This is a genomic window from Methylobacterium dankookense (assembly GCF_902141855.1).
Taxonomy (GTDB): domain Bacteria; phylum Pseudomonadota; class Alphaproteobacteria; order Rhizobiales; family Beijerinckiaceae; genus Methylobacterium; species Methylobacterium dankookense.
In genome coordinates this window covers 1-55,669 of sequence record NZ_CABFVH010000030.1, presented here as the reverse complement: position 1 = coordinate 55,669, position 55,669 = coordinate 1, and the positions used below count along the sequence as shown (strand labels likewise).

General features: G+C 71.5%; 48 protein-coding genes and 1 pseudogene. 28 read left to right on the top strand and 21 right to left on the bottom strand.

Annotated elements, in window-relative coordinates:
• Positions 1 to 4: 4 nt before the first annotated feature.
• From MTDSW087_RS19910 to MTDSW087_RS19895, 4 genes are all read right to left on the bottom strand, one after another.
• Complete coding sequence (locus MTDSW087_RS19910; protein ID WP_144766648.1) at positions 5 to 877, bottom strand: ABC transporter permease; 873 nt, start codon at positions 875 to 877, stop codon at positions 5 to 7.
• Positions 877 to 1,773 (bottom strand): ABC transporter ATP-binding protein, encoded by an 897-nt coding sequence (locus MTDSW087_RS19905; RefSeq protein WP_144766647.1) that lies wholly within the window; start codon positions 1,771 to 1,773, stop codon positions 877 to 879. Before MTDSW087_RS19905 ends, MTDSW087_RS19910 begins: the two co-directional genes overlap by 1 nt.
• Before the next feature lie 13 nt (positions 1,774 to 1,786).
• A complete protein-coding gene (locus MTDSW087_RS19900; RefSeq protein WP_144766646.1) occupies positions 1,787 to 2,821 on the bottom strand; it encodes an ABC transporter substrate-binding protein in 1,035 nt (344 codons plus the stop codon).
• A gap of 261 nt (positions 2,822 to 3,082) precedes the next feature.
• Positions 3,083 to 3,979, bottom strand: a complete 897-nt coding sequence (locus MTDSW087_RS19895; RefSeq protein ID WP_144766645.1) for a LysR family transcriptional regulator — start codon at positions 3,977 to 3,979, stop codon at positions 3,083 to 3,085.
• 117 nt (positions 3,980 to 4,096) lie between these two features.
• On the opposite strand from MTDSW087_RS19895, the gene MTDSW087_RS19890 reads away from it, so the two are divergent.
• The 23 genes from MTDSW087_RS19890 (at position 4,097) to MTDSW087_RS19780 (ending at position 32,824) form a co-directional block, all read left to right on the top strand.
• Positions 4,097 to 4,882, top strand: a complete 786-nt coding sequence (locus MTDSW087_RS19890; protein WP_144766644.1) for an SDR family NAD(P)-dependent oxidoreductase — start codon at positions 4,097 to 4,099, stop codon at positions 4,880 to 4,882.
• Positions 4,883 to 5,063: 181 nt separating this feature from the next.
• Positions 5,064 to 6,002, top strand: a complete 939-nt coding sequence (locus MTDSW087_RS19885) for a pirin family protein (protein ID WP_144766643.1) — start codon at positions 5,064 to 5,066, stop codon at positions 6,000 to 6,002.
• Positions 6,003 to 6,102: 100 nt separating this feature from the next.
• Positions 6,103 to 7,869 (top strand): monovalent cation:proton antiporter-2 (CPA2) family protein, encoded by a 1,767-nt coding sequence (locus MTDSW087_RS19880; RefSeq protein WP_144766642.1) that lies wholly within the window; start codon positions 6,103 to 6,105, stop codon positions 7,867 to 7,869.
• Positions 7,870 to 8,042: 173 nt separating this feature from the next.
• Positions 8,043 to 8,735, top strand: coding sequence for a GntR family transcriptional regulator (locus MTDSW087_RS19875; protein WP_144766641.1), 693 nt, complete (start codon positions 8,043 to 8,045; stop codon positions 8,733 to 8,735).
• Between the two features lie 91 nt (positions 8,736 to 8,826).
• Entirely contained in the window at positions 8,827 to 9,579 is a 753-nt protein-coding gene (locus MTDSW087_RS19870; protein WP_144766640.1) for an ABC transporter ATP-binding protein, read from the top strand.
• Positions 9,572 to 10,294, top strand: coding sequence for an ABC transporter ATP-binding protein (locus MTDSW087_RS19865; protein WP_144766639.1), 723 nt, complete (start codon positions 9,572 to 9,574; stop codon positions 10,292 to 10,294). Before MTDSW087_RS19870 ends, MTDSW087_RS19865 begins: the two co-directional genes overlap by 8 nt.
• Positions 10,295 to 10,333: 39 nt before the next feature.
• Positions 10,334 to 11,554 (top strand): ABC transporter substrate-binding protein, encoded by a 1,221-nt coding sequence (locus MTDSW087_RS19860; RefSeq protein WP_144766638.1) that lies wholly within the window; start codon positions 10,334 to 10,336, stop codon positions 11,552 to 11,554.
• 77 nt (positions 11,555 to 11,631) lie between these two features.
• The gene (locus MTDSW087_RS19855) at positions 11,632 to 12,537 is read left to right on the top strand and encodes a branched-chain amino acid ABC transporter permease (RefSeq protein WP_144766637.1); all 906 of its coding nucleotides are present in this window, start codon (positions 11,632 to 11,634) and stop codon (positions 12,535 to 12,537) included.
• Positions 12,538 to 12,549: 12 nt separating this feature from the next.
• A complete protein-coding gene (locus tag MTDSW087_RS19850) occupies positions 12,550 to 13,551 on the top strand; it encodes a branched-chain amino acid ABC transporter permease (protein WP_144766636.1) in 1,002 nt (333 codons plus the stop codon).
• Between the two features lie 58 nt (positions 13,552 to 13,609).
• Positions 13,610 to 14,506, top strand: a complete 897-nt coding sequence (locus MTDSW087_RS19845) for a dihydrodipicolinate synthase family protein (RefSeq protein ID WP_144766635.1) — start codon at positions 13,610 to 13,612, stop codon at positions 14,504 to 14,506.
• A 165-nt stretch (positions 14,507 to 14,671) separates the two neighbouring features.
• Positions 14,672 to 16,033: an SWIM zinc finger family protein gene (locus MTDSW087_RS19840; protein ID WP_144766634.1), complete on the top strand. Its 1,362-nt coding sequence runs from the start codon at positions 14,672 to 14,674 to the stop codon at positions 16,031 to 16,033.
• The gene (locus tag MTDSW087_RS19835; RefSeq protein WP_144766633.1) at positions 16,033 to 17,622 is read left to right on the top strand and encodes a DUF5691 domain-containing protein; all 1,590 of its coding nucleotides are present in this window, start codon (positions 16,033 to 16,035) and stop codon (positions 17,620 to 17,622) included. The genes MTDSW087_RS19840 and MTDSW087_RS19835 overlap by 1 nt, the downstream gene beginning before the upstream one ends.
• Positions 17,619 to 18,719, top strand: coding sequence for an ATP-binding protein (locus MTDSW087_RS19830; protein ID WP_144766632.1), 1,101 nt, complete (start codon positions 17,619 to 17,621; stop codon positions 18,717 to 18,719). The genes MTDSW087_RS19835 and MTDSW087_RS19830 overlap by 4 nt, the downstream gene beginning before the upstream one ends.
• A gap of 12 nt (positions 18,720 to 18,731) precedes the next feature.
• Positions 18,732 to 21,086 (top strand): DUF5682 family protein, encoded by a 2,355-nt coding sequence (locus tag MTDSW087_RS19825; RefSeq protein ID WP_144766631.1) that lies wholly within the window; start codon positions 18,732 to 18,734, stop codon positions 21,084 to 21,086.
• Positions 21,083 to 22,258, top strand: coding sequence for a vWA domain-containing protein (locus MTDSW087_RS19820; RefSeq protein ID WP_144766630.1), 1,176 nt, complete (start codon positions 21,083 to 21,085; stop codon positions 22,256 to 22,258). The genes MTDSW087_RS19825 and MTDSW087_RS19820 overlap by 4 nt, the downstream gene beginning before the upstream one ends.
• 511 nt (positions 22,259 to 22,769) lie before the next feature.
• A complete protein-coding gene (locus MTDSW087_RS19815) occupies positions 22,770 to 23,630 on the top strand; it encodes an FAD binding domain-containing protein (RefSeq protein ID WP_144766629.1) in 861 nt (286 codons plus the stop codon).
• 14 nt (positions 23,631 to 23,644) lie between these two features.
• Positions 23,645 to 24,175 carry a (2Fe-2S)-binding protein gene (locus MTDSW087_RS19810; protein ID WP_144766628.1) on the top strand — a complete coding sequence of 177 codons (531 nt, stop codon included), beginning with the start codon at positions 23,645 to 23,647 and terminating at the stop codon, positions 24,173 to 24,175.
• A gap of 14 nt (positions 24,176 to 24,189) precedes the next feature.
• Complete coding sequence (gene cutA / locus MTDSW087_RS19805) at positions 24,190 to 26,577, top strand: aerobic carbon-monoxide dehydrogenase large subunit (protein ID WP_144766627.1); 2,388 nt, start codon at positions 24,190 to 24,192, stop codon at positions 26,575 to 26,577.
• A 292-nt stretch (positions 26,578 to 26,869) separates the two neighbouring features.
• On the top strand, positions 26,870 to 27,955 hold the full coding sequence (locus MTDSW087_RS19800; RefSeq protein ID WP_144766626.1) for a BMP family ABC transporter substrate-binding protein: 1,086 nt from the start codon (positions 26,870 to 26,872) through the stop codon (positions 27,953 to 27,955).
• 78 nt (positions 27,956 to 28,033) lie between these two features.
• Complete coding sequence (locus MTDSW087_RS19795) at positions 28,034 to 29,536, top strand: ABC transporter ATP-binding protein (protein ID WP_144766625.1); 1,503 nt, start codon at positions 28,034 to 28,036, stop codon at positions 29,534 to 29,536.
• Positions 29,529 to 30,653, top strand: coding sequence for an ABC transporter permease (locus MTDSW087_RS19790; protein WP_144766624.1), 1,125 nt, complete (start codon positions 29,529 to 29,531; stop codon positions 30,651 to 30,653). The genes MTDSW087_RS19795 and MTDSW087_RS19790 overlap by 8 nt, the downstream gene beginning before the upstream one ends.
• A gap of 10 nt (positions 30,654 to 30,663) precedes the next feature.
• Entirely contained in the window at positions 30,664 to 31,599 is a 936-nt protein-coding gene (locus tag MTDSW087_RS19785) for an ABC transporter permease (protein WP_144766623.1), read from the top strand.
• A 265-nt stretch (positions 31,600 to 31,864) separates the two neighbouring features.
• Positions 31,865 to 32,824 (top strand): hypothetical protein, encoded by a 960-nt coding sequence (locus MTDSW087_RS19780; RefSeq protein ID WP_144766622.1) that lies wholly within the window; start codon positions 31,865 to 31,867, stop codon positions 32,822 to 32,824.
• A gap of 243 nt (positions 32,825 to 33,067) precedes the next feature.
• Here the strand turns inward: MTDSW087_RS19780 and MTDSW087_RS19775 are convergent, their stop codons facing one another.
• From MTDSW087_RS19775 to MTDSW087_RS19760, 4 genes are read right to left on the bottom strand one after another with little or no spacing between them, the layout of a single operon-like run.
• A complete protein-coding gene (locus tag MTDSW087_RS19775; protein WP_144766621.1) occupies positions 33,068 to 33,706 on the bottom strand; it encodes a sarcosine oxidase subunit gamma in 639 nt (212 codons plus the stop codon).
• Positions 33,699 to 36,758, bottom strand: coding sequence for a sarcosine oxidase subunit alpha family protein (locus MTDSW087_RS19770; protein WP_144766620.1), 3,060 nt, complete (start codon positions 36,756 to 36,758; stop codon positions 33,699 to 33,701). The genes MTDSW087_RS19775 and MTDSW087_RS19770 overlap by 8 nt, the downstream gene beginning before the upstream one ends.
• Positions 36,755 to 37,036 carry a sarcosine oxidase subunit delta gene (locus MTDSW087_RS19765; RefSeq protein WP_144766619.1) on the bottom strand — a complete coding sequence of 94 codons (282 nt, stop codon included), beginning with the start codon at positions 37,034 to 37,036 and terminating at the stop codon, positions 36,755 to 36,757. Before MTDSW087_RS19765 ends, MTDSW087_RS19770 begins: the two co-directional genes overlap by 4 nt.
• 11 nt (positions 37,037 to 37,047) lie before the next feature.
• A complete protein-coding gene (locus MTDSW087_RS19760) occupies positions 37,048 to 38,298 on the bottom strand; it encodes a sarcosine oxidase subunit beta family protein (protein WP_144766618.1) in 1,251 nt (416 codons plus the stop codon).
• Between the two features lie 113 nt (positions 38,299 to 38,411).
• Between MTDSW087_RS19760 and MTDSW087_RS19755 the strand changes: the two genes are divergently transcribed.
• The 3 genes from MTDSW087_RS19755 (at position 38,412) to MTDSW087_RS30305 (ending at position 40,408) form a co-directional block, all read left to right on the top strand.
• Positions 38,412 to 39,434 (top strand): GlxA family transcriptional regulator, encoded by a 1,023-nt coding sequence (locus MTDSW087_RS19755; RefSeq protein WP_144766617.1) that lies wholly within the window; start codon positions 38,412 to 38,414, stop codon positions 39,432 to 39,434.
• A 76-nt stretch (positions 39,435 to 39,510) separates the two neighbouring features.
• Positions 39,511 to 39,993, top strand: a complete 483-nt coding sequence (locus MTDSW087_RS30310; RefSeq protein WP_186383922.1) for a type 2 periplasmic-binding domain-containing protein — start codon at positions 39,511 to 39,513, stop codon at positions 39,991 to 39,993.
• 28 nt (positions 39,994 to 40,021) lie between these two features.
• Entirely contained in the window at positions 40,022 to 40,408 is a 387-nt protein-coding gene (locus MTDSW087_RS30305; protein ID WP_186383921.1) for an amidase family protein, read from the top strand.
• 60 nt (positions 40,409 to 40,468) lie between these two features.
• On the opposite strand, the gene MTDSW087_RS19745 is transcribed toward MTDSW087_RS30305, so the two are convergent.
• The 5 genes from MTDSW087_RS19745 to MTDSW087_RS19725 all read right to left on the bottom strand — a co-directional run bounded on the left by MTDSW087_RS19745 (position 40,469) and on the right by MTDSW087_RS19725 (position 46,380).
• Entirely contained in the window at positions 40,469 to 41,263 is a 795-nt protein-coding gene (locus tag MTDSW087_RS19745) for a creatininase family protein (protein ID WP_144766615.1), read from the bottom strand.
• A 71-nt stretch (positions 41,264 to 41,334) separates the two neighbouring features.
• Positions 41,335 to 41,916, bottom strand: coding sequence for an SRPBCC family protein (locus tag MTDSW087_RS19740; RefSeq protein ID WP_186383920.1), 582 nt, complete (start codon positions 41,914 to 41,916; stop codon positions 41,335 to 41,337).
• A gap of 13 nt (positions 41,917 to 41,929) precedes the next feature.
• Entirely contained in the window at positions 41,930 to 43,819 is a 1,890-nt protein-coding gene (locus MTDSW087_RS19735) for a hydantoinase B/oxoprolinase family protein (protein WP_144766613.1), read from the bottom strand.
• A gap of 11 nt (positions 43,820 to 43,830) precedes the next feature.
• Positions 43,831 to 45,882 (bottom strand): hydantoinase/oxoprolinase family protein, encoded by a 2,052-nt coding sequence (locus MTDSW087_RS19730; protein ID WP_144766612.1) that lies wholly within the window; start codon positions 45,880 to 45,882, stop codon positions 43,831 to 43,833.
• Positions 45,883 to 46,155: 273 nt separating this feature from the next.
• Positions 46,156 to 46,380 (bottom strand): hypothetical protein, encoded by a 225-nt coding sequence (locus MTDSW087_RS19725; RefSeq protein WP_144766611.1) that lies wholly within the window; start codon positions 46,378 to 46,380, stop codon positions 46,156 to 46,158.
• Between the two features lie 460 nt (positions 46,381 to 46,840).
• On the opposite strand from MTDSW087_RS19725, the gene MTDSW087_RS19720 reads away from it, so the two are divergent.
• A complete protein-coding gene (locus MTDSW087_RS19720; RefSeq protein WP_425324727.1) occupies positions 46,841 to 47,089 on the top strand; it encodes a hypothetical protein in 249 nt (82 codons plus the stop codon).
• Positions 47,090 to 47,271: 182 nt separating this feature from the next.
• Here the strand turns inward: MTDSW087_RS19720 and MTDSW087_RS19715 are convergent, their stop codons facing one another.
• The 6 genes from MTDSW087_RS19715 to MTDSW087_RS19690 all read right to left on the bottom strand — a co-directional run bounded on the left by MTDSW087_RS19715 (position 47,272) and on the right by MTDSW087_RS19690 (position 53,529).
• Positions 47,272 to 47,943: a cysteine hydrolase family protein gene (locus tag MTDSW087_RS19715; protein ID WP_144766610.1), complete on the bottom strand. Its 672-nt coding sequence runs from the start codon at positions 47,941 to 47,943 to the stop codon at positions 47,272 to 47,274.
• 316 nt (positions 47,944 to 48,259) lie between these two features.
• A complete protein-coding gene (locus MTDSW087_RS19710) occupies positions 48,260 to 49,114 on the bottom strand; it encodes an IclR family transcriptional regulator (RefSeq protein WP_186383919.1) in 855 nt (284 codons plus the stop codon).
• 104 nt (positions 49,115 to 49,218) lie between these two features.
• Positions 49,219 to 50,517, bottom strand: coding sequence for a type III glutamate--ammonia ligase (gene glnT / locus MTDSW087_RS19705; RefSeq protein WP_144766608.1), 1,299 nt, complete (start codon positions 50,515 to 50,517; stop codon positions 49,219 to 49,221).
• 95 nt (positions 50,518 to 50,612) lie between these two features.
• The gene (locus tag MTDSW087_RS19700; protein WP_144766607.1) at positions 50,613 to 51,947 is read right to left on the bottom strand and encodes an FMN-binding glutamate synthase family protein; all 1,335 of its coding nucleotides are present in this window, start codon (positions 51,945 to 51,947) and stop codon (positions 50,613 to 50,615) included.
• Entirely contained in the window at positions 51,947 to 52,636 is a 690-nt protein-coding gene (locus tag MTDSW087_RS19695) for a GltB/FmdC/FwdC-like GXGXG domain-containing protein (protein WP_144766606.1), read from the bottom strand. Before MTDSW087_RS19695 ends, MTDSW087_RS19700 begins: the two co-directional genes overlap by 1 nt.
• Positions 52,636 to 53,529 carry a class II glutamine amidotransferase gene (locus tag MTDSW087_RS19690; RefSeq protein ID WP_144766659.1) on the bottom strand — a complete coding sequence of 298 codons (894 nt, stop codon included), beginning with the start codon at positions 53,527 to 53,529 and terminating at the stop codon, positions 52,636 to 52,638. The genes MTDSW087_RS19695 and MTDSW087_RS19690 overlap by 1 nt, the downstream gene beginning before the upstream one ends.
• A gap of 285 nt (positions 53,530 to 53,814) precedes the next feature.
• On the opposite strand from MTDSW087_RS19690, the gene MTDSW087_RS19685 reads away from it, so the two are divergent.
• Complete coding sequence (locus MTDSW087_RS19685) at positions 53,815 to 54,420, top strand: helix-turn-helix domain-containing protein (RefSeq protein ID WP_144766658.1); 606 nt, start codon at positions 53,815 to 53,817, stop codon at positions 54,418 to 54,420.
• A 137-nt stretch (positions 54,421 to 54,557) separates the two neighbouring features.
• On the opposite strand, the gene MTDSW087_RS19680 is transcribed toward MTDSW087_RS19685, so the two are convergent.
• Entirely contained in the window at positions 54,558 to 55,151 is a 594-nt protein-coding gene (locus MTDSW087_RS19680; protein ID WP_186383918.1) for an OmpA family protein, read from the bottom strand.
• A 417-nt stretch (positions 55,152 to 55,568) separates the two neighbouring features.
• Positions 55,569 to 55,669: pseudogene (locus tag MTDSW087_RS30930) on the bottom strand (branched-chain amino acid ABC transporter permease); the annotation flags it as partial.

Genomic DNA, 55,669 nt, shown 5'->3' with positions numbered 1-55,669 from the left:
GACGTCAGCGGACCATGCCCCAGCGCCGCACCGTCAGGCGCTCCAGGCTCGCGAAGACGAGGTTCTCGACGACGAGGCCGATGGCGATGACGAGGAGCAGGCCGGCGAAGACGCGGTCGGTGTAGAGCTCGTTGCGGTTCTGGAAGATGTACCAGCCGAGCCCGCCCTTGCCGGAGGCCGCGCCGAAGACGAGCTCCGCCGCGATCAGGGTGCGCCAGGCGAAGGCCCAGCCGATCTTGAGGCCGGACAGGATGGCCGGCAGCGCCGCCGGGATCAGGATCTGCCAGACGTACGGCAGGCCCCTGAGCCCGTAATTGCGGCCGGCCATGCGGAGCGTCTCGGGCACGCCCTGGAAGCCCGCATAGGTGTTGAGCGCGAGCGGCCACAGCACCGAGTGGACCAGCACGAAGACGAGGCTGCCGGATCCGAGGCCGAACCAGAGCAGCGCCAGCGGCAGCAGGGCGATGGCCGGCAGCGGGTTGAACATGGCCGTCAGCGTCGAGAGCAGGTCGCGGCCACCCTGCGTCGAGACGGCGAGTGTCGTCAGGCCGAAGGCGAGCACGACGCCGGCGAGGTAGCCCTGGGCCAGGACGCCGAGCGAGATCCGGACGCGCTCCAGGAGCTCGCCGCTCGCCAGCCCCTCGCCGAGCGCCGACAGGGTCGCGAGGAAGCCCGGCAGCAGCAGGTCGTTGTCCTGAAAGCGCGCGAGCGCCTCCCAGGCGACGGCGAGCGTCGCGAGAATCAGGCCCTTGCGCAGCCATTCCTGCTGCCAGAGCCGGGTCGAGAGCGGCAGCGCGCGCTCGACCGGCGCCTCGACGAAGGGCGCGAGCACCCGGTCGTATTCCGGGCGGATCGGGGGGAGGACGTGCTGGTTCATCACGGGACCGGGGAGGCGTCGGGTTCCGGGCCGGCCTCGAACAGGCGTCCGTGCAGGCGCTGGACGGCGGCCTGGAAGTCGCGGCTGCCGATGTCGCTCAAGGTGAAGTCGTGGGCGTTGACCTCGCTGCGGACCCGGCCGGGATGGGGCGAGAGCAGCGCCACCCGGTTGCCGACCACGAGGGCCTCCTCGATGGAATGGGTGACGAAGAGCAGGGTGAAGCGGACCTCGTCCCAGAGGGCGAGCAGCTCCTCCTGCATCTTGCGCCGGGTCAGCGCGTCCAGCGCCGCGAAGGGCTCGTCCATCAGCAGCACCTTGGGCTGCGTGGCGAGGGCGCGGGCGATGGCCACGCGCTGCTTCATGCCGCCCGAGAGCTGGTGCGGGTAGCTGTCGGCGAAGCGCGTCAGCCCGACCTTGTCGATGTAGTGGCGCGCCCGCGCCTCCGCCTCGCGGCGGCCGAGGAGACCGGCGGCCCGGAGCGGGAAGGCGACGTTCTGCGCCACCGTCTTCCAGGGCGGGAGCTGGTCGAATTCCTGGAAGACGACGATGCGGTCCGGCCCCGGGCCCCGAACCACCTCCCCGCCGACCCGGATCTCGCCCTCGACCGGTTGGTGGAATCCGGCGATCGCCTTGAGCAGGGTGGACTTGCCGCAGCCCGAAGGGCCGAGCAGCACGAAGCGGTCGGCCGCGTAGACGTCGAGATCGATCCGGTGCGTGGCCCGGACCACGCGCTCCGGCGTGCGGTATTCCAGGCTGACGCCGGAGACCTGAAGGAGCGGCACCGACGTCGGTGCCGGGGCCCGCGGCGGGGCGGTGGCCTCGCTCAGCCCGCGGCCGGACGGCGCGGGCCGGGGACGCGGCTCGAAATGGCTCTCGCGCGCGGCGACGAGGGTCATGCGCGTGATCCGCTCAGCTGCCCGCGGCGACGCGAGGATTGCCGAAGAAATAGTCCTCCAGCGCCTTGGGCTCGTTCTTGATCGCGCCGACGCGGTGCATGAACTGGCCGAGCCCGAGGGTGTTCTGCGGCTCGATCTTGAAGGTGACCTCGGGGTTCTTGATCACCTTCAGGAGCAGGTCGCGGTCGATCTTGCTGTTGTTCGCCTTGATGTAGATGTCGGCCGCCTTCTCCGGGTTGGCGGTGATGAACGTCGCCGCCTCGTCGAGGGCGTCGACGAAGGCCGCGTAGGTCTTCGGGCTCTCCTTGTGGAACCGCTCGGCGGCGTAGAGCACGGTCGAGGAGGCGGGACCGCCCTGCACGTCGTAGGATTTCAGGACGATGCGGGCTTTGGGGTTCTCGGCGAGTTCCTGCTCTTGGAAGGGCGGGTTCGCGAAATGGCCGGTGATCTCGGTGCCGCCCTTCACGATGGCCGCGGTGGCCTCCGGGTGCGGGACGGCGACGCTGATCCGGTCGAGCCTGGCGAATTCCTTGTCGCCCCACAGCTTGGCCGAGGCCCATTGCAGGATGCGCGCCTGCACCGAGACACCGACAGCGGGCAGCGCGATGCGGTCCTTGTCGGTGAAGTCGGCGATGGTCTTCACCTCGGGGCGGTTGCTGACGAGGTAGTAGGGAAAGTTGCCGAGCGAGGCGACGCCGCGGACGTTCTGCCGGCCCCTCGTGCGGTCCCACAGCGTGAAGAGCGGGCCGACGCCGGCGCTGGCGACCTCGATATTGCCGGAGAGCAGCGCGTCGTTGACGGCTGAGCCGCCCGAGAGCTGCAGGTATTCGACCTTGATGTCGAGCCCCGCGGCCTTGCCGTGCTTCTCGATCAGCTTCTGATCCTCGGCGACGTTCAGCAGGAGGTAGACGACGCCGAATTGCTTGGCGATGCGCAGCTGGCCCTCCGCCGCCCGGGCCGGCACGAGGGCCGCGCCGGCCAGGGCGAGGCCGCCGAGCAGGGCGGCAGCCTGCCGGCGCGAGAACGGACGGCGTCGCGTGAACGTCATGGGATCCTCGGTCGTACCAGCCACCGCCAGGGTGAGGGAGCGGTGCGCGCCCCGTGGCCGGCGAAAAATCTGCCTCCGGTCTACAATTGGATCGACAAAATGTCATATTTGAAGAATATTCGATCGGAGATCGTCCGTCTCTCGGCCGGGCTGCGGGGAGAAAGTTCTATGCCGCCGCCCGCAGGACCTTGCGCCGCCCGATCGTCCGGACGGGAATAGGGACGCGCACGGCAGGAGAGAGGCGCCGGACCTCGACGCCGGTCAGGCGCTCACCGTCGCGTGGGCGGCCAGGAAATCGACGAAGGCCCGCGTGCGCCCCGACAGCCGGGCGTGGCCGACATAGAGGGCGTGGACGTCCTCGGCATCGCCGGGGTTGAAGGCTTCCAGCACCGGCACGAGGCGTCCGGCCGCGAGATCGGACGCGACGTGGAACAGGGCGAGGCGTGCGATGCCGGCGCCGCCCAGCGCCATGAGGCGCACGACCTCGCCGGAATTGCCGAAGAAGTTGCCCTGGATCGGGCGCTGGCCGATTCCGGAGCCGACGCGGAACGGCCAGGTGTCGAGCGAGCGGCGGAAGCTGAAATTGAAACAGTTATGCCGCGCGAGATCGTCCGGATGCTCCGGAATCCCGTGCTCGGCGAGGTAGCCCGGCGCCGCGACCACGGCCATCCGGCTGCGCCCGAGGCTGCGCGCCCGCAGGCGCGTGTCGCGCAAGGGGCCGATGCGGATCGCCACGTCGGCCTGGCTCGCGGCGAGGTCGATCACCTCGTCCGTGAGGGTGAGGTCGAGGCTCATGCGCGGATGCGCAGCGAGGAAGCGCGGCAGGATCGGCAGGATGACATGGGTTCCGAACGGGACCGACGCGTTGACCCGCAGCCGGCCGCTCGGCTCGGCCGCGCTCTCGGTGAAGGTGCGCTCGATCGCGTCGAGATCCTCCATCAGCGCGGCGGCCTGCTCGCGGTAGGTCTCGCCCTCCGGCGTCAGGATCAGGGAGCGGGTGGTCCGCCGCAGCAGGGCGACGCCGAGGCGCGCCTCCAGGCGCGCGACTGCCCGGCTCACCGCGGAGGGGGTCTGGCGCAGCGCCCGCGCCGCCGCCGCGAAGCTGCCGCGGCGCACGACCTGGAGGAACGCCTCCATCTCGCCGAGCCGGTTGTCCATGGCCGCCCCATTCGTGCGCTCGATGCACGATGATCGTGCCGCGGTGAGCGCTACTCATCAATCGCCGTCGCGTCCATCTCACCGGGACCGACGCAGCCGACACTCGAGGGAGCCATCATGGATCTGCAGCTCACAGGACGGACCGCACTGGTCACCGGCTCGACGGCCGGGATCGGCCTCGCCATCGCCAAGCGCCTGGCGGCCGAGGGCGCGGAGGTGATCGTCACCGGACGCCAGCCGGCGAAGCTCGACGCCGCGGCGGCGGAGATCGGCACGAGCGGTCGCGTCCGGGCGATCCTGGCGGATGCCGCCACGCCCGAAGGGGCTGCCGTGCTGGCGCGCGAGGCGGCCGAGGTCGACATCCTCGTCAACAATCTCGGGATCTACGAGGCGAAGGACTTCACCGCCATCTCGGACGCGGACTGGCACCGCCTGTTCGAGGTCAACGTGGTGGCCGGCGCCCGGCTCGCCCAGGCCTACTTCTCGCGGATGCGCGCGCGCGGCTGGGGCCGCATCGTGTTCGTGTCGAGCGAATCCGGCCTCGTGCCGCCGCCGGACATGATCCACTACGCGGTCACCAAATCGGCCCAGCTGACGATCGCGCGGGGGCTGGCGCAGCTCACCAAGGGCAGCGCGGTGACGGTGAACACGGTGCTGCCGGGCCCGACCCGCTCGGAGGGGATCGGCGACTTCCTGAAGAGCGTGGCCAGCAGTCCGGACCTGTCGCCCGAGGCGATGGAGGAGGAGTTCTTCCGCCTGCACCGGCCGCTCTCGCTGATCCAGCGCATGATCGAGCCGGACGAGATCGCCGCGCTGGTCGCCTATCTGGCAAGCCCGCTCGCTGCGGCGACCAACGGCGCGGCGCTCCGAGTCGAGGGCGGCATCGTGCCGACCATCGCCTGACCCCGCGCCGCCGGTCGGGCGCGGATATGGAAACGATGCGTTTCCTTCGTTTCCATTTTCTCGCCGGCCCGCTTGCGTCAAGGTGCTTCCGGTCGATGCCCCATCCGGGGCATTGCGGGATCCGGGCGGCGGGCGCGTCCCGACGGCGCGCCCGGTCCCGGAGCGAGAAGGAGCAGGCGCGATGAGCTGGCACAGTGCGGACGATCCGGTCCCGGGCGACCATTTCAGCTGCGACGCGATCCGGACCCTGGTGGTGCCGCGCTCGCGCGACCTCGGCTCCTTCTCCGTGCGGCGGGCGCTGCCCTCGACCGAGTGCCGGATGGTCGGCCCCTTCATCTTCTTCGACCAGATGGGCCCGTCCGAGTTCCTGCTCGGCGCCGGGATGGACGTGCGCCCGCACCCGCATATCGGGCTGTCCACCGTCACCTACCTGTTCGACGGCGAGATCATGCACCGGGACAGCCTCGGCACCGAACTGCCGATCCGGCCGGGCGAGCTGAACTGGATGACGGCCGGGCGCGGCATCACCCATTCCGAGCGCACCGGGGCCGACCTCCGGCAGACCGGCTCCCGGCTGTTCGGCATCCAGAGCTGGGTCGCCCTCTCGGCCCGGGACGAGGAGAACGCTCCGGCCTTCGAGCATTACGACGCCGCCGCGCTGCCCGTCCTCTCGGGCGAGGGCAAGACCGTGCGCCTGATCGCGGGCGAGGCCTTCGGGGCGCGCTCGCCCGTGCGCACCTCGAGCCCGATGGTCTATGCCGACGTGGTGCTCGAGGCCGGCGCGATGCTGCCCCTCGACCCGACCTACGACGAGCGCGCGATCTACACGGTCTCGGGTGCGATCGAGATCGCCGGCGACGGCTTCGGCCCCGGCCAGCTCCTGGTGTTCAATCCCGGCGACCGCATCAGCGTGCGCGCGACGCAGGCCGCCCGCTTCATGGTGCTCGGCGGCGAGCCGATGGACGGCCCGCGCCACCTCTGGTGGAACTTCGTCTCCTCGCGGCCGGACCGCATCGCGCAGGCGAAGGAGGATTGGCGCCAGGGCCGGTTCGACACCGTGCCGAACGACGCCGAGTTCATCCCGCTCCCCGAGGAGCCTGCGCCCGTCCGCTACCCGTAAGTTGACGCGGGCGCGGTCCTCGTTCACGGCGGCGTGATCGCGGTCGCCCCGACGTCCCGCGCCCGCTCGGCGGCCCCCCATTCACGAGGTTGGACCACCCATGGCTGTCGAAGCGTCCGGAACCGCGAGCGAGCTCGTCCAGGTCGTCTCCCTGCTGGCGGCGGGCGTCATCGCCGTTCCGCTCTTCAAGCGGCTCGGGCTCGGCTCGGTCCTCGGCTACCTCCTGGCGGGGCTCGCCATCGGGCCGTTCGGCCTGGGCCTGTTCACGGACGCCCAGGCGATCCTCCACGTGGCCGAGCTCGGCGTCGTGATGTTCCTCTTCATCATCGGGCTGGAGATGGAGCCGTCGCGGCTCTGGGGCATGCGGCGCGAGATCTTCGGCCTCGGCCTCGCGCAGGTCGGCGCCTGCATCGCCGCCCTCACCCTGGTGGGCGTCGCCCTCGGATTCTCGGTCAGCGTGGCCTTCGTGGCCGGCACCGGCTTCGTGCTGACCTCGACCGCCATCGTCATGCAGCTCCTGGAGGAGCGCGGCTCGCTCTCGACCCCGAAGGGCCAGCGGATCGTCGCCATCCTGCTCTTGGAGGACCTCGCGATCGTGCCGCTGCTCGCGGCGGTCGCGCTCCTGGCCCCCGGCGGCGCCGAGACGAGCGGGACGGAGCGCGCCTACGCCATCGCGCTCGCGCTCGCCTCGGTCGGGGCGCTGGTGGCGGCGGGCCGCTGGCTGCTCAACCCGCTGTTCCGGTTCTTCGCCGCCTCCAAGGCGCGGGAGGTCATGACGGCGGCGGCCCTACTCGTCGTGCTCGGCTCGGCGCTCGCCATGCAGCTCGGCGGCCTCTCCATGGCCATGGGCGCGTTCCTGGCCGGCGTCCTGCTCTCCGAATCGAGCTTCCGCCACCAGCTCGAGGCCGATGTCGAGCCGTTCCGCGGCATCCTGCTCGGCCTGTTCTTCCTCGGGGTCGGGATGTCCCTCGACTTGTCGGTGATCGCCGCGAACGGGGGGCTCATCCTCGCGAGCGTGGCCGCCTACATGGTGGTCAAGAGCCTGCTCATCTACGGGGTCGCCCGGGCCTTGCGGGCCTCGCATTCCGAGTCGCTGGAGCGCGCGGCCCTGATGGCGCAGGGCGGCGAGTTCGCCTTCGTGCTCTACGCGGCGGCCACGGGCGTGGGCATCATCGACGGCACGACCAACGCGATCCTGACCGCGACGGTCATCCTGTCGATGGCGATCACGCCGCTCACGGTCATCGCCTTCGACCGCTTCGGCCCCAAGGCCTCGATGTCCACGGACGGCGTCGAGGTTCCGGAGAACCTCGTCGGCAGCGCGCTGATCGTCGGCTTCGGCCGCTTCGGGCAGATCGTCAGCCAGCCGCTGATCTCGCGCGGATGCTCGGTCTCGATCATCGACACCGATGCCGAGCGGATCCGCCTGGCCGAGGGGTTCGGCTTCAAGGTCTATTACGGCGACGGCACGCGCCTCGACATCCTGCGCGCGGCCGGCGCCGCGACGGCCCGCGCCATCCTGATCTGCGTCGACGATCCCGGGACGGCCAGGCACGTCGCCGAGATCGCGAAGGCGGAGTTCCCGCTGGTTCCGGTCCTCGCCCGCGCCCGCGACCGCGAGCACGCGGTGGAGCTGATCCAGGCAGGCGTCGCCTATCAGATCCGCGAGACCCTCGAATCCGCGCTCGCGCTCGGCGAGCAGGCGCTCCTGACCATCGGCGACGACCCGGAATCCGCGGCCGAGGTCATGGCCGAGGTCCGCCGCCGCGACGCCGAGCGCCTCGACCTGGAGACCGTCGGCGGCATCCATGCCGGGCTGGAGCTGATCCGCGGCAACGCGGCGGCCCCGACCCACGGGATCGGCTGATCGTCCCGGCTGTGGGCGCCCCCCTCTCCCCGCAAGCGGGGAGGGGGGATCCGTGGCCGTCTGCTCCGATCAACCCAGCGACCGTACGACCTGCACGGCCTGACTCGTGCGGCAGGGCCATTGCATCCGCCGCGCTGCCTCGGATAAAATATACGAAACGATCCGAGGCACCGATGCCCCCAGCGGCTCCCACCAAACCGGCGCCCGATCGGTTGCGCCACAAGACCGTGTCCGCCGCCGTCGCCGACGCGTTGCGGCAGCGCATCCTCAACGGGGAGTTCGCGCCCGGCGTCGCCCTGCGCCAGGACGCGCTCGCGGAGGAGTTCGGCATCAGCCGGATCCCGATCCGGGAGGCCCTGCTCCAGCTCGAAGCCGCCGGCCTCGTGAAGATCGTGCCGCATCGCGGCGCCGTCGTCTCCGGCCTCACGGTGGAGGAGGTCGAGGACATCTTCCAGCTCCGCGTGCAGCTGGAGCCGCCGCTCCTGATGCTCTCGGCGCCCCGCTTCTCCGAGGAGGACGTGCGGGCCCTGCGCAGCCTGACGCTGGAATACGGCGCCGCCCTCGAGGCCGGCCAGGTCGAGCGCTGGGGCGAGCTGAACCGGCGCTTCCATCTCGATCTGCTGCGCCATGCCGACCGGCCGCGCTCGCTCAGCATCATCTCCGGCCTCCTGCAGGATTGCGACCGGCCGACCCGCCTGCAGCTCTCCGCCTCCGGCGACGTGGCCCGCGCCGACCAGGAGCACACGCAGATCGTGGCGCTCTGCGAGGCTGGCCGGATCGCCGAGGCCGCCGACCTCCTGCGGGCGCATATCGAGCACGCCGGCACCTCGCTGGTGGCCATCTACCGGCGCGCCCACGCCGCCTGAGCCGCGCGGCCTCCGGGAGCGGCGGGCATCGGGCGCTTGACTGCCTGGAGATTTTATACAATCTACAAAATAGGGATTCGGCGAGGCGGCCATGTCGGATTGCGCGTTGGAGACGGAGGGGCTGACCAAGGCGTTCGGCGGCTTCACGGCCGTGCGGGACGTCGACCTCAAGGTCCGCCGCCACACGATCCACGCGCTGATCGGGCCGAACGGGGCCGGCAAGACCACCTTCTTCAACCTGCTGACGAAGGTCCACGCGCCGACGCGCGGGCGCATCCTCTACGAGGGCGCCGACATCACGGCCGAGAGTTCGGCGGCGATCGCCCGGCGCGGCATCGTGCGCTCGTTCCAGATCTCGGCGACCTTCCCGCACATGAGCGTGCGCGACAACGTCCGGGTCGCGCTGCAGCGGCGCCTCGGCACGCAGTACCGGTTCTGGCGCTCGGTGCGCTCGCTCGCAATCCTCGACGACGAGGCGCTGGCGCTCCTCGCCGATGTCGGCCTCGCCGACTACGCCGAGGCGAACGCGGCCGACCTGTCCTATGGGCGCAAGCGGACGCTGGAGATCGCCACCACGCTCGCTCTCGACCCGCCGCTGCTGCTCCTCGACGAGCCGACCCAGGGCATGGCCATCGACGATGTCGACCGCATCAAGCGCCTGATCCGCCGGATCGCGGTGGGCCGGACCATCCTGATGGTCGAGCACAACATGTCGGTGGTGGCCGACCTCTGCGACACGATCACCGTGCTCCAGCGCGGCGAGATCCTGGCCCAGGGCAGCTATGCCGAGGTCTCCGCCGACCCGGCGGTGAAGTCGGCCTATCTCGGAGGCGGGCATGCCTGAGGCCGCGACCGGCACTGCGACCGTCTTGGAGATCCGCGGGCTCGAAGCGTGGTACGGCGAGAGCCACGTCCTGCACGGGGTCGATCTCAGCGTCCGCGAGGGCGAGTGCGTGACGCTGCTCGGGCGCAACGGCGCCGGCCGCAGCACCACGCTGAAGGCGATCCTCGGGCTGACCGACCGGCGCGCCGGCTCGGTGCGGGTGCGTGGGCAGGAGACGATCCGGCTCAGCACGCACAAGATCGCCCGGCTCGGCCTCGGCTACTGTCCGGAGGAGCGCGGCATCTACCGCTCCCTCACGACCCAGGAGAATCTCACCCTTCTGCCCCGGCTCGGGCCCGACGGGATGTCGGTGTCCGAGGTGCTGGCGATGTTCCCGAACCTCGCCGAGCGCGCCGACAGCGGCGGCGGCAGGCTCTCGGGCGGCGAGCAGCAGATGCTGGCGCTCGGCCGCATCCTGACCACGGGCGCGCGCATCCTGCTCCTCGACGAGATCACGGAAGGGCTCGCGCCGGTCATCGTCGAGGCGCTCGGCCGGGCGGTGGCGCTCCTCAAGAGCCGCGGCTTCACCATCGTGCTGGTCGAGCAGAACTTCCATTTCGCCCGCCACCTCGCCGACCGCCACTACGTGATCGAGCACGGGCGCGTGGCGGCGGAGATCGCGGCCGGCGAGGTCGCGGCGCGCGAGGCCGAGGTCGGGCGCCTGCTCGGCGTCTGAGGCCGATCCGTATTGGGAAACTGAGGAGGAGGCGGGGTCATGCGGTCACGGTTCATCGGTTGCGTGCTCGGCGCGTCGATCGCGTCGTTCGCAGGCGCGGCGCTCGCCGCCGACGCGGTCAGCGACGGCGTCGTCAAGATCGGCATCCTGAACGACCTGTCGGGCATCTATTCCGACTTCACCGGGCGCGGCTCGGCGGTCGCCGCGCAGATCGCCATCGACGAGATGGGCGGCAAGGTGCTCGGCGCCCCCATCGAGCTCGTCGCGGCCGACCACCAGAACAAGCCCGACATTGCGGCCAACCTCGCCCGCGAATGGTTCGACCAGGGCAAGGTCGACATGATCGCCGACTTCCCGACCTCCTCGACGGCGCTCGCCGTGATGGAGATCGCCAAGCAGAAGAACCGCGTGACCATGCTCTCGGCCGGCGTCGCCATGGCGGCGATCAACGAGAAATGCTCACCGCTCAACGCGCAGTGGATGGTCAACACCTACGCGCTGGCCGCCGGCACCGCCAAGGCGCTGCTCAAGACCGGGCGCAAGAGCTGGTACTTCGTCACCGCCGACTACACCTTCGGCCATTCCCTGGAGAAGGACGCCTCCGCCGTGGTCGAGGCCGAGGGCGGCAAGGTGCTCGGCGTCTCGCGCCACCCCTTCCCGGGCGGCGACTTCTCCTCCTTCATGCTGAAGGCGCAGGCGAGCGGCGCCCAGGTGATCGCGCTGGCGAATGCCGGCAGCGACACGATCAACGCCGTGAAGCAGGCGGCCGAGTACGGCATCGGGCGCAGCGACAAGCAGGTGATCGCCCCGCTGCTGACCTACATCACCGACGTGAAGAGCCTAGGCCTCGCCAAGGCCCAGGACATGTACCTGACGGAAGCCTTCTACTGGGATTACGACGACCGCTCGCGCGCCTTCGCGGAGACGTACTTCGCCAAGATGAAGCGCATGCCGAGCGCCTCGCAGGCGGCGGTCTATTCGGCGGCCCTGAACTACCTCAAGGCGATCCATGCGGCCGGCACCGACGAGGCCGGCGCGGTGATGGCCAAGCTCCGCACCATGACCATCGACGACGCGGTGATCCGCAACGGGCACCTGCGCGCCGACGGCGCCCTCGTCCACGACATGCTGCTCCTGCAGGTGAAGAAGCCGGCGGAATCGAAGCGCGACTGGGACTTCTACAACGTCCGCGCCGTGCTGAAGGGCGAGGACGTGTTCCCGAAGCCCTCCGACGCCTGCCCGCTCAACGCCAAGGGCTGAGCTAGGGGCTGAGCCTCAGATCCTCCCCCCTCTGCGGGGGAGGGAGATCCCGCCCACCCCAACCCGCCGGTGACCCCATGACGGACATCACCCTCCAGGCCTTCATGGCCCAGCTCACGATCGGCCTCATCGGCGGCTGCTTCTACGCCATGCTCAGCATGGGGCTCGCGATCATCTTCGGGCTCTTGAACATCATCAACTTCACCCACGGGGCGCAGTTCATGATGGCCGCCTTCCTGGCCTGGATCGGCCTGACCCAGATCGGCCCCTGGCTCGGCTATCCGGACTTCCAGATCAACTTCTGGGTCGCGCTGGCGCTGGCGCCGCTCTGCGTCGCGCTGTTCGGCATGGGCATCGAGCGCACGCTGCTGCGCCGGCTCTACCACCTCGACCACCTCTACGGCCTGCTCCTGACCTTCGGGGTGGCGCTCGTGATGGAGGGGGCCTTCCGCTACGCCTTCGGCGTCTCGGGCCAGGGCTACGAGCCGCCGGAGATCCTGCAGGGCCCGGTCGATATCGGCTTCATGCTGCTGCCGAAATACCGAATCTTCGTCGTCGCCGCCTCGCTGCTGATCTGCTTCGCGACCTGGTACCTGTTCGAGCGCACCAAGCTCGGCGCGTATCTCCGCGCCGGCACAGAGAATCCGCGCCTGCTCCAGGCCTTCGGCATCAACGTGCCGGTGATGATCACGCTGACCTACGGGTTCGGGGTGGCGCTCGCCGGCATCGCGGGGGTGCTCGCCGCGCCGATCATGCAGGTGACGCCGCTCATGGGCGGCAACCTCCTCAACATCGTCTTCGCCGTGGTGGTGATCGGCGGCCTCGGCTCGATCCTCGGCTCAATGATGACCGGCCTTGCGCTCGGGCTGATCGAGGGGCTGACCAAGGTGGTCTACCCGGAGGCCTCGACCGTGGTGGTGTTCGTGATCATGGCGATCGCCCTGCTCGTGCGCCCGGCCGGCCTGTTCGGCCGCGAAGTCTGAGCGGAGGGCTCGATGTCGACCACCTTCAAGATCTTTCTCGTGCTCTGCGCGGCGGCCCTCGTCGTGCCCTTCGTGCCGGGACTGATCTACCCAATCTTCGTGATGAAGGTGATGTGCTACGGGCTGTTCGCCTGCGCCTTCAACCTGCTGCTCGGCTTCACGGGCCTCGTCTCCTTCGCCCACGCCGCCTTCCTCGGCAGCGCGGGCTACGTCACCGGCGCGCTGATGATCCGCTTCGGCAGCCACCCGCTCGGCATGCCCGTAGCCTTCGTGGCGGGCATCGCGGCGGCGGCGCTCGTGGGCTTCGCCATCGGCGGCCTCGCGATCCGGCGGCGGGGCATCTACTTCGCGATGATCACGCTGGCGCTCTCCCAGATCGTCTATTTCCTGGCGGTGCAGTTCCGCTGGACCGGCGGCGAGGACGGGCTCCAGGGCATTCCCCGCGGCAGCCTGTTCGGGCTCGACCTCACCTCCGACACCACGATGTACTACGTGACGCTGGCGCTCTTTGCCGCGGGCTTCCTGTTCGTCGACCGGGTGGTGCACTCGCCCTTCGGCCAGATCCTCCAGGCGGTGCGGGACAACGAGGCGCGCGCCGTCTCGCTCGGCTACGACGCCGACCGCTTCAAGCTCCTCGCCTTCGTGCTCTCGGCGGGCGTCGCGGGCTATGCCGGCGCGCTGAAGGCGCTGGTCTTCCAGCTCGTCTCCCTCAACGACGTCTCGCTCCACACCTCGACCGAGGTGGTGCTGATGACCCTGCTCGGCGGCGTCGGGACCATCTTCGGGCCGCTCGTCGGCGCCGCCCTGGTGGTGGGCTTGCAGAACTACCTCGCCACGATCGGGGACCTCGTCACCCTGGTGATCGGGCTGATCTTCATCGTCTGCGTCTCGTTCTTCCGGCGCGGCTTCGTCGGCGAGTTCCTGCATCTGCGCCGACGCCGGGCCGAGCGGAGCACCCGGCGCCCGGCCTTGCGGCCCGAGCCCGAGACGGCGCCCGCCGCCGAGGCGGCCTGACGCACCACGCCCGAATTCCGCCTTTCACGATTCACGCGCAACCCAAGGACGAACGACCATGTGGACCGGTGTCATCCCCGCCGTCACGACCAAGTTCAACGCCGACGGCAGCCTGGACCACGCCGAGATGGAGCGCTGCTTCGGCCTCCAGATGGAGGCGGGCTGCGACGGCCTCATCGTCTGCGGCTCGCTGGGCGAGGGCCCGATGCTGTCGCAGGACGAGCGCATCGCGGTGCTCCAGCGCGCCCAGGCGGTGGCCCAGGGCAAGCCCGTCCTGATGACGGTCTCCGAGGCCGGCACCCGCGAGGCCTGCGCGCTGGCCGAGAAGGCGGCGAAGGCCGGGGCGAGCGGCCTGATGGTGGTGCCGAGCCCGATCTACCACACCGACCCGGCCGAGACGGTCGAGACCCTGCGCGCGGTGGCCCAGGCCGGCGACCTGCCGGTGATGATCTACTCCAACCGCGTCGCCTACCGGGTCGACGTGACCCCCGAGATCATGGAGGAGCTGGCCGCCGACAGCCGCTTCGTGGCGATCAAGGAATCCTCCGACGACATCCGCCGCACCACCGAGATCATCAACCGCCTCGGCGACCGCTACGCCGTGCTCACCGGCGTCGACAACCTCGCCTTCGAGGCGCTGGCGGTCGGCGCCTGCGGCTGGGTCGCGGGCCTCGTCTGCGCCTTCCCCGATGAGACGGTGGCGATCTACCGGCTGATGAAGGCCGGCCGCTACGACGAGGCGCTGGCGATCTACCGCTGGTTCCGCCCGCTGCTCGACCTCGACGTGTCGACCTACCTGGTCCAGAACATCAAGCTCGCCGAGGCCCTCGCCATCGGCTCGACCGAGACCGTGCGGGCCCCGCGCCGGCCGCTCACGGGCCAGCGCCGCGCCGAGGTCGAGGCGATCGTGCGCGCCGCCATCGCGGCCCGCGCAACCCTGCCCGCCGCGGCCTGAGCTCCGAGGACGCGTCGCGCTCCGAGGATCGCTCGAACGAGCCTCGGAGCCGGCAAATGATCCGGCCGTTGCTTGGCGAAGAGGGTCGTCCGCGCTTCCAATAGCCGGACAGATCTTCTAAATGCTCTGGCCAACTGCCGAATCAGGAGCCCAGCGTCCCCCCGCATGAGCCTGACCACAGCCCAGATTCTCGATCTCGCGCCGGACGCGTCGAGCCGCAAGGCCGGCCAGGACCAGGCGAAGCCGGCGAAATGGGCGGGGCTCGGGCGCAGCGGCCCGGTGATCTGGGGCGAGATCAAGGGCAGCGGGGCGGCGCCCTACCGCACGGTCGCCGACCTGTCCGGCCCGGCCTCGAAATGCACCTGCCCGAGCCGGAAGTTCCCCTGCAAGCACGCCCTCGGGCTGATGCTGGTCGATGCCGGCGCGCCCCTCGCCGAGGCCGAGCAGCCGGACTGGGTGGCGGCCTGGGCGAAGGGCCGGGAGAGCCGCAGCGCCGCGGCCGAGACCAAGGCCCGCGAGCCGGCCAAGCCCGTCGACGAGAAGGCCCAGGCCAAGCGCCGGCAGGCGCGGGAGGAGCGCGTCGCGGCCTCCCTCGACGAACTCGACCTCTGGCTGCGCGACCTGATGCGGCGCGGCCTCGCGAGCGTGTGGGGCGAGCCCTACGCCTTCTGGGACCGCATGGCCGGCCGCCTCGTGGACGGGCAGGCCCCGGGCCTCGCGCGCCGGGTGCGCGCCTTGCCCGGCCTCGTCGCCGCGGGCGCCCGGCCCGGCGCGGCACGGCCGGAGGCGGCCCTCGCCCTCGGGCTCGGCCGGATCGCGCTCCTCGTCCGGGCCGCGCGGCGCCTCGACGCCCTGGAGCCCGAACAGGCGGCGGGGGTACGCGCCGCGATCGGCTACCCCGTCACCGCCGAGGAGATGGCGGCTCGGCCCGACCGGACGGACGATTGGGCCGTGCTCGCCCAGGCGGTGGACGAGGAGGACAAGCTCACCGCGCGCAGCGTCTGGCTCGTCGGGCGCGGGACCGGCGCCCTGGCTCAGGTGATCGACTACGGCACGGCGGGCTCGCCGCTGCCGCCGGCCCCGCCCGCCGGCCAGGACTTCACCGGCGCGCTCGCCTTCCACCCCGGCGACCCGCCCCTGCGCGCCGTCTTCCGCGAGGGCCGTGCCGGACCCTCTCCCTCCGCGGACCTGCCGGGCACCGGCAGCGTCGCCGAGGCCCTCGACCATTTCGCCGCGGCGCTCGCCCGCGCGCCTTGGACGGAGCGCTGGCCGCTGCGTCTCTCGGGCGTGCGGCTCGGGCGCCTCGCCGATGGCAGCGCCCTGGCGGCGGGCGACGCCACCGGCTGCCTGCCCCTGCGGGCCGCCCCGCACCTGCCGGCCCTGATGGCGGTGGCCGCGGGCCGCCCGGTCGGGCTGTTCGGCCTCTATGACGGGTTCGGCCTCGATGCCCTCGCCCTGGTGGCGGAGGGCCGGCTCTACGCGGTGCCGGCGCAGGATGCGCGCCCGATCCTAATGCGGGCGGCCTGATGGGCGTGGCCGATACCGGGGCCGACACGATCGGTGATACCTGGGAGACGGCGCTCGCCGCCGCCCTGCTCGGCGCCGACCGGGCGCCGGCCGGCGCCGCCGCGACGCCCTGGGGCGAGGTGGACTCGGGGGCCGATCCGGGCGGCGCCCTGCTCGGGCGGCTCGCCGGCCACGGCGTCCATCACCTCGCGGGATCGGGCTTCGCGGCCGAGGTGCTGGTGCCGGCCGAGCCCCGCGCGGCGGCGGGGCCCGAATGCCCGCCCGCCGCGGCCGCGCGCCTCGCCCTGCTGCTCGCGGGCGGCGGGCGCGACCGGCTGCGGGAATGGTGCGACCTCGCCGCCACCGCGGGAACGCGCGCCCCGCCCTGGCTGCTGCCGGCGCTCGCCGGCCACCGCTCCGACCTCGCCGGGGCGGTCGGGCGGATCGCCGGGGCCGAGCTCGCCTGGCTCGACCGAGCCTGCGGCGACGGGACGGACGAGGCGGACGGCGCCCCGTCCGCGGATTGGCTGGAGGGCACGCCGGCCGAGCGGCGCGCCGCCTTCGCGGATTTCCGGATGCGCGATCCGGAGGCCGCCCGCGCGGCCCTGGAGGCCGGGTTCCGGGCCGAGAAAGCGGAGATGCGCCAGACCCTCGTCGCCACCCTGGAGGTCGGCCTGTCCGAGGCCGACGCGCCCTTCCTCGAAACCTGCCTCGACGACCGCAGCTCCGGCGTGCGCGCCACCGCGCAGCGCCTGCTGCCCAGCCTGACCCGCTCGCTCCTCGCCTCCCGCATGGCGGTTCGGGCGACGGCAGCGCTCGCCGTCACGGCCAAGACCAAGCTCCTGGGCGGCACCGCGCACACGCTGGTTGTGACCCTGCCCGAGGAATCGCCGACGCTCGCCCGCGACGGGGTCGAGCCGCGCCCCTACGCGCGGCAGGGCGGCGGCACCCGGGCCCTGCTCCTGCAGGAGATCCTGGCGGCGGCCCCGCTCCACGCCCTCGGCGAGCACCCGCCGCGGCTCTGGATCGAGCTGGCGCTGCGCAGCGAGTGGGCCGACCCGGTCTTCGAGGGCCTCTTCGCCGCCATCCGCCGCGAGCGCGATGCGGACTGGGCCCGTGCCCTGGCGGAGGTGCTCGGCGAGGCCCATGCCGGCCGCCTCTCCGGCATCCGGCGCACGAATCCGCTGCGCGAGAAATGGGCCCGGGCCGCGGCGCTCCTGCCCGCGCCGGACTGGGAGCGGCTGGTGGAGGAGGCCTTCCGGGGGGGCGAGGCCGAGATCGTCCTCCCCCATCTCAGCCACGGGCCGGCCGCCTTCTCCGCGCGCTTCACCGCCGCCCATCTCGACTGGCTCGCCGCCGTGACCCGCGGCCCCCGCGCCGACCGCGACGCGCTGGCCAAGACCTGGCTGATCGACCGCCTCGCCGACCGGGCCTTCCCGGGCGAGGACGAGGCGGCCTCCGCCGCCGCGATCCTCGCGCGCCTGCCCGAGGATGCGGACGAGCGCCTGCGCGGCCAGGTCGCCCGCCTCGCCGAGACCCTGGAGCTGCGCGCCGCGATGCGGCGCGAATTCGGACCGCCAATCACCGCAGGGGAGAGCGCCCGAGGATGACGTCGACGAACGGGAGCAAGGCCGCGCAGCTGCGTCAGGCCGCCGAGGACGCCTTCGCCGAGGAGATCGCGGCGCTCCGCACCGCCGATGACAGGGCCCGGCCGCCGAACTGGCAGATGTCGCCCCAGGCGGTGGTCACCTACCTGATGGGCGGGCGCCTGCCTTCCGGCTTCGAGGTCAGCCCGAAATATATCGGCGACCGGCGGCTGATGGAGATCGCGGTGGCGACGCTCGCCACCGACCGGGCGCTGCTGCTGCTCGGCGTGCCCGGCACCGCCAAGAGTTGGGTCAGCGAGCACCTCGCGGCGGCGATCTGCGGCACCTCGCGGCTCATCGTGCAGGGCACGGCCGGCACCAGCGAGGAGGCGATCCGCTACGGCTGGAACTACGCGCTGCTGCTGGCCAAGGGCCCGAGCCGCGAGGCGGTGGTGGGCTCGCCGGTGATGCGCGCCATGAACGAGGGCCGCATCGCCCGCGTCGAGGAGCTGACCCGCATCCCCTCGGAGACGCAGGACAGCTTCATCACCATCCTCTCCGAGAAGACGCTGCCGATTCCGGAGTTGAACGCGGAGGTGCCGGCCCAGAAGGGCTTCAACCTGATCGCCACGGCCAACAACCGCGACCGGGGCGTCAACGAGCTGTCGAGCGCGCTCAAGCGCCGCTTCAACACCGTGGTGCTGCCACCGCCCGCCACCATCGAGGCGGAGATCGCCATCGTCGAGACCCGGGTCGCCTCCCTCGGCCGCGCCTTCGAGATCCCGGCCGAGCCCCCGGGCGCCGACCAGATCCGCCGCGTGGTCACGATCTTCCGCGAGTTGCGGGAGGGCGTGACGGCGGACGGCAAGAGCAAGGTCAAGCAGCCTTCCGGCACGCTCTCGACCGCCGAGGCGATCAGCGTCGTCGGCAGCGGCCTGGCGCTGGCCGCGCATTTCGGCGACGGCCGGCTCTCGGCGCACGACCTCGTCTCCGGGATCAGCGGCGCGGTGGTGAAGGATCCGGTGCAGGACGCCATCGTCTGGCGGGAATATCTCGAGACCGTGGTCAAGGAGCGCCCGGACTGGAAGGACTTCTACAGGGCCGCCCGCGAGACCGCCTGACGGGGCGCCCCGATGCCCGAGATCCGCCTTTTCGGCATCCGCCACCACGGGCCGGGCTCGGCCCGCTCGCTGCGCGCGGCCCTCGACGCGTTCCGGCCCGATTGCCTGCTGATCGAAGGGCCGCCGGATGCCGAGGCGCTGATCCCGCTCGCGGCCGAGGCGGGCATGGCGCCGCCCGTCGCGCTCCTCGTCTACCGGCCGGACCGGCCGCGCGACTGCGTCTTCTTCCCCTATGCGGCGTTCTCGCCCGAATGGGTGGCGATGCAGGGGGCGCTCGCCTCCGGCCTGCCCGTGCGCTTCATCGACCTGCCGCACGCGATCCAGCTCGCGGACGGGTTCGGGCCGCCCGGCGACGCGACGGAGGGCGCCGAGCCGATCGACGCGGAGCCCGTCGCCTCGGCGGCCGGGACAGCGCCCTCGGATGACCCTCCGGATGCGCCCCAAGATGCGCCCCAGGATGCATCCGAGGAGCCGCCGACGGCGCCCGCCGCCTTGCGCCGCGACCCGCTCGGCGAGCTGGCCGCCGCCGCAGGCTTCCCGGACGGCGAGCGCTGGTGGGACGCGCTCGTGGAGAGCCGGGCCGGCGCGGACGGCGACGTGTTCGCGGCGATCGCCGAGGCGATGACGGCTCTGCGCGAGCAGGCCGAGCCCGACGCGGACGAGCGCTTCCGCGAGGAGGCCCGCGAGGCGCATATGCGCGGCGCCATCCGCCGGGCGGCCAAGGACGGCTTCGCGCGCATCGCCGTGGTCTGCGGCGCCTGGCACGTGCCGGCGCTCGCCCGCCACGATGCGAGGGGCCAGGCGGGCCTCGATGCCGCCACCCTGAAGGGCCTGCCCAAGACCAAGGTCGCCAGCGCCTGGGCGCCCTGGTCCTACGAGCGCCTGGCGACGGCCTCCGGATACCGCGCCGGGGTGCTCTCGCCCGAATGGTACGACACCCTGTGGAACCATGAGGGCCGGGTCGCCGCCCGCTGGCTCGCCCGGGCCGCCGCACTCCTGCGCGCGGCCGATCTCGACGCCTCGCCGGCCTCGGTGATCGAGGCCGCCCGCCTCGCCGAGGCGCTGGCGGGCTTCCGCGGCCGGGCGCGGCCCTCGCTGGAGGATCTCGACGAGGCGGCGCAGGCGACCCTGTGCTTCGCCGATCCGGCGCCGATGGCGCTGATCCGGCGCAAGCTCGTCATCGGCGAGCGCCTCGGCGCCACGCCGCCCGACAGCCCCGGCACCCCGGTCGAGGCGGATTTCGAGGCGCAGTGCCGGCGCCTGCGCCTCAAGCCCGGCGCGGATGCCGGCGAGATCACCCTCGACCTGCGCAAGGAGACCGACCTCGCCCGCAGCCATTTCCTCAACCGGCTCCAACTCATCGGCATCCCCTGGGGCAGCCGGCGGCAGGCGCGCGGGCGCGGCACCTTCAAGGAGGGCTGGTTCCTCGCCTGGCAGCCCGAATGGGTGGTGGAGCTGGTCGCCGCCTCCGCCGAGGGCGGCACGGTGGCCGAGGCCGCCGCCGCGCGGGTGCGCGCCACGGCGCAGGGGGCGACCCGCGTCGCGGAGCTCGCCGGGCTGATCGCCACCCTGCTCGACGCCGACCTCGCCGCGGCGGGGGCCGAGGTGGTGCAGGCTCTCGACGACCGCGCCGCGGTCTCGGCGGACGTGTTCGACCTGATGGAGGCGTTGCCGCCGCTGGCCGAGCTCGCCCGCTACGGCTCGGTGCGCTCGTCAGACACCGCACCGGTCCTCGCCGTGGTGCGCGGGCTGGTGCCGCGGGCCGCCGCCGGGCTGGTGGCCGCCTGCCAGAGCCTCGACGACGACGCCGCCGCCGCCGCCAAGGCCCGCATCGTCGCCGTCTCGCAGGCGGTGGCCCTGCTGGAGGAGGCCGCGCTCAAGGACATCTGGCACGAGGCCCTGCGGGCCCTGGCCGACCAGGAGCACGTCCATGGCCGCGTGGTTGGGCGTGCCGTGCGCCTGCTCTACGACGACCGCGCGATTCCGACGGAGGAGGCGGGGGACCGCCTGCGCCGCGCCCTGTCGCGCGCGGCGGGCGCGGTGGCGGCGGCCGCCTGGATCGAGGGCTTCCTGGAGGAGAGCGGCACCGCGCTGATCCACGGGCAGGGCCTGCTCGCAGTGGTGGACGACTGGCTCTGCGGCCTCGACGCGGAGGCCTTCACCGAATTGCTGCCGCTGGTGCGCCGGACCTTCGCGACGATCGCTCCGGCCGAGCGGCGGATGATCGGCGAGGCCCTGGCCCGGCCGGATGGCGGCGGGCCGGAGGGCGTCGGCACGATGTTCGACGCCGCGCGCGCCGCGCGGGTGCTGCCGATCCTGCGCCTGCTCCTCGGGCCCGAGCCCGCGACGACGGAGGATGCCGGTTGAGCGAGCCCGAGACCGAACGCCTGCGCCGCTGGCGCCTCGTCCTCGGCGGCGGTCCCGCCGAGGGCACCGGCTGTGCGCTCTCCGAGCGGGACCAGCGCCTCGACCGGGCGCTCGGCGCCCTCTACGATTCCGACCGCAGCGGCGGCCTCGGCAGCTCGGCGCCCTCCGTGCCGCGCTGGCTCGGCGACATCCGCGACTACTTCCCGGCCTCCGTCGTGCAGGTGATGCAGCGCGACGCCTTCGAGCGCCTCGACCTGAAGCGCATGCTCACCGAGCCCGAGATGCTCGAGGCGGTCGTGCCCGACGTCTCGCTCGTCTCGACGCTGATCTCGATGCGCGGCCTCCTCGGCGGACGGACCAAATCCACGGCCCGCCTCGTTGTCCGCAAGGTGGTCGACGCGCTGCTGAAGAAGCTCGAGGAGCCTCTGAAACAGGCCGTGAATGGGGCGATCGACCGGGCGAGCATCAACCGGCGCCCGCGCCATGCCGAGATCGACTGGAACCGCACCATCCGGGCGAACCTGCGCCACTACCAGGCGGAGTACCGCACCATCATCCCGGAGACGCGCCTCGGCCATGGCCGCAAGAGCCGCGGCTCGCTGAAGGACGTGGTCCTGTGCATCGACCAGTCCGGCTCGATGGCGAATTCCGTAGTCTATTCGAGCATCTTCGGCGCGGTGATGGCCTCGCTGCCCGCAGTCTCGACCCGGCTCGTGGTGTTCGACACCGAGGTGGTCGACCTCTCCGATTCCCTCGACGATCCGGTCGAGGTGCTGTTCTCGGTGCAACTCGGCGGCGGCACCGACATCAACCGCGCGGTCGGCTACTGCGAATCCCGCATCACGCGGCCGGAGGACACGATCCTCGTCCTGATCTCCGACCTCTACGAGGGCGGCGTCACGGCGGGGCTCCTGGCCCGCGCGCTGCGCCTCGTGGCCTCGGGCGTGCAGATGGTGGCCCTGCTCGCCCTCTCCGACGAGGGCGCCCCGGCCTACGACCGGGCGCTCGCGGCGAAGCTCGCGGCGCTCGGCGTGCCGGCTTTCGCCTGCACGCCGGACCTCTTCCCCGACATGATGGCGGCGGCGATCCGCAAGCAGGATCTCACGGCTTGGGCGGCCAGTGCCGGAATCGCCGCGGTGCCCGCGGACCCGGGCCCGGCCGTCGAAGCCTGACAGCGGATCATCGCGACCGAACTCCGCGTTCGGCCGCTCGGCCGGCGCATCCGCACGGCCGTCCAGACCATCTTCCATGATCCTTGGATCGCGGAAAATGGTCCATCTCATTGATTGAGCCGCATTTTCTTTCGCGGAACCGGCAACCACTTCCGCGAAAGATGCTCTCGCGAGAGGCCCTGCGCGTCGTCGCAGATACCGTTGGGATCTCCCGACGCAATACTGGATTCGGGCGGTCGGTCCGGCCGTCTGGCGCTCCGGGATCTACATCGAACGGGCAATCCGGCACGGTTCCTGCTTCGGGGTTCGCCGATCGGGCTTCGCACCGATAGTTCCTATCAAGAAAAATCATTTCATTATAGGAATAATCCGATTGACGCCCTTGGCCTCGTCGTATCATCATTGAGGATATGATGTTCACCATGTGGATATTCAGCCCGATGGAGCCGTCCTTCCCGAGGGGAATCCGCGTCCGGAACGCCATCCTGCAACGGTTGCGTGAGGGCTGCCGATGAAGCCGTCGCTGTTCGAATACGCCGCTCCGCGGAAGCTCGACGAGGCCGTGGCGCTGCTGGCGGGCGATCCGTCCGCGATGGTGTTGGCGGGCGGCCAGAGCCTCGTTCCGGCGCTGAACCTGCGGCTCGCCGCGCCCGGGCGCCTCGTCGACATCCAGCATGTTGAGGGCCTGCACGCGCTCTCGGTCGCGAACGGCTGGATCTCGGTCGGGGCGATGGTCCGCCACCGCACGCTGGAGCTGAGCCCCGAGGTCCAGCGGGCGAACCCGCTGATCCGCGCGGCGATGGCCCATGTCGCGCACATCCCGATCCGGACCCGCGGCACCGTCGTCGGCAGCCTCTGCCACGCGGACGCCGCCGCCGAGATGCCGATGCTGCTCGTCCTGATGGACGGGAGCGTGGTCGCGCAGGGGCCGCAGGGGCGTCGCGAGATCGCCGCCGACGCCTTCTTCCAGTTCCACCTGACCACGGCCCGCGCGCCCGACGAGATCGTGGTCGAGGCCCGCTTCCCCGTCCTGCCCCCCGGCACCGGCTGGGCCTTCGAGGAATTCGCCCGCCGCCGCGGCGACTACGCCCTCGCCGCGGTGGGCGCCCTGATCCGCCGCCGACGAGGCGGCCCGCACGCGGTGGCGCTCGCCGCCTGCGGCATCGCCTCGCGACCGGTCCGCCTCCGCCTCGCCGAGAAGATCCTGGCCGAGAACGATTTCTCCGAGGCCGCCCTGCACGCCGCCGCCGAAGCCGCCCGCGACTCAGTCACCGCGCCCGACGACGCCCACGCCACCACCGCCTACCGGCGCCACCTCCTCGCCGGCCTCCTCCGGCGCGCGGTCGCCGCCGCCCTGTCCCGCGCCCAGTAGAGGGATCCCCCGCCATGTCCCGCGGCAAGATCAGGCGCCCGCTCCCGGAAGTCTCCGCCGACCCGAGGATTGCTGTAAGCCTCACCGTGAACGGCGAGGCGTTGACCCGCGAGGTCAGCGTCCGCACCCTGCTCTCCGACTTCCTGCGGCACGAGCTCGGCCTCACCGGCACGCATGTGGGCTGCGAGCACGGGGTCTGCGGCGCCTGCACCGTGATGATCGACGGGGTGGCGGCCCGCTCCTGCCTGACGCTTGCCATGCAGGCCTCCGGCTGCCGGGTCCGCACCATCGAGTCGGTCGCCGCCGAGGACGGCACGCTGCACCCGCTGCAGGAGGCCTTCCGCGACTGCCACGCCCTGCAATGCGGCTACTGCACGCCCGGCTTCATCATGAACATCCTGAGCCATTTCGAATCCGGCGAGCCCGTAGACCTGTCCGAGGAGGGGATCCGCGACGTGCTCTCGGGCAATCTCTGCCGCTGCACCGGCTATCAGGGCATCGTCGCGGCCTACCGCCAGGCCGCCGCGCGCCTGGCGCTCCGCTGAGGGGAAGGCAGCCCGTGTCGACCCGCTCCTTCGGCGCCCGGATCCGCCGCAACATCGATCCCAAGCTCCTGCGCGGCGAGGGCTCCTTCGTCGACGACATCCCGCTACCGAGCCCGCTCCACGCGGCCTTCGTGCGCAGCCCCTTCGCCCGGGCGCGGATCCGCTCGGTGGACGCGGCCGCCGCCCGCGCGCACCCGGGCGTCGCCGCGGTCTATACCTGTGACGAGATCGGCGCGCTCGACATCGAGCTGCCCCAGCTCATCCCGCACCCCTCGATGACCGACCCGCGCACGCAGCGCCCGCTCGCCCGCGGCGACGTCTTCCATGTGGGCCAGCCGGTGGCGATGGTGGTGGCGGTGGACCGCTACACCGCCGAGGACGCCGCAGCCCTCGTGGACGTCGATTACGACCCGCTGCCGGTCGAGGTCGACCTGGAGCGCGCCGTGATGGACGGGGCGCCCCTGGTCCACGCGACGCATCCCAACAACGTCGCGGCCCATTTCCGGCAGGTCTCGGGCGATCCCGCCCGGGCCATGGCGCAGGCCGAGCACGTCACCCGCATCCGCGTCCAGGTCGACCGCTCCACCGCGGCGCCGATGGAGTGCCGGGCGGTCGCCGCAATGTTCGACGCCGTCACCGGCGAGCTGACGGTCTGGGACGGCACCCAGGCGCCGATCTCGGTGCGCGGGGCGCTGGCCTCGATCCTCGGCCTCGACGAGGACAAGGTCCGAGTCGTCGCCCCCGACGTCGGCGGAGGCTTCGGCCAGAAGGTCTACCAGTTCTATCCCGACGAGCTTCTGGTGCCGATGGCGGCCCGGGCGCTCGGCCGCCCGGTCAAGTACATCGAGGACCGGCGCGAGAACTTCATCGGCTCCTCGCAGGAACGCACCCAGATCCACGAGATCGAGCTCCACGCCCGCAGGACAGGCGAGGTGATCGCCCTGCGCGACCTCTTCCTGCACGATACCGGCGCCTTCATCCCCTACGGGATCGCCATCCCGCAGGTGGCCTCGACATCCATCGCCGGCGCCTACCGGATCCCCAACATCGAGGTGGAGTTCCGCTGCGTCTACACGCCGACGGTGCCGGTGACGCCCTACCGGGGCTGCGGCCGGCCGCAGGCGACCTTCGCCATCGAGCGCGCCCTCGACCAGCTCGCCGAGGAACTCGGCCTCGACCGGTTCGAGGTGCGCCGCCGCAACCTCGTGGCCGACCACGAATTCCCGCTCCTGCGCTCGGGCCTGCTCTTCGCCGACGGCCTGCCGGTGAGCCTCGACAGCGGGCAGTACCACCGGGCCCTCGCCCTGCTGGCCGAGCGCCTCGGCGCGGCCGGCTTCGCCGAGGAGCAGGAACTCGCCCGGGGGCAGGGGCGCTATCTCGGCCTCGGCCTCGCCTTCTACGTGGAGGGGACCGGCCTCGGCCCCTACGAGGGCGGCCATGTCCGGGTGCATCCGATCACCGGCAAGGTCTACGTCAACACGGGCTTGACCAGCCAGGGCCAGGGCCACGACACGGTCTTCGCCCAGATCGTCGCCGACCAGCTCGGCGTGGCCGTCGAGGACGTGATCGTGGTCGAGGGCGACACCAAGGCCTTCGACTGGGGGGTCGCCACCTTCGCGAGCCGCGCCGCCGTGGTCTCGGGCAACGCCATCCACCAATCCGCCGCGCTCGTGCGGGCCAAGGCCATCGCGGCCGCCGCCAACATGCTCGAGGTCGACGCTGAGGCGATCGACCTGCGCGAGGGGGCGGCCTGGGTGCGCGGCACGAACCGCCACGTCTCGCTGGCGGCGGTGGCGACCGCCACGAACCCCCTGCGCTACGCCTTCAACGAGGCCGCCAAGGCCGCGACCCAGTTCGCGCCCGCGAGCCGCCACGACGGGCCGGCCCTGCGGCCGGGCGAGCATCCGGGCCTGGAGGCCACCGACTATTACAGCCCGCCCTGCGCCACCTGGGCCTACGGCGTGCACGGTGGCCTCTTTGAGGTCGACCCGGTGACCTGCGCGGTCAAGGTGCTACGCTACGTCTGCGTCCACGATTGCGGCACGATGATCAACCCGACCATCGTCGAGGGACAGGTGCTGGGCGGCATCGCCCAGGGCTTCGGCGGCGCCCTCTACGAGCGGATCGAGTTCGACGAGGACGGCAACCCGATCAACGCGAACTTCGTCGACTTCCTGATCCCCTACGCCACCGAGGTGCCGCCGGTGGAGATCCTCCACCTCGAGACGCCCTCGCCCCTCAATCCGCTCGGCGTGAAGGGCGTCGGCGAGGCCGGCTGCATCCCGGTCGGCGCCGTGGTCGCCTCCGGCATCGAGGACGCCCTGCGCCCCCTCGGCGGCGCCCCGTTCCGGCATGTGCCGATCACCCCGAGCATGATTCACGCCGCCGTCGCGGGCACCTGAGCCCGCGGCCCGCACGGCCTTCAGGAGCGCCGGGCCGCCGGTCCGACGCCCACCGAGAATCCGATGCCGTGCCCGGCGCGCGAAGTCTGCGACCGGGCAGCATTGAAGCGGACGCCGACCGTATCGGCCGGCCGCAGGAGACAGATCAGGCTGTCGTCGCCCCGGGCGCGCGCCGTCGCGGCCGGTCCGGCGGCCGGACCGGCATGCGCCGAGGGCGAGCGCGCCCGCGGCAACGCACGAATTCGCTGAAGAACGGGCCGATCCACGGCCGGCGAAGACAAGGGGACATCACATGATCCGACGCGTTGCCACCTGCGCGGCCCTCGGACTGGCTCTCGCCGGCCAGGCCCAGACCGCCTCCGCCGCCCCGTTCAAGCCGGAGGGCACGCCCAAGGTCGCCATGGTCCTGTACGGGCCCAGGACCGACGGCGGCTGGTCCCAGGCCTTCGAGGAGAGCCGGGTGCGCACCGAGCAGGCGCTCGGCATCCAGATCGCCGTGGTCGAGGGCATCAAGGAGAGCGCGAGCGCGATCCGCCCGGCGGTCGAGCTGTTCATCAAGCGCGGCTACAACGTCATCATCGGCACCGCCTTCGGCTATTCCGACGCCTTCAAGGAGCTCGCCGAGAAGTATCCGAAGGTCGCGTTCCTGAACGGCTCGGGCACGACCAACGGCCCGAACCTCGAATCCTTCTACGGTCGCACCTACGAGTCGCATTATCTCTGCGGCATGGCCGCCGGGGCGGTCTCCAAGGAGGGCAAGCTCGGCTTCGTTGCCGCCAACCCGTTCGGCGTCGTCAACTGGACGATCAACGCCTACGAGATGGGCGCCCGGCAGATCAATCCGAAGGCGACCACCACCGCGATCTACACGGGCTCCTGGAACGACCCAGTCAAGGAGCGCGCCGCCGCCGAGGCGCTCGCCGGCCAGGGCATCGACGTGATCGGCCAGCACGTCGACACGCCGACCCCACAGATCGTGGCGCAGGAGAAGGGCATCCACGCCACCGGCCACCACCGCGACATGAAGGAGTTCGCCCCCAAGGCCTCGGTCTGCTCGCTCGTGTGGTTCTGGGACCGCTACCTGATCCCGACCATCAAGAAGATCGGCGCGGGCACCTGGGAGCCGTCCCCCTACGGCGCCTTCCTCTCGATCAAGGATGGCGGGCCGGACATCGCCTGCTGCGGGGCCGACGTGCCGAAGGAGGCCGCCGACAGGGTCAAGGCCGAGCGCCAGGCGATCATCGACGGCAAGAAGGTCTATGGCGGGCCGCTCGCCGACCGCGACGGCAAGGAGCGCGTGGCGGCCGGCGCGACGCTCTCTGACGCCGACCTCTGGAAGATGGACTGGTTCGTGCCCGGCGTCGTCACGCAGCGCTGAGCCCCTGAGCCCGCACCGCCGGCCCTGCCGGCGGCGCCCCATTCCCCGCCGTCTTCCCAGCCGGAGCCGCGACTGCCCATGCGCGCCGCCCTCGACATGACCGCCGTCTCGAAAGCCTTCGACGGCTTCCGCGCCCTGTCCGAGGCCAGCTTCGCCGCCTATCCGGGCGAGGTCCACGCCCTGCTCGGCGAGAACGGCGCCGGCAAGTCGACGCTGATGAACGTGGCCGTCGGCCTCTACCGGCCCGATGCCGGGCAGATCCGCGTCCACGGCACGGAGGTGGTCATCGACGGCCCGCGCACGGCCAAGCGCCTCGGGATCGGCATGGTTCACCAACACTACAAGCTGGTGAAGGCCTTCACGGCGCTGGAGAACATCCTCCTGTCGCAAGGCCCGCCCTCTTACGGTGCCGGGCTGCGCGCCGTCGAGGAGGCGGTGCGGCGCCACTGCGAGGCGCTGGGCTTCGCCCTCGACCTCGACCGGCCGGTCGGCCTTCTGTCGGTCGCCGAGCAGCAGCGCGTCGAGATCCTGAAGGTCCTGGTCGAGGGCGCGCGCATCCTCGTCCTCGACGAGCCCACCGCCGTGCTCACCGACCGCGAGGCGGAGCAGATGCTCCTGACCATGCGCCGCCTGGCCGAGGAGGGCTGCGCCGTGGTGCTCGTCACGCACAAGCTCGGCGAGGTGAAGCGCCACGCGGACCGCGTCACCGTGATGCGCGGCGGCCGGACGGTGGCGAGCGCCGACCCCGACGCGCTCTCGCTCCCCGAGCTGACCGCCCTGGTGGTTGGCGCCTCGGTGGAACGGGAGCGGATGCCCGCCAAGCGGATCGGCGACCCGCTCCTGCGGATTGCGGCCCTCGCCGGGACCCGGGCCGACGGCCTTCAGGTCCTGTCCGACGCGACCATCGTCGTGCGGGCGGGCGAGATCTACGGCATCGCCGGCGTCGGCGGGAACGGGCAGACCGAGCTCGCCGAGATCCTGATGGGCGTGCGCGCGCCGTGCGCCGGCAGCATCGAGCTCGACGGGGCAGGGGACCTTTGCCGGATGACCACCCGGGCGCGTCGCGGCCTCGGGCTCGCCGCGATCCCCGCCGACCGCTCCGCCTACGCGCTGGCCGGCGGCCTCTCGGTCGCCGAGAACTACGCGGCCGGCGCCGTGCTCTCGGGTCGGTTCGGGAGCTGGTTCCGGCTCGACCGGCGCGCCGTGCGCGCGGCCACCGCCGAGGCGGTCCGGGCCTTCGACGTGCAGGGTGTGCGCGCGCCCCGCCAGAAGGCGAGCCTGCTCTCGGGCGGCAACGCCCAGAAGCTCGTCGTCGCCCGCGAATTCGCCGACCCGCCCCGGGTTGTTCTGGCCCACAGCCCATCGCGCGGTCTCGACGTCCGCGCCTCGGGGGCCGTCCACCAGCGCCTGCGCGCGGCGCGGGACGCGGGCGCCGCCATCCTCCTGATCAGCGAGGATCTCGACGAGGTGCTCCTCCTGTCAGACCGCGTCGGCGTCATGAGCCGCGGCCGGATCGTCGCCGAGTTCGACACCCCGGCCGACCGCAACGCCGTCGGCGCAGCCATGGTGCACCATGTCTGAGATCAGCCCCGCCCTCCACCGGCCCCTCCCGGCCGCCGCTGCGACCGCGCCCGGCCGCCGCCGGCGCGGCCGGCTCGGCGTCGAGATCCGTCAGCACGCCTCGGCGCGCCTGCAGGCCGCAGCGCTCGCGGGCGGGCTCGCCGCCGGCATCGCCTGCGCCTGCGCGATCCTCGTCGGCGCGGGCGTCGGCCTCGCCGACCTCGCGCAGGAATTCGTGGTCTCGATCCTGACGAGCCCGGAGAGCCTCGCCGCGGTGCTGATCCAGGCCGCGCCGCTCGCCATCGTCGGGCTCGGCGCCGCTTTCGCCTTCCGGGTCCGGTTCTGGAACATCGGCCTCGAGGGCCAGATGATCATCGGCGCCGTCCTCGCCACAGCGGTCTCCCTCGCCGATCTCGGGCCGGAGCCGGTCCGCCTCATCCTCATGGCCTGCGCCGCCGCACTCGGGGGCGCGGCCTGGATGCTCGCGCCGGTGCTGCTGCGCCTCCGGATCAGGCTCAACGAGATCATCTCGACGCTGCTGCTCAACTACGTCGCGCTGAACCTCCTGCTGCACCTGCTCTACGGCCCCTGGCGGGACCCGGCGACCAGCTTCCCGAACTCCGCCCTTTTCGACGCCTCCGAGCGGCTGGCCGAGATCGGCTGGCAGAACCTCAATTGGGGCCTCCCCCTCGCCCTCGCCCTGGTGCTTGCCGGCGCCTGGCTCGTCGGCGGCAGCCGGGTCGGCTTCCTGATGCGGGTGGCCGGCGACAACCCGCGCATGGGCCGGGCGCTGGGCCTGCCGATGACGGGAACCGTGCTGGCGGCGACCCTGCTCTCGGGTGCGCTCGCGGGGATGGCCGGCTTCGTGATCTGCGCCGGCGCCGAGCACCGGCTGACCCAGTCCTTCGCCACCGGCTACGGCTTCTCCGGGATCCTGATCGCCTTCCTCGCCCGCAACACCCCCCTCGGCGTGCTCGTCGCCGCCTCCCTCGTGGGCGTGCTCTTCGTGGCGGGGCAGAGCCTGCAGGTCTTCTACCAGATCCCCGGCTCTGCGGTTCAGCTCATCCAGGCGGTGATCGTCCTCTGCGTGGCGGCCTCCGACTTCTTCGTCCGCCACCGTCTGCGGTGGATTGCCTGAGGCGCGCGCCATGCTCATCGACTTCCTCGTCAACTGGCTCGCGGCGGTGCCGGAATTTGCGGTGCCCTTCGCCCTCGCCGCCCTTGGCCTCCTCGTGATCGAGAAGGCCGGCGTGCTCTCCCTCGGGGCCGAGGGCTTCATGCTCGTCGGCGCCCTCGCGGGCATCGGCGCGATCCTCGGCCTCGGCGATCATCCGGCCATCGCCCTCGCGGCCGCCGCGGCCGCCGGGGCGGCCCTGTCGCTGCTCTTCTCGCTCCTCGTGGTCACCCTGCGGGTGAACCAGGTCATCGCCGGCCTCGGCCTCGTCTTCCTGGCGCAGGGGCTGACCGGCCTCGTCGGCACGACGCAGGGCTGGGTCAACCGCCCGATCGGAGGCCTCAGCGCCCTCTCCTTCGGCCCCCTGTCCGAGCTGCCCGTCGTCGGGCCGATCCTGTTCCGGCACGATGCGGTCGTCTACCTCACCGTCCCCGTCTTCGCCCTGGCCGCCTGGATCCTCGGGCGCAGCATGGTCGGCCTACGGCTGCGTGCCGTCGGCGACGGTCCCGACGCGGCGGACGCGGCCGGGGTGAGCATCGGCCTCATGCGCTTCGGCGCGACGGCCGCCGGGGCGGCCCTCGTCGGGCTCGCCGGGGGCTACCTCTCGGTCGGCATCGCGCGGATCTGGATCGAGGGCATGAGCGGCGGGCGCGGCTGGATCGCCATCGCGCTGGTGATCTTCGCGCGCTGGCAGCCCTGGCGGGCGCTGGCCGGCGCCGTGCTGTTCGGCGCGATCGAGGCCCTGATCCCCCGCGTCGCCGCTGCCGGCATCCAGGTGCCGCAGTATTTCGTGGGGATGATTCCCTACCTCGCCACCCTCGGCGTCATGATCTGGACCTGCACCCGCTCCGGCTCCCGCTCGCTGGAGCCGCGGGCCCTGGGTCTCGCCCATGCCCGCGAGGATCGCTGAGGCGCCGCGAAACAGCGCGGCGGCAGCCGTTCCCGGCACCGTCGGGGAGCGGATTGCACCGCCAAACCCTTGGCGCGGCGCGCGTCCCGGTGCCGGACCAGCCTTTCGAGGCGACGGAGAGGGCCCGGGCGCCTGTGGCGCGGACGCAACGGATCTGGCCGGGGCGCGCAAGACCCTCGAATGCAATATTGATTGTAGAGAAAATGATTTGACTCTCAATAAATCAAGACAACAATCTCCGAAGTCTCAATTCGCAGAGGTGGGCATGTCACGAAAACTTCGAACTCTGGCTCTTGCGGCCGGAATGGTCATCGCCTCGGCCGGCGCGGGCGCTGCCGACCTCAAGCAGGCGGCCCCCGTCGCTCCCCCTGCAACGCCCTCGTTCTTCCTGTTCTCCGACACGCAGGTGAGCTACTACTTCCTGGCCAGCGCCCGAGAACCCGGGGTGACCGGCGGCCGCGCCGGCAATTCCCTGGACGGGCGCTCCATCCCGAAGAACGTCCTCAACATCTCCCACGCGGATGCCTGGGCCTACGGCACCAACTTCTTCTCGCTGGACATCCTGAAGTCCGGGTCCCAGGATCCGGCAGGGACCGGCTCACCGCGCTTCGACCTGTACGATTACGGCGCCACCGAGGCCTACGGCATCTACCGCGGCACGCTCGGCGGCAACGAGGTCTTCGGCACGAAGACCTTCACGGTGGGCGGCCTGATCAAGAACATCTCGTTCGGCTACGGCTTCGATCTCTCGACCAAGAACGTCCAGTTCGGCCCCGAGACGCGCAAGCTCCTCGCCGGCGCCGTCTTCGCCTTCGACGTGCCCGCAGGCTTCCTCAACCTCGGCGTCTACGTGCAGAAGGAATGGAACCGCAACGGCTTCGTCACCGAGCCGTTCCGCAGCGTCGAGTTCGACCCGGTCCCCCATTTCGAGCTGGTCTACAACTTCCCGCTCGCCTTCACCGGTCTGCCGCTGAGCATCGCCGGCTTCAACACCATCAACCTGCCCAAGGGCAGGGACGGCTTCCGCGCGCAGACCGAACTCGAGTTCCTCTCGCGCACGAACCTCGTCCTCGATGTGGGCAAGCTGATCTGGGACAGGCCGGGCCGCCTCGATGCCTTCGTCGGCTTCCAGTACTGGCTGAACAAGTTCGGCAACGACCCCCGGACGGTCCAGGGCTCCGAGGAGAAGACCTTCCTGGCCGGCGTCAGCATCCACGTCTTCTGAGATCGGCTCCGCTCGATCGGAGCGGAACGGGCAAAGCACCGAAGCGAAGTCCAGATCCGCTGGTCCGAAAGGATAGAGCGGATCTGGTATATCCGCGCACCCGACACTGCCCGTTCGACCAGGATCGGTGGGATTCTCCGAGCAGAGATCGGCGTATCCCGCTCAGAACAGGCTCCGAAACGCGTGCGGCGCCGGACGATCCCCGGCAGGGTTGTCCAGCGCCGTGCTTCGCCAGGACCGCCTTCAGGCCCGCGGCCCGGGTTCGACGACGTATCCGAACTCCGCCGACGCCGCGGTCAGCCAGTCCCAGAAGCTCCCGGCGAAGCTGCGCGCCACGGCGATGTCGTAGGTCGGCTCCGCGTCGCGCTGCCAGAGCTGCGCGCCGATATGGGCGATGCCGGTCACCGCCGTGCGGCCGGGCCCGAAGGCGCGGGGGTGCAGGTCGACCGTCACGCCCTTCGCCAGCGCCTCGCGCGCGCGCCCCCCCGAGACGCGCACCACCGCGCGCCCGTCGCTCTGGTCGGTCACCGCGGCCACCCCGTCGAGGAGCGTGTCGAGCTCCCGCAGGTCCTCCGGCGCCTCGGCGAGGGCGAGCCACTGGCCGGGCGCCGCCCAGATCAGGCCGCGCTCCCCCGCGATCCGGGTCCGGCCGGGCTCGGGCAGGCTCCAGCCGAGATGCGCGGCGAGACGGTTGCCGAGCTCCGTATCCCGCCCCGGCGCGGCGATGAGGAGGGCGAGGCCGCTGCGGCCGCGCGGCTGCAGAATCAGGCCTGGCGCGCCCTCTGCGCGGCCGTGCCGCCCGGGCCGGGCATGGCCCTCCCACGGGCTGCGCGGCTGCCAGGCTGATGACGCCGGACGCGCGGCCACCTCGGTTTCAGGCATGCAGCTTCTCCCCGTTCGGGTCCACGAAGGCGGGCGGACAGATCTCGACCACCACGTCGCCGCCGCGCACCGGGTCGTAGGCCCGCACGCGCTCGCCGTGGCGCGCGCTTCCGCGCCGGATCAGGCCGAGCCCGATCCAGTGGCCGAGGGTTGGCGAATAGGCCACGGAGGTCATGGAGCCCTCGTCGGCCGCGAGGCTCGGGGTGGCGCAGAGGCCGAAGAAGTGGGCGCCTGCCCGTAGCCGCGCGCCGCGGTCTACGGGGTGGAAGCCGGCGAGGACCGGGCGGTCGGGATCGGCGAGGCCAGGCCGGTCCTTCATCAGGCGCCCGACATAGTCCTTGTCCGCGGCGAGCAGCGCGCCGAGGCCGAGATCCCCCGCCGTGGTCTGCCCGTTGATCTCGGCGCCGGCCGGATAGCCCTTCTCGATCCGCATCACCGAGAGCGCCTCCGCGCCGTAGGCGCAAATCCCGTGGGCGGCGCCCGCCGCCATCAGCGCCCGCCAGGCGGCGTCGCCGTAGCCTGCGGGCACGGCGATCTCGTAGGCGAGCTCCCCAGAGAAGGAGAGCCGGAACAGCCGGGCGGGGATGCCGCCGCCCACCGTGACCGCGGCGCAGCCGAGGACGGGCAGGGCGGCATCGGCGAGGTCGAAGTCCGGATCGACAATCCCGCGCAGGGTGTCGCGGGCGCGGGGGCCGGCCAGGGCGTACTGCGCCCATTGCTCGCTCACCGAGGCCATCCGCACGTCGAGCCCCGGCCAGAGCCACTGGCGGCAGAATTCGAGGTGCTGCATCACCTTGGCCGCGTGGGCGGAGGAGACCGTTATCACGAAGCGGCTCTCGCCGAGTCGCGCGACGGTGCCGTCGTCCATCATCAGCCCGTCCTCGCGCAGCAGCACCGCGTAGCCGCAGCGCCCGACGGGCAGCGTGCCGATGGCGTTGGCGCAGACGCGGTCGAGGAAGGCGGCGGCGTCCGGTCCCTGGATGTCGATCTTGCCGAGGGTGGTCATGTCGCAGAGGCCAACGCGGGCCCGCACGGTTTCCACCTCCCGGCTCACGCTCACCATCCAGTCGCCCTCGCCCGGCCGCGGGACATAGGCGGGGCGCCGCCAGAGCCCGGCCTCGACGAAGACGGCCCCGTTCTCCACGCACCAGGCATGCGAGGCGACCTGCCGGGTCGGCCGGAAATCCCGGCCGCGATGGTGGCCGGCGAAGGCGCCGATCGCCACGGGCGTGTAGGGCGGCCGGAACATGGTGGTGCCGACCCCCGGGATCGTCCGGCCGGTCAGCTCGGCCATGATGCCGAGGCCGGACAGGTTGGAGGTCTTGCCCTGGTCGGTGGCCATGCCGAGGGTGGTGTAGCGCTTCAGGAGCTCCACCGCCCGGAAGCCCTCCCGGTGCGCCAGCTCGATGTCGGATGCCGCTACGTCGTTCTGGAAGTCCACGAAGGCCTTGCCCCGCGATCGGGGCGCGCGCCAGAGCGGCACGTGCGCGACGCCCTCCGGATCGGTCGTGGGCACGGCCGGCGCAACGGCGGCGAAGCCGCAGGCGGAGGCCGCCTCGGCGCCCGCCCGGCCGCCCGTCTCCAGGCATTCCGCGAGGGTGAGGCGGCCTGCCGCCGCGCCCGCGGCCCGCATCCCGGCGTCGGGGCCGTGACCGTGACCGGGGCCGGGCACGAAGGCGTGGATCGCCTCCGACCAGACGGGCCGGGCGGAGAGGTGGGAATCGAGGTGGACGAGCGGGTTCCAGCCATTGGCCATGGCGAGGCAGTCGCAGGCGATCCGCTCCGTGCGCCCGCCCGCCCCTGCCACGTCGACGGAGGCGAGGGCGAGGCGCCCGCGCGTCCCCGCCACGTGGCCGCCGGCGATCACCCGCGCACCGAGCGCCTCGGCCCGCCGCCGCAGCTCCGGCGGCGCCTCGGCCCGGGTGTCGATCACCGCCGCCACCCGGCCGCCCGCGGCGGCGACGTCGTCCACCGTCCGCCAGCCATCGTCGCCCGAGGTGAGCACGGCGACGCTGTGCCCCGGCAGCACGCCGAAGCGGTTCAGGTAGGTCCGCACCGCCCCGGCCAGCATGATGCCCGGCCGGTCGTTGCCGCCGAAGACGTGCGGCCGTTCGAGGGCGCCCGCCGCGAGCACGGCCTGCCGGGCCGCGATGCGCCAGAGGCGCTGGCGTGGCGCATGCTCTGGCGGGACCGCGAGATGATCGCCCTCCCGCTCGACCGCGCCGTAGGCGCCGTGGTCGTAGACCCCGAACAGGGTGGTCCGTGCCAAGAGGCGAACCTCCGGCAGGCTGCGGAGCTCCGCGAGGGTCGCGGACAGCCACTCCGCGGCGGGGCTGCCATCGATCTCCCGCCGCTCGGCGTTGAGCCGGCCGCCGAGGACGAAATCCTCGTCCACGAGGATGACCCGGGCGCCAGCCCGGCCCGCGGCGAGCGCCGCCGACAGGCCCGCCGGGCCGCCGCCGACGACGAGCACATCGCAATGGGCATGGACCTTCTCGTAGGCGTCGGGATCGTCCGCCCCGGCCGCCCGGCCGAGCCCCGCCACGCGCCGGATCATCGGCTCGTAGAGCCTCTCCCAGAGGGCGGCCGGCCACATGAAGGTCTTGTAGTAGAAGCCCGCCGCGAGGACCGGAGCGACGAGCCCGTTCACGCCGAGCGCGTCGAGGGCGAGCGAGGGCCAGCGGTTCTGGCTCGCGGCCTCCAGCCCGGCATAGAGCTCGGCCACGGTGGCCCGCGTGTTGGGCTCGCGCCGCGCGCCGCCGCGCAGCTCGACCAGGGCGTTCGGCTCCTCCGAGCCCGCCGCGAGGAGACCCCGCGGCCGGTGGTACTTGAAGGAGCGCCCGACGAGCCGGACGCCGTTGGCGAGGAGGGCGGAGGCCAGGGTGTCGCCCTGGACGCCCATGTAGCGGCGCCCGTCGAAGCTGAAGGGGAGGGGGCTGCACCGGTCGATCAGGCCGCCCGAGACGGTGCGGAAGGGCTGGAGCCGGAGGGCGGAGGGCGGCGCGGCGGCCGGCCCGGCACCCTCCAGGCGCGTCAGCGTCGTCGTGCTCATCGGCCGGCCTCCCGGGCCAGCGCGACGTCGCGGGCGGCGGCCACCCCGGCGATCGCGTGGGTGCGGGTGTCCCGGGTCACGACGAGCCAGCTCCGGCAGCCGGCCGCGTGATACCAGAGCTCGCGGATGGCGCCGGCCGGGTTGTCGCGCAGGTACACGTAGTCGAACATCTGCGCGGGCTCGGCCGCCATCCCCTCCGGCCGGCGGGGGGCCGCGTCACCGAGATAGCTGAACTCGCCGTTGTCGCGCGCGCCGCAATACGGGCATCGGATGCGCATGGCTCCCCTCCTCAGTGCAGGTTCGGCTGCGCGCCCATGCCCTTCTCGTCGATGAGATGGCCGGTGGCGAAGCGGTCGAGGCGGTAGGCGGCGGCGTCCGGATGCGGCGCGTCGCGGGCTATCAGATGGGCGAAGCAGAAGCCCGCCGCGGGGGTGGCCTTGAAGCCGCCGTAGCACCAGCCCGCATTGAGGTAGAGGCCCTCGATCCCGGTGCGGTCGATGATGGGCGAGCCGTCCATGGACATGTCCATGATGCCGCCCCAGTGCCGCAGCAGGCGCAGCCGCCCGAGACCCGGCCAGAGGGCCATGCCGCCCTCCATCACGTCCTCGATGGTGGCGAGGTTGCCGCGTTGCGCATAGGAATTGTAGCCGTCGATGTCGCCGCCGAAGACGAGGCCGCCCTTGTCGGACTGGCTCACGTAGAAATGCCCGGCCCCGAAGGTCATGACGCCGTCGATGAGCGGCTTCACCCCCTCGCTGACGAAGGCCTGGAGCACGTGGCTCTCGATCGGCAGGCGCAGGCCCGCCATCGCCGCGAGGCGCGAGGAGGAGCCGGCCACCGAGAGCGCGACCTTGCGCGCGCCGACGAAGCCGCGGCTGGTCTCGACGCCGGTGACGCGGCCGTTCTCGCGGCGGATGCCGGTGACCTCGCAGTTCTGGATCACGTCGACACCGCGCCCATCGGCCGCCCGGGCATAGCCCCAGGCCACCGCGTCGTGGCGCACTGTGCCGCCGCGGCGCTGGAGCAGGCCGCCCTTCACGGGGAAACGGGCATTGTCGAAATCGATGACGGGGACGAGCGCCCGCACCCCCTCCCGGTCGAGGAGCTCGGCATCGGCCCCAGCGATCCGCATGGCGTTGCCGCGCCGCGCATAGGCGTCGCGCTGGGCGTCCGAATGGTAGAGGTTCAGCACGCCGCGCTGGCTGACCATCGCGTTGTAGTTGATGTCCTGCTCCAGCCCCTCCCAGAGCTTCAGCGAGCGCTCGTAGAAGGGAATGTTGCCGGCAAGCCCGTAATTCGAGCGGATGATCGTGGTGTTACGCCCGACATTGCCCGAGCCGACATGGCTCCGCTCCAGCACGGCGACGTTCGTGATCCCGTGTTCCTTCGCGAGGTAATAGGCCGTGGCGAGGCCGTGGCCGCCGCCGCCCACCACGACGACGTCGTATTCGGGCTTCGGCGCCGCGTCGCGCCACTGGGGCGTCCAGTCCCGCTGCCCGCGCAGGGCCTGTCCGAGGACGCTGAGGAGCGAGTAGCGCATGGGGAACTTGCGGTGCCGGCCGCGGGCGGGAGCGCCGCGATCCCTGTGCGATAGCTGCTCGTCCGGAGGATAGGCTTGCATTTCGCGACACGATTCCGGCATATCGCGCAGAAATGCGCAGCGATCCCTTGCCCTCCGCAAGCCCCCGGCCCGGCCGCTGTCCGCCGCGGAGCGAACCACCGGCGCCGCGGACGGTGGGGTTTGTGCTGGTGCCTGGGTTTGCTTTGATGTCCTACGCGGCGGCCGTGGAGCCGTTGCGTGCGGCCAATGTCTTATCGGGTCGGCCGCTTTATGACTGGTGGCACGCCGCGCCTGGGGGCGGCGAGGCACGCGCCTCGAACGGGCTCGCCATCCTCACCGACGTGGCGGTCGGGGCTCCGGTGCCGGGGACAGAGCGGGTCTTCGTCTGCGCGGGCGGCAACCCGGCCGCCTTCGACGACCCCGCCCTGTCGGCCTGGCTGCGCGGCCTGGCGCGGCGCGGGACGAGCATCGGCGGCATCTCGGGCGGGCCCTATATCCTCGCCCGGGCCGGCCTGCTGGAGGGGCGGCGCTGCACGCTGCACTGGGAGCACGTGCCGGCCTTCGAGGCGCTCTATCCCGGCCTCGACGTGGTGCGCTCGCTCTTCGAGATCGCGGGCGACCGGATGACCTGCTCGGGCGGGATCGCGGCCCTCGACCTGATGCTCTCCTTGATCGAGCGCGACCACGGGCCGGCCCTCGCCCGCGGCGTGAGCGACTGGTTCCTGCACAACCAGATGCGGGAGGGTCTGAGCCCGCAGCGCATGGACCTGCGCCTGCGCTTCGGCGTGCGCGACCCGCGGCTCCTGCGCGTGCTCGCCGCCATGGAGGCGAACCTGGAAACGCCGCTGCCGCGCGAGGCCCTGGCCGGGCTCGCCCATGTCTCGGCGCGTCAGCTCGAACGGCTGTTCCACGACCATCTCGGTTGCGGACCGCACCGGCACTATCTCGCCCTGCGGCTCGACCGGGCCCACCAGCTCCGCCGGGAGACTTCCCTGCCCGCATCCGAGATCGCGGCGATGACGGGCTTCGCGAGCGCCGACGAGCTCTCCCGGGCCGAGCGGCGGCGGGCCCGGCGGGCTGAGGACGCCCCCGTCGGGAGCGCGGGCGAAGACTGACCCGAACTGGCCCCCTTCGGCGGAGGGCGCCCGAGGGTATTTTCCGTGGAAGTGGTTGCCGGTTCTGCGAAAGAAAATGCAGCTTATCACGACGGGGCGCCACTTCGCCGAGCAGATCGCGCAATCCTTCGCCTTCGCGCTGGTGGATGCGCCCGAGGAACTCGGCCGCATGACGTTCTACATGCTCTGGCACGACTGCAAGCACCATTCGCCCGCCCATGCCTGGCTGCGCCGCACCATCCGGTCGGTCGCGGCCGGCCTGCGCGCCCTCGATCCGGCGCCGGCCTTCCTGCAGCCCTCCGCCGCTTCGCCCCTGCGCATCGGCCTCGTCGTGGAGACGGGCGCCGAGACGCCGACCGACCCGGCGCGCGCGCGGAGGCCGTGGAAGCGGCCGGGCGCGTCCTGGAGCGGCTTGGGCACCGCCTCGTCCCGATGGATTTCGGAACGGTCGAGGCCGCCGCACGCGCCAGCGGGCGCATCTTCGCCGGCATCGCCGCCGTCAACCTCGCCGAACGCGCGGCCCGCACGCGCCTCGACCTGTCGCAGCCGGAGGCGCTGACGCGGAGCATCGCCCGCGCGGAGAGGCGATGAGCGCCGTCGAGATCTGGGCCCTGATGCAGGAGATGGTCTTCGTCAGCCGCGATCTCTGGCGGGTCTTCGACGGGATCGACGGCCCGCTCACGCCGATGCTGTCAGGCGCGCCGAGGCCGCTCGGCAGCTTTCCCACCGATCACGGCGACATCGACCTGCATGTCGGGCGCATGCTCGCCTTCGCGCCGCTCGCGCTGCTCGCCAACGTGGCCGGCTTTCCCACGCTGACGCTGCCCTTCGGCGCGGATCGCGACGGGCTCCCGCTGCCGGTGCAGATCCTCGCGCCGATAGGCGGCGAGGGGCGGCTCCTCGCCCTCGCCGCGCAGCTCGAGGCGGAAGGGCGCTGGCGCCACCGGCACCCTGTTACGGGCCTCGCGACCTAGAGCGCTCTTAAGCCGAAGTGGATACCGGTTCGGCGCAAGAGAGCGCGTCAAAACAAAAGCTTAGCGCCGCTCCTCGTAGGAGCCGCGCAGGGTGCGGAAGGTCTCCTCCAGGGTGTCCACGACGATGTCGATGAAGGCCTGGCCCGCCTCGGCGGTGGCGCAGGAGGGGTCCCCGAAGATCGCGGCATGGCCGGCCGCGGGCCGCGGGCGGCGCATATAGGTGCGCACCGGCTCCGTCGGGGCGACGAGGTCCCAGCCCACCGGGCCGTAATGGGAGCCCGCGAGCCGGTCCATCTTCACGAGCTCCGGCCGGGTGGCGAGCTGGAAGCCGGTCTCGAACTCGCAGCCATGGCCCATGCCGCCGGGCACGGACCTGCGCAGGGCGTGGATCCGCTCGGCCGCCGGCTCCCAGTAGCTCAAGGCCGAGACCTTGAAGGCGTGCTCCGCGTCGAGCTCGTCCACGAGGTGGCGGGCCACCGCGTCGTTGGCGGTGCCGTTCGGGCGGTTGCCGTTGAGGATGATCAGGTGCTCGAAGCCCTGCCGGATCAGGCCGGCGCCGATCTCGAACAGCATGGCCTGGTAGGTCGGGATCGAGAGCGAGACGGTGCCGGGGAAGAACTCGAAGGTCTTCGAGATGCCGTAGGCCACCGGCGGCGCGACGAGGGCGCCGAGGCGCCGCGCCAGCAGGCAGGCGATGTGCTCGACCTGGTGGGTATCGGTATCGGTCGGCATGTGCGGCCCGTGCGCCTCGGTGGCGCCGGTCGGCAGGATCACGGCGCGCTTGCCCGCGATCGCCTCGGCGATCTCCATCTGCGTCATCGCCGACATGCGGACCGGCAGGGGGGTCTCTGTCATCTCTTCGCTCCGTCCTCGTGCGATGTCCTGCGGATGGTTCTCGCGAAGGTCTCCGGGATGGCCCGGCGGGATCAGGCGGCGCGCCCGAGCATCCGCCGGACCAGGGCGGCGATCACCGCGCCGATCAGCGCCAGCACGCCGATGCCGCGGGGCTCGGCCGGGGCGGCGATGGGGGACGCGGCCTGGGCAGCCGGCGCGGCCTCCGGAATCGCCGCGAGCCGGGCCTCCACGTTGGTCGCGAACTGACCGATCAGCACGCCCGCGGTCTCGTTGACGATGCCGGTGCGGCCGAACTGGGCGACCGGCCCGGCGAGCTGCACGTCCGCGTCGATGTCGACGCGGGTCGCCCCCTCCACCTCGGTCAGGCGGTAGTCGAGGGCGAGCTTCGAGCGGCTGCCGCCGCGCTTGTCGACGCCGCGCCCCTCGGCATGGCCGCTCCGGCTCGCCGCGTCGGCGGTGACCTGGGCCTCGCCCTCGAAGGAGGCGCCGAAGGGCCCGAGCTTGATGCTCACCCGCCCCGCATAGGCGCCCCCGCCCTTGTCGTCCGTCAGCTCCGCCCCCGGCATGCAGGCGGCGACGGTGGGAATGTCCTGGAACAGGGCCCAGACCGCCGGCAGCGGCCGGCGCACTTCGAAGGACCGCGTGATCTTCATGGGGTACCGCTCCTCAGGCCACCGGCCGCGCGAACCAGCCCGCATCGGGGTCGGGGAAGCCCTCCGGCCGCGCCACCTTCCCGGCCGCCTTGAGGGCTGCGAAATACGGGCCGCGGTCGAACATGGCCGGGATGCCGCGCGCCTTGGCGAGGCCGGCGCGCTGGGCCTCGGTGGCGGCGAGGTCGGCCTGCCAGATCCGGCCCTCGCACCGGAGCACGACGCCGTAATCGTGCCGGGCCGAGGATTCGGTGACGAGGCCGCACTGCACGTCCGCCACCACCCGGGCCACCGGCCGCGCCAGGGGATCGCCCCAGCCGCCGCCGCCCGTGGTGACCACCCGGATAGTCGCGCCGGCGGGCACCGTGACGGTGTCGCTCATGCCCGGATGGACCGTCTCCTCGCCCTCGGCATCGATCACCGAGACCTGGTAGTTCTCGCCGGCCTTGCCGCCGTTGACGCCGTAGCAGCCGAGCAGCGAGCGGTCGGCGTTCGAGATCAGGCGGCATTCGTCGAGCACGCGGATGCGCTTGTCGTAGCCGAAGCCGCCGCGGTGGTAGCCGGGGCCGCCCGAGCCCTGCTTGAGGCCGAGCTCCTCCACGAGGATCGGGTAGCGCGTCTCGGAGAATTCCGCCGGCAGGTTCTTGGAGTTCGGCACGATGTGCACGACGTCCGAGCCGTCGGCCCAGGGGCGGCCGGGGCTGCCGCCGCCGAGCACCTCGCGGAACAGGTAGAAATCCTCCTGCCGCCGCCCGCCGGTGACCCCCCAGATGCGGATCGTCTCGTGGTCGGCCGGCATCCGCCCGCCGGTGGCCTTGGACAGGCAGGCGGCGAAGGCGCCGAGCGTGCGCAGCATCAGGAAGAAGCGCATGCCGGTGGGCTTGCCGAAGGTCGGGGTGATCAGCGTGCCCTTCTCGGGGAAGACCACGTCGATCACGTCGAGCACGCCCTCGTTCGAGTCGATCTCGGCGGCGCGCTCCGGGGAATCGGCGAGGGAGCGCAGGGTCGGGGCGAGCCACTTGCGGAAGTAGCGCCCCTCGGCCTCGTCGAGGGCCCAGTTGATCGGCCCCTTCGCCTCCGGATCGGTCCCGGTGAAGTCGAGGACGATCCGGTCCGGGGTCTTGATCATCGTCACGCGCAGCGCGTGGAGCCGGTCCTCATCGACGCCGTCATGCTCGATATAATCCTCGAAGGTGTATGCGCCGTCGGCGATCTTCGGCAGGATCTCGCGGCGGAAGACCTCGGCGGTATTCCTCAGGATCTGGTCGAAGGCCGCCTCCAGCGTGTCGATGCCGTAGCGCTCGGCCAAAGCGACGATGCGGCGCGAGCCGAGGCGGGCCGCCCCGATCTCGGCGTCGAGATCGCCCGCGAGATGCTCCGAGAGGCGGGAATTGCGCACGATGATGCGGAAGGCCGCCGCGTTGAGCTTGCCCCGCTCGTAGAGCTTGATCGGCGGGATCATCGTGCCCTCCATCCAGCTGTCCGTCGCGTGGACGGGCAGGCTGCCGGGCACGGCGCCGCCGATGTCGTCGTGGTGGCCGAACACCTGGCTGAAGCCGATCAGGCGCTCGCCGAGGAAGATCGGCACCGTGGTGCAGAGGTCCGGCACGTGGCCGATGCCGCCGCAGGAATTGTAGGGGTCGTTCCAGAAGAAGACGTCGCCGGGATGGATGTCGTCGGCGCCGAAATACTGGAACACCGGCTCGACGATGGCCGAGTAGGACCGGCCGGTGAGCTTGCGGCCCTTGGCGTCGAACAGGGCGACCCGGTAATCGTGCTGGTCGCGGATCATCGGCGAGCGGGCGGTGCGCTCGACCGCCGCCTCGATCTCCAGCTCGGCGGCGCGGATGGTGCCGTGGATGACCTCGAGCTCGATCGGGCCGAGGGTGCGTTGCGTATCGGTCATGGTCTCGCCCCTCACAGGCTCTTCTCGAGGATCCGGTTGCCGAACGGGTCGGCCCGCACGCTCCAGCTCTCGGCGACGACGACGGTCGAGCCGTACTCCTCCACGATGGCCGGCCCGGAGACGGACTGGCCGAGGGCGAGCTCGGTGCGGCGGTAGAGCGGGCAATCGACCCAGCCCGTCCGGCGCCAGTAGGCGCGCCGGCTGCCGAAGGGCGCGGCCGGCGCGCGCGCGGTGGAATCGGCCTGGATCCGGGGCCGGCTCTGCTCGCCGATCGCCTGGATGCGCAGGTTGACGATCTCGACGTCCTGCTTGTCCCGGTAGTGGAAGCCGAAGGTCTGGTCGTGGACGCGGTGGAAATCGTCCCAGAGATGGGCGAGCGCCGCCTCGCCCGCGAGACCTTCGGGGATCGTCACCTGGACCTCGTGGCCCTCGCCGAAATAGCGCATGTCGGCGATGCGCTGGATCCGGATCCGCTCGGGCGCGATGCCTTCGGCCTCGATGTCGGCGAGGCCGGTGGCCGCGAGTTCCGTCCAGGCTCCGAGGATCTCGCCGCTGTCGGCGGCGGATTGCTGGCGCACCAGGGTGCGGATGTAGTCGCGGCGGACGTCGGAGACGTGCAGGCCGAAGGCGCAGAGATTGCCGGGATTGGGCGGCGAGACCACGGTGCGGATGTCGAGGAGGTCGGCGACCTCCGTCGCGAACAGGCCGCCGGCCCCGCCGAAGGCGACCATGGCGTAGGCGCCGGGCTCGCGCCCGCGGGTGGTGGTCACCTGCCGGATGCCGAAGACCTGGTTGACCGCGGCGATCTCCAGGGCGCCCGCGGCCACCTCCTCGGCGGGCAGGCCGAAGCGGGCGCCGAGGTCCTCGTAGGCCCCACGGGCCGCCGCGTCGTCGAGGCGGATCGCGCCGCCGATCAGCGCCGAGGGCAGGCGCCCCAGCGCGATCGCGGCATCGGTGACGGTGGGCTGGGTGCCGCCGCGGCCGTAGCAGATCGGGCCCGGATCGGCGCCCGCGCTGCGGGGCCCGACCTTGAGCTGGCCGTACGGGTCGACCCAGGCGATCGAGCCGCCGCCGGAGCCCACCGTGACGATGTCGAGCATCGGCGTCTTGACCGGGTAGCTCTCGACCATCGACGACGAGGTGTACATCGGGGCGTAGTCCTCGATGATCGCCACGTCCGTGGAGGTGCCCCCGACATCGACGGTGAGGATGTCCTTGTAGCCGGCGAGCCGGGCCATGTGGATCGAGCCGAGGATGCCCGCGGCGGGCCCGGAGAGCAGCATGGTCACGGGCTTCTCGCCCGCGGTGGAATGCTTCACCACGCCGCCGTTCGACTGCATGATGAGGAAGGGGATGTCGCCGGACTTGGCGCGGATCTCGTCGGCGGCGCTCTGCAGGTAGGTCTTGCAATAGGGCTTCACGAGCACGTCGATCAGCGTCGTCATCGCACGCTCGTACTCGCGGTATTCCGGCAGCACGACCGAGGAGAGCGACACGAACACGTCGGGGAACTCGGCGCGGACCAGCTCGCCGATCCGGCGCTCGTGGGCGTCGTTGGCGTAGGCGTGCAGCAGGCAGACGCCGATGCAGCGCACGCCGTCCTCCACCAGCTCGCGCACCGCATGGAGCACCGCGCCCTCGTCGAGGGGCTCGATCTCGGCGCCCTCGAAGGTCATGCGGCCGGGCACCTCGCGCACGAGATGGAGCGGCACGAGGCGCGGCGGCTTCACCCAGAAGAAGGAGTTGCCGTAGCCGTCCGGCACGGACTGGCGGGCGATCTCGATCATGTGCCGGAAGCCCCGGGTCACGACGAGGCCGAGGCCGGCGAACTTGTGCTCCAGCACCGCGTTCGTGGCCACCGTCGAGCCGTGCAGCAGCATGTCGAGGTCGGCATCGTCCGCGCCGACCTCCGCCAGGACCTTCCGCACGCCGTCGAGCAGGCCGATGCTCGGATCGGCCGGCGTCGAGGGCGTCTTGACGGCGGTGATGGCGCCGGTCGTGCGGTCGATGGCGACGACGTCCGTGAACGTTCCGCCGGTGTCGATGGCGATCTGGAGACCCACGAAACCCTCGCTTGATGTCCATTATATGGATATAATATCCAAATGATGCATATGAAAAGGCTGGCGGGCAAGTCCTTCGCCCGCACAAATAATCGGCGCGCGCCGCTCAGGCCTTAAGCAGAAAAGCTGTCCACCGGGCGTCCCGGCCGGATCGGCTCAAGCAACCGGAGCGCATCGCCAAGAATTCCGGCGCATTGAATTCCGGCACATTGAATTCCGGCGCATTGCCCGCCGGGGAGGGGGCGCCGTGCGAACCGGCGTCGAGGGACCGGATCAGCGGGGGCGGCGGCCGCCACGCCGGCCGGCACCGGCCGGCGTGGCGGCCTGTGCGGAGCCGTCGCGGGACCGAGCCGCACCGCGCTGCTGCGGCGCCTCGGCATATCCGGCGACGGAGGTGGCCGCCGGGATCCCGGCGGGCGCGGTGTAGCTCTGGGCCGACGCGCCCGCGGGCAGGCCCGCGATGAGAGCGAGGGTCGCGACGGCGGCGAGGCGGGACATGACGGATTCCATCGGCGTCCGAGGGACGGGTGACCCATCCGATCATCCGAGGTTAGAGCCGCTCCCGATCGCGTTGCAATCGGGAGCGGCTTCAAGTCCTTGTCTTGACGCGCGCTCTTTCGCCGAAGCGGCCTCCACTTCGGCGAAAGAGCGCTCCAGCGGGGCCCGGCCGCATCCGAAGGGGGCGGCAGGACAGCGCGTCCGCGGCGGCGCCGGTCCCGATGCGCATCGCCGGCCTGTGCGCGGGAGCACATGGCGCGCGCCTGCGGCCACGGCCGCGGGCAGGCCCGAAGACAGGGCCAAGGCCCTGATGGAACGAGGCTTTCCGAAATCGATCCTGGATTTCGAGCCGTCTCCGACCGAAAAATACTGTCGTCGCTCGAATCAGGCGCGGCGGATAAGCGGGAACTTCTCTGTTCGTCGCATCTTGTGCGCGTCATCAGAGCAATCGCCCGCGGGGATGACCATGATCGTTCGCCTGTTCACCGGAGCCGCCCTCGGCCTCGTCCTCTCCACCGGCGCCTTCGCGCAGAGCTTCACCGCCCCCTCGGGCATCCCGGCGGCCGTCGCCCCGGGCGGCCTCGACGGCGTGGCGGCCCCGCACAACCTGCGACGCTACGAGGCCTCGGGCCACCGCTTCGTCATCATGCCGGCGGATGCCGTCACGACGGGCTCGACCGCGCCCGGACGGCCCCTGCCGACGCGCTGAGCGTTCTTAAGCCGAAGTGGATGCCGGTTCGGCGAAAGAGAGCGCGTCAAAACAATGATTTGGAGCCGCTCCCGATTGCAGCGCGATCGGGAACGGCTCCAAGCCCGTCGCTCGAACCGGATTCATCGCGTGAGGAGACCGGCGCCCCGGCGGGCTGCCGGTCTTCGCGTTTTCAGCCCCTGTCAGGATCGCCAGGCCTCCAGCATCTCGGCGCCGTCGGTGACGAGGCCGAGATGCATGGCGACGATGCGCAGCGCGGCCTCCTCCAGGTACGGGTTCGTGCCGGCCACGAGGTCGCGCGCCACCACGACCCGGTAGCCGAGATTGGACGCATCGAACGCCGTGTTGAGCACGCAGCAATCGGCGAGGCAGCCGTTCAGGACGAGGGTTCCGACGCCCATGTTGCGCAGGAGGAAGTCGAGATCCGTCGGGTAGAAGGCCGAGAGGCGCTTCTTGCCCGAGACGACGAGGTCGTCGGCCTCGACCTCGGTGACGAATTCCGTCCAGCGCGTGCCCTCGATGGCGTGCGCGTCCGCATTGCCGATGGCGCCGACATGGAGCGGGAAGACGAGGCGCCAGGCCGCTTTGCGGCCGGCCACGTCGTCGATGCCGCCGGCCCGCAGGGTGCTACGCACGTGGATGACCGGGACGCCGAGCCTGCGCGCCTGCGCATGGAAGGCATCGACCGGGGCGACCACGTCGCGGGCGCGCGGCGCCGGGCAGGGGCAGAGCGGATCGTCCTCCAGATGCCCGCGATGCAGGTCGATCGAGACGATGGCGGTGCGGCCCCGGTCGAAGAACTCGGAGAATTCGGGGCCGAGGTCGCGGAGCGCGCCGTCGATGTAGCTCTTCATGGATCCGCATCCTCGCGACGGTGCCGGGCCCTTCCGCCACGGCGTCGGCTTCAAGGTTTTAAGATGTGATCGCCGTGTCTTCCAGGATCTTCGCCGCATGAAAACACATCATGCCCGCATCAATCCTGGCCTTCTCGACCGGCAAATGGGCATTCCGATCGATGATCCCGATCGGGTTGTATGGATCTTCGAATCTGCAGCCGGGGCGCGAGGACGGAAATCGCTCACGAGAGCCGGCGAGGCACGCCGAGCCTCTCGCCGTCCTCTCTGCACCGGCACGATACCGGGCAGATCAGCACAGAAGCCGAGCCGCGGCTCAGCGGCCGTGGCGCCAGCCGAGATCGAGGGAGATCGAGTGGGCGGCGTGGACGAGCCGCTCCTGAAGAAGGTCCTGCCGGCCCTCCTCCTTCAGGATGTTCTTGCGGAACACGAAGCAGAGCGCGGCGACGACCTGGCCGCCCGCGTCGCGGATCGGCGCGGACATCGAGGCGGCGAAGAGCTGCACGTCCCCGACGGTCAGCGAGAAGCCCGTCTCCCGCACGGAGTCGAGGATGCCGCGCAGGGCCTGCGGATCCGTCACCGTCTCCGCGGTCAGCCGCTCCAGGGGGCGGGCGAGATAGGACTCGATGAAGGACGGGGCCGCGTTGGCGAGGAGCACGTGCCCCTTCGAGGCGCAGTGCAGGGGGAAGTGGTAGCCGTAATGGGCCTTGGTGATGTCCTCGTCCACGTGCTGGTGTGAGTAGATCACCACCGATTGCCAGCCGATCCGCTCCACGACCTGGATGGCGATCCCCTCCATGTCGGCGAGGCGGGCGAGGTAGGGCGTCGCCGCGGTGAGGACGCGGTGGGTGGCGAGATAGGCCGAGCCGATATGCCAGAGGCGCGGGCCGATATGGTAGCGGCTGGTCTCGGGGTCGCGGCGGAGGAACTGTGCCTTCTCCAGCTGCACGATGGTCCGGTGGACGGTGGCCCAGGGCAGGTCGAGCGCCCGCGTCACGTCGACGACCCGGCCCGGCGCCGCGGCGAGCAGTTCGAGGACCGCGAAGGAGCGGTCCATGCCCTTCAGGGAGCCGGGATCGCTCAACGGGATGATGGGCTGGCGCGGCTCCGGCCGCCCCGTATCGGCCTCCGGGGTCGCCGATGCCCGCCGGCGCGATCTCTGCACGGTCATGAATGTCCTTGCGGCCCGGAGCGAGGGGAGCCGGAGCATCGCGAGCGGCGACTATCCGACATCCCGGTTGAGCTGTGAAGACCGGAACAGGCCGGAGCTTTGTCTCAGCAATCCAGCGTCGTGTCGCGCTCCCACTGGGTGAGATGCCTGCAATAGGCGCCCCATTCCTCGTGCTTGAGCTTGAGATAGCTCGGGATGAAGGCGCCCAGCGCCTCGTTGAGGACCGGGCTCTCCTCCAGGGCGCGCAGCGCGTCGAGCATGTTGAGGGGCAGGCGCTTCACGCCCTCCACGGCATGGCCCTGCGTGTACATGTTGATGTCGAGGCGGCGGCCCGGGTCGCGCCGGTTGTAGATGCCGTCGAGCCCCGCCGCCAGGATCGCCGCCTGCAGCAGGTAGGGGTTGGCCGCCCCGTCCGCGAGGCGGAACTCGAAGCGGCCCCCGCCCGGCACGCGGATCATGTGGGTGCGGTTGTTGCCGGCATAGGTCACCGTGTTCGGCGCCCAGGTCGCGCCCGAGGCGGTGCGCGGGGCGTTGAGGCGCTTGTAGGAGTTGACGGTGGGGTTGGTCAGGGCCGCCAGCGCCTCGGCCGAGTGGATCAGGCCGCCGATGAAGTGGTAGCCGGTCTCGGAGAGGCCGAGCTCGTCCTCCGGGTCGGCGCAGAGGTTGCGCCCATCGCGCCACAGGGAGATGTGGGCGTGGCAGCCCGAGCCGGTCAGGTCGGCGAAGGGCTTGGGCATGAAGGTGGCGCGCAGGCCGTGCCGCTCGGCCACCGTGCGCGCCATGTACTTGAAGAAGGCGTGCCGGTCGGCCGTGACGAGGGCGTCGTCGTAGGCCCAGTTCATCTCGAACTGGCCGTTCGCGTCCTCATGGTCGTTCTGGTAGGGCTGCCAGCCGAGCGCCGTCATCGCGTCGCAGATCTCGGCGATCACGTCGTAGTGGCGCATCAGGGCCGACTGGTCGTAGCAGGGCTTGGCCTGCCGGTCGGCGGTGTCGGCGGGCTCCAGCCCGTCCGGCCGGGTGAGGAAGAACTCGGGCTCGACGCCGGTCTTCATCTGCAGGCCCGCGCGGGCTGCCTGCGCGATCAGCCGCTTCAGGATGTTGCGCGGGCCCTGCTCCACGGCCGCGCCGTCCATCACGAGGTCGGCCGGGAGCCAGCCCACCTCCGGCTTCCAGGGCAGCTGCACGAGGCCGGCGGGATCGGGCACCGCGAGGAGGTCGGCATCGGCCGGGCTCATGTCGAGCCAGGTGGCGAAGCCCGCGAACCCCGCCCCGTTGCGGCAGGTGCTCTCGATCGCCGCCGCGGGCACGAGCTTGGCCCGCTGCGTCCCGAACAGGTCGGTATAGGAGACGAGGAAATATCGGATCCCGCGCTCGCGCGCAGCGCTCCCCAGTTGAAGCGACATCGCCAACGCTTTCGTTTCGGCCGGCAGCCCGGAGGTGGTCGAGGGCGAGCCGCCCGCGGGCGGCCCGGTTGGACAGAGGGCCCGCAGGCCCGCGCTCAGAGGCCCGTCTTGCCGGGGATCCAGCCGGTGCCGGCGAGCGGCACCCCGGCCATGGCGGCGGCCTCGATGGTGAGGGCCGCGAGATCCTCGGGCTCAAGGTTGTGCAGGTGGCTCTTGCCGCAGGCCCGGGCGATGGTCTGGGCCTCCAGCGTCATCACCGCGAGGAAGTTGGCGAGGCGCCGCCCGGCGAGCTCGGGGTCGAGGCGCGCGGCGAGAACCGGGTCCTGCGTGGTGATGCCGGCCGGGTCCTTGCCCTCGTGCCAGTCGTCGTAGGCTCCGGCCGTGGTGCCGAGCGCCTCGTATTCCGATTGCCAGCGCGGATCGTTGTCGCCGAGCGCGATCAGCGCCGCCGTGCCGATCGCCACCGCATCCGCGCCCAGCGCCAGCACCTTGGCGACGTCGGCCCCCGACCGGATGCCCCCGGAGACCACGAGCTGCACCGCGCGGTGGAGCCCGAGATCCTGCAAAGCCTGCACGGCGGGCCGGATCGCGGCGAGCGTCGGGATGCCGACATGCTCGATGAAGACGTCCTGCGTCGCCGCAGTGCCGCCCTGCATGCCGTCGAGCACCACCACGTCCGCGCCGGCCTTCGCGGCGAGGGCGGTGTCGTAATAGGGGCGGCTCGCCCCGACCTTCACGTAGATCGGCTTCTGCCAGTCGGTGATCTCGCGCAGCTCCTCGATCTTGATCGCGAGGTCGTCCGGGCCGGTCCAGTCGGGGTGCCGGCAGGCCGAGCGCTGGTCGATGCCCGGCGGCAGGCAGCGCATGCCGGCGACCCGCTCGGTGATCTTCTGGCCGAGCAGCATGCCGCCGCCGCCGGGCTTGGCGCCCTGTCCGATCACCACCTCGATGGCGTCGGCCTTGCGCAGGTCGTCCGGGTTCATGCCGTAGCGGGAGGGCAGGTACTGGTAGACCAGCGTCTTCGAATGCCCGCGCTCCTCCGGCGTCATGCCGCCATCGCCGGTGGTGGTCGAGGTGCCGGCGAGCGTCGCGCCGCGGCCGAGCGCCTCCTTGGCGTTGGCCGAGAGCGAGCCGAAGCTCATGCCCGCAATGGTCACCGGCGTCTTCAGGTGGATCGGCTTGGCGGCGAAGCGCGTGCCGAGCACCACCTCGGTGCCGCAGCGCTCGCGATAGCCCTCCAGCGGGTAGCGGCTGATCGAGGCGCCGAGGAACAGGAGGTCGTCGAAATGCGGGAGGCTGCGCTTCGCGCCCGCACCGCGGATGTCGTAGATGCCGGTGGCCGCCGCGCGGCGGATCTCGGACATCACCTCGGGGGTGAAGGTCGCCGAGAGGCGCGGGCTGGTGCGCGGGGCTTCGGGATGCTCGGCCATCAATAGGCTCCGGCGTTGTCGACGTGGAAGTGGTAGAGGGTGCGGGCCGAGCCGAAGCGGCGGAACTCGCCCGGATCGACCTCGCCCGCGAGCCCCGCGGCCTGGAGCCTGGCGTGGAGCTCGGCGCGGTGCACGTCGCGCATCTCCTTCTCGACGCAGTCGGCGCCGAGGCTCGTCACGCGTCCCCGCACGTAGAGGCGCGCCTCGTAGAGCGAGTCGCCGAGCGCCTCCCCGGCATCGCCCAGCACGGTCAGCGTGCCCGCCTGGGCCATGAAGGCCGACATGTGGCCGACCGAGCCCTTCACCAGGATGTCGACGCCCTTCATCGAGATGCCGCAGCGGGCGCCCGCATTGCCGTCGATGACGAGGGTGCCGCCATGGGCTGTGGCGCCGGCCGACTGGCTGGCATCGCCCCGCACCCGGACGAAGCCCGACATCATGTTCTCGGCGACACCGACACCGGCATTGCCGGCGACGAGGATGCTCGCCCGCTTGTTCATGCCGGCGCAGTAATAGCCGGCATTCCCCTCGATCTCGACCGAGACCGGGGCGTCGAGCCCGCAGGCGATGGCGTGGCGGCCGTCCGGGTTGAGCACGGTCCAGTGCGTCTGGTCGGTCTCGGGCGCCAAGGCGTGCAGGGCGCCGTTCAGCGCGCGCAAGGGGGCGAGGCGCAGGTCGAAGGTCGGCATCAATGGCGCTCCCAGGCGTAGACGCGGGCCGGCTCGGGCTCGAAGACGCGGGCCGCCTCGATGCCGGGCAGGCCGACGAGGGCGCGGTACTCGGACCCGAAGGCCACGTAGTCGTCGGTCTCGGCCATCACGGCGGGCTTGCAGGCGATGGGGTCGCGCACCACGGCGAAGCCGGTCTCGGTGCCGACGACGAAGGTGAAGAAGCCGTCGAGGTCGGACAGGCTCGATTCGAGCGCCTCCTTGAGCGAGGCGCCCGCCCGCATCCGCCAGGTGAGGTAGCCGGCCGCCACCTCCGAATCGTTGCGCGTCGCGAAGGCGAGGCCCTCGCGCTCCAGGCGGCGGCGCAGGCCGTTATGGTTCGACAGGGAGCCGTTATGGACGAGGCACTCGTCGCGCCCCGTGGAGAAGGGGTGGGCGCCGTCCGTGGTCACCGCGCTCTCGGTCGCCATGCGGGTGTGCCCGATCGCGTGGCTGCCCGTCATCGCGGCGAGATCGAAGCGCTCGGCCACCGCGCGGGGCAGGCCGACCTCCTTGAAGATCTCCATGCGCCGGCCGGCGCCGACCACCTCGATCCCGCGGGCATGGGCGCCGAGCCAGGCGCGGACCCGCGCCTCGTCCGAGGCGGCGAGGGTGAGCACGGTGTGCGTGTCCCGGGCGGTCGCCTCGCAGGCGAGGCCGAGGTCGCGGCGCATCCCGTCGAGGGCGTCGGCCAGCAGCGCCGGATCGGCCGCGCGCAAGGTGAGCTTCAGGCCCTCGGCACCCGTGCCGTAGACCGCGAAGCCGGCACTGTCCGGGCCGCGATCCGTCATCGTGCAGAGCATGCCGGACAGGAGCGCGCCGAGCCTGGGCTCGAGCGCGCCGTTCTTCAGAAACAAACCGACGATGCCGCACATCCCATTCGCTCTCGCCACCGAACTCTCGGCGTCCGTGCTCGCACGGCGCCGGCACTCCCGTCAACATAGGAGAACAAATTTTTCTCTAGAAGAACAGATCGACCGGCCTCGCGACGGGCTGCCCGAGGGGCGGTGCGCGACGACCCGGCCCGCGACGCGGTGAGCCGGCTCCGCTACAACGGCGGCGCGAGGGCCGCCTCCGGCCGCCCTCGCGAAAATCGCGCCGGACAGCCATCAGGGGAGCGGACGGGAACCATGGAGAGCCGCGGACAGGACGAGGACGGCATGCTGAACACGGCCTCGAACGCGCCCGGGGTCGAGGAGCGTCCCCTGGAAAAGGCGCTCGGTCATCAGATCCGGATCCTGCGGCGGGAGCGCGATCTCTCGGTGGTCGATCTCGCCCATGCGGCCGGCATCTCGCCGGGCATGATCTCGAAGATCGAGAACGGCGCCATCTCGCCCTCCCTGTCCTCGGTCAACGCCATCGCCGGCGCCCTGAACGTGCCGATCACGGCACTGTTCGCGGCCTTCGAGGAGCGGCGCGACTGCTCCTATGTCCGCAAGGGGGGCGGGGTCGTGATCGAGCGGCGCGGCACCAAGGTCGGGCACATCTACGAGCTTCTCGGCGCGGGCATCGGCGGTGATCTCGTCGTCGAGCCCTACCTGATCACGCTCCAGGCGGAGGCCGAGGCCTATACGAGCTTCCGGCACGCCGGCACGGAGATCATCTACATGCTGACCGGCGAGGTGCTCTATCACCATGCCGGGAACGACTACCATCTCACACCCGGCGATACGCTGATGTTCGATTCCAACGGTCTGCACGGCCCAGCCAAGCTGCTCAAGCTGCCGATGACCTATCTGTCGGTGATCATCTACCAGAGGAATTAGGCCGCGCATTCATAAGGCATGCCCCGCTGGAGCGGCGGCTTGACGAGCGCCATACCCGGAGAGCGCGATGAGCGAGGGGGACGGAACCTGGGTCTGCGCCACCGTCCCCCGAATACGGAACGCCCGAGGTTTCGAGTTCAGATCCCGAATGTCGAGCGTGGATTGGCTCGAAGACGGCCGAGATGGAGCGGGCCGAGAAGGGACGATTCCTGCGCCGAGCCCTTCGAATGCGGTTTCGCGAACGCGATGGAGGTGGTCAGTACCGGATCGCGCGCGGTGAGGCTCGATTCCCAGAAATAGCAGGCGACGCCGCGGAAACCGGCATGCGCGGTCCCGTCCTTCGCATCGAAATATTCCGCATCGAAGCTCTCACCGAGACCATTGCTGAAGGTATGGTTCGAGTTGGTGAAGCCGAGTTCGGCGATGAACCGGTTGAGCGCGTTCCTCGCTCGGGTCGTGGACAGCGTCTTGTTGTAGCTGTCGGACCCCGTCCGGTCGGTGATCCCGTAGAACTCGAGTGCGCCGGAGGACTCTCCAAAGGTTTCGCGCACCTGCGCAACGGCCTGCTTCACACCGGAGACGTGGCGCGAGTCGATATCCATCGCATTATTGGCGTATTGATGAAGAATCAGCAGCGCGCCATTTCCGAACGGCGACGGATCCAGGAAGAACTTGGACGGAAGACCCTGGAACGAGAAGCATCCCTTGGGATCATCGAACGGCTTGAACATGGCCACCCCTCCATTCGTCATCCCTTGCAACACGCCGAAGCCGCGGCATTGTAAGCTTGCGCACATCTTCTGCGCTATCACTTTTCCGGAATAGCCTCAGCTCGGCTCCAGCGCGGATGAAATTTGCAGCCATGGCCGCTTTCGGCCGTCACCCGAGCCCAAGACTGATCCCGCGGGATCACCGAAATCGAGAAGACCTGCGCCATCGCGACCACCGCGCGCGACTCGCGCAGCGCGATCGGGAAATCACGAACGGTGGCGATGCTTCGGATCGCGCGTCGCGCCGTGAGGAACGGAGCATGAATTGCCCGTGTGGAACGCGACGGGTGAACGCGAGATCAGCTTGAGAAGCGGGATCAATACTGTTGAGCGCGGTGGCGAGGAGCTTCGTCTGCTCGTTGAAGACGAGGCTCACCCCTACAGCGGTTTCTTGAGGAGCTTGGCGAACAGCCCGACGATGCCCTCGCGGAACAGCAGCACGCAGAGCACGAAGACCGCGCCCTGGATCACCGTCACCC

What these genes read in the sequence shown, in the direction of transcription:
- MTDSW087_RS19785 (WP_144766623.1), top strand. Translation starts at nt 30,664, where the DNA reads ATGCTCATCGACTTCCTCGTCAACTGGCTCGCGGCGGTGCCGGAATTT.
- MTDSW087_RS19830 (WP_144766632.1), top strand. Translation starts at nt 17,619, where the DNA reads ATGACGTCGACGAACGGGAGCAAGGCCGCGCAGCTGCGTCAGGCCGCC.
- MTDSW087_RS19745 (WP_144766615.1), bottom strand. Translation starts at nt 41,263, where the DNA reads ATGACAGAGACCCCCCTGCCGGTCCGCATGTCGGCGATGACGCAGATG.
- MTDSW087_RS19735 (WP_144766613.1), bottom strand. Translation starts at nt 43,819, where the DNA reads ATGACCGATACGCAACGCACCCTCGGCCCGATCGAGCTCGAGGTCATC.
- MTDSW087_RS19880 (WP_144766642.1), top strand. Translation starts at nt 6,103, where the DNA reads ATGGCTGTCGAAGCGTCCGGAACCGCGAGCGAGCTCGTCCAGGTCGTC.
- MTDSW087_RS19690 (WP_144766659.1), bottom strand. Translation starts at nt 53,529, where the DNA reads ATGTGCGGCATCGTCGGTTTGTTTCTGAAGAACGGCGCGCTCGAGCCC.
- MTDSW087_RS19905 (WP_144766647.1), bottom strand. Translation starts at nt 1,773, where the DNA reads ATGACCCTCGTCGCCGCGCGCGAGAGCCATTTCGAGCCGCGTCCCCGG.
- MTDSW087_RS19890 (WP_144766644.1), top strand. Translation starts at nt 4,097, where the DNA reads ATGGATCTGCAGCTCACAGGACGGACCGCACTGGTCACCGGCTCGACG.
- MTDSW087_RS19795 (WP_144766625.1), top strand. Translation starts at nt 28,034, where the DNA reads ATGCGCGCCGCCCTCGACATGACCGCCGTCTCGAAAGCCTTCGACGGC.
- MTDSW087_RS19815 (WP_144766629.1), top strand. Translation starts at nt 22,770, where the DNA reads ATGAAGCCGTCGCTGTTCGAATACGCCGCTCCGCGGAAGCTCGACGAG.
- MTDSW087_RS19910 (WP_144766648.1), bottom strand. Translation starts at nt 877, where the DNA reads ATGAACCAGCACGTCCTCCCCCCGATCCGCCCGGAATACGACCGGGTG.
- MTDSW087_RS19775 (WP_144766621.1), bottom strand. Translation starts at nt 33,706, where the DNA reads ATGCCTGAAACCGAGGTGGCCGCGCGTCCGGCGTCATCAGCCTGGCAG.
- MTDSW087_RS19865 (WP_144766639.1), top strand. Translation starts at nt 9,572, where the DNA reads ATGCCTGAGGCCGCGACCGGCACTGCGACCGTCTTGGAGATCCGCGGG.
- MTDSW087_RS19895 (WP_144766645.1), bottom strand. Translation starts at nt 3,979, where the DNA reads ATGGACAACCGGCTCGGCGAGATGGAGGCGTTCCTCCAGGTCGTGCGC.
- MTDSW087_RS19825 (WP_144766631.1), top strand. Translation starts at nt 18,732, where the DNA reads ATGCCCGAGATCCGCCTTTTCGGCATCCGCCACCACGGGCCGGGCTCG.
- MTDSW087_RS19835 (WP_144766633.1), top strand. Translation starts at nt 16,033, where the DNA reads ATGGGCGTGGCCGATACCGGGGCCGACACGATCGGTGATACCTGGGAG.
- glnT (WP_144766608.1), bottom strand. Translation starts at nt 50,517, where the DNA reads ATGTCGCTTCAACTGGGGAGCGCTGCGCGCGAGCGCGGGATCCGATAT.
- MTDSW087_RS19840 (WP_144766634.1), top strand. Translation starts at nt 14,672, where the DNA reads ATGAGCCTGACCACAGCCCAGATTCTCGATCTCGCGCCGGACGCGTCG.
- MTDSW087_RS19765 (WP_144766619.1), bottom strand. Translation starts at nt 37,036, where the DNA reads ATGCGCATCCGATGCCCGTATTGCGGCGCGCGCGACAACGGCGAGTTC.
- MTDSW087_RS19725 (WP_144766611.1), bottom strand. Translation starts at nt 46,380, where the DNA reads ATGTCCCGCCTCGCCGCCGTCGCGACCCTCGCTCTCATCGCGGGCCTG.
- MTDSW087_RS19700 (WP_144766607.1), bottom strand. Translation starts at nt 51,947, where the DNA reads ATGGCCGAGCATCCCGAAGCCCCGCGCACCAGCCCGCGCCTCTCGGCG.
- MTDSW087_RS19810 (WP_144766628.1), top strand. Translation starts at nt 23,645, where the DNA reads ATGTCCCGCGGCAAGATCAGGCGCCCGCTCCCGGAAGTCTCCGCCGAC.
- MTDSW087_RS19685 (WP_144766658.1), top strand. Translation starts at nt 53,815, where the DNA reads ATGCTGAACACGGCCTCGAACGCGCCCGGGGTCGAGGAGCGTCCCCTG.
- MTDSW087_RS19875 (WP_144766641.1), top strand. Translation starts at nt 8,043, where the DNA reads ATGCCCCCAGCGGCTCCCACCAAACCGGCGCCCGATCGGTTGCGCCAC.
- MTDSW087_RS19760 (WP_144766618.1), bottom strand. Translation starts at nt 38,298, where the DNA reads ATGCGCTACTCGCTCCTCAGCGTCCTCGGACAGGCCCTGCGCGGGCAG.
- MTDSW087_RS19850 (WP_144766636.1), top strand. Translation starts at nt 12,550, where the DNA reads ATGTCGACCACCTTCAAGATCTTTCTCGTGCTCTGCGCGGCGGCCCTC.
- MTDSW087_RS19900 (WP_144766646.1), bottom strand. Translation starts at nt 2,821, where the DNA reads ATGACGTTCACGCGACGCCGTCCGTTCTCGCGCCGGCAGGCTGCCGCC.
- MTDSW087_RS19855 (WP_144766637.1), top strand. Translation starts at nt 11,632, where the DNA reads ATGACGGACATCACCCTCCAGGCCTTCATGGCCCAGCTCACGATCGGC.
- MTDSW087_RS19680 (WP_186383918.1), bottom strand. Translation starts at nt 55,151, where the DNA reads ATGTTCAAGCCGTTCGATGATCCCAAGGGATGCTTCTCGTTCCAGGGT.
- MTDSW087_RS30310 (WP_186383922.1), top strand. Translation starts at nt 39,511, where the DNA reads ATGCAGCTTATCACGACGGGGCGCCACTTCGCCGAGCAGATCGCGCAA.
- MTDSW087_RS19720 (WP_425324727.1), top strand. Translation starts at nt 46,841, where the DNA reads ATGACCATGATCGTTCGCCTGTTCACCGGAGCCGCCCTCGGCCTCGTC.
- MTDSW087_RS19695 (WP_144766606.1), bottom strand. Translation starts at nt 52,636, where the DNA reads ATGCCGACCTTCGACCTGCGCCTCGCCCCCTTGCGCGCGCTGAACGGC.
- MTDSW087_RS19800 (WP_144766626.1), top strand. Translation starts at nt 26,870, where the DNA reads ATGATCCGACGCGTTGCCACCTGCGCGGCCCTCGGACTGGCTCTCGCC.
- MTDSW087_RS19740 (WP_186383920.1), bottom strand. Translation starts at nt 41,916, where the DNA reads ATGAAGATCACGCGGTCCTTCGAAGTGCGCCGGCCGCTGCCGGCGGTC.
- MTDSW087_RS19780 (WP_144766622.1), top strand. Translation starts at nt 31,865, where the DNA reads ATGTCACGAAAACTTCGAACTCTGGCTCTTGCGGCCGGAATGGTCATC.
- MTDSW087_RS19885 (WP_144766643.1), top strand. Translation starts at nt 5,064, where the DNA reads ATGAGCTGGCACAGTGCGGACGATCCGGTCCCGGGCGACCATTTCAGC.
- MTDSW087_RS19715 (WP_144766610.1), bottom strand. Translation starts at nt 47,943, where the DNA reads ATGAAGAGCTACATCGACGGCGCGCTCCGCGACCTCGGCCCCGAATTC.
- MTDSW087_RS19870 (WP_144766640.1), top strand. Translation starts at nt 8,827, where the DNA reads ATGTCGGATTGCGCGTTGGAGACGGAGGGGCTGACCAAGGCGTTCGGC.
- MTDSW087_RS19710 (WP_186383919.1), bottom strand. Translation starts at nt 49,114, where the DNA reads ATGACCGTGCAGAGATCGCGCCGGCGGGCATCGGCGACCCCGGAGGCC.
- MTDSW087_RS19770 (WP_144766620.1), bottom strand. Translation starts at nt 36,758, where the DNA reads ATGAGCACGACGACGCTGACGCGCCTGGAGGGTGCCGGGCCGGCCGCC.
- MTDSW087_RS19845 (WP_144766635.1), top strand. Translation starts at nt 13,610, where the DNA reads ATGTGGACCGGTGTCATCCCCGCCGTCACGACCAAGTTCAACGCCGAC.
- MTDSW087_RS19860 (WP_144766638.1), top strand. Translation starts at nt 10,334, where the DNA reads ATGCGGTCACGGTTCATCGGTTGCGTGCTCGGCGCGTCGATCGCGTCG.
- MTDSW087_RS19755 (WP_144766617.1), top strand. Translation starts at nt 38,412, where the DNA reads ATGCGCAGCGATCCCTTGCCCTCCGCAAGCCCCCGGCCCGGCCGCTGT.
- MTDSW087_RS30305 (WP_186383921.1), top strand. Translation starts at nt 40,022, where the DNA reads ATGAGCGCCGTCGAGATCTGGGCCCTGATGCAGGAGATGGTCTTCGTC.
- MTDSW087_RS19790 (WP_144766624.1), top strand. Translation starts at nt 29,529, where the DNA reads ATGTCTGAGATCAGCCCCGCCCTCCACCGGCCCCTCCCGGCCGCCGCT.